This is a genomic window from Bradyrhizobium sp. Y36 (assembly GCF_002531575.1).
Classification (GTDB): Bacteria; Pseudomonadota; Alphaproteobacteria; order Rhizobiales; family Xanthobacteraceae; genus Bradyrhizobium.
The window spans coordinates 654,797-699,868 of sequence record NZ_NWTI01000001.1 but is presented as its reverse complement, the minus strand read 5'-3'; the positions used below and the strand labels follow the sequence as shown (position 1 = coordinate 699,868).

The following is a 45,072-nucleotide window of genomic DNA, read 5'->3' as shown; positions in this document are numbered from 1 at the left end:
ATTGATTGTCGACGGTGTCCAGGCTCTCGCTGGTCTCCGTCAAAAACTCCCGCAACAGATCATCCATGAAAACAGGCCTTCATACAGGAAGGGCGCGCACGAGGTGTGATGCGCCATTTCGGAATGGTGCCAGCTTCACCGCAAAGCGTTTAATATTGGTTGAGTATGTGCAAAAGAACGGAGCCAACAAAGAGATAAGGCGCTCCGGACAAGCCGAAGCGCCTCGTAAAGAATAGATTAAGACGCCGGGCGCGGCGCGCTGTTTACGAAGCGGTAACCGTGATGGCTTCGCCTTCCGGCGCAAGCTTCACGGTGAGCCCGCAGGCCTCTGCCAACAGCCGGGTATAATAAGGCTGGATCGCGTGCGCATCCGCGGCAGGCCCGCGCTCGCCGCTCAGCAGCTCGGAGATGTTCTGCGGCAGGCGCGCATTGTGTCCGGTCGCGGTGATGCGAAAGCTCATCGTCTCGCCCTCGCCGATCGGGTCGACCGTCAGCATACCGCCGCGCGGGATCGTGTGCTGGGACACGACCAGCATGTTGAGCAGCAGCTTGACGCGATTCTTCGGCAGCAGCAGCCGCGGCAGATTCCAGGTGATCGAGCACTTGCCGTCCTCGATGTGGCCCTTCGCCATGGTCTGGGCGTCACCGAGATCGATCTGCGCGCCCGAGGAGCCGGCCGCGCCGAAGGCGAGACGGCAGAACTGGAGCCGGGCGGAGGCGGTCTTGGCGCTCTTGCGAATCAGGTCGAGCGCGAACTCGCGGTCTTCCGGCTTGGGATCGTCGTCGAGCACTTCGAGCCCGTTGACGATGGCGCCGACAGGGCTGATGAGATCGTGGCAGACCCGCGAGCACAGCAGTGCCGCGAGTTCGAGCATATCGGGAGCAGTAGCGGTCGCGGGCGACGAGGCGTCAGACATATAAAGGGGTCCTGGAGGGTTCCTGGAATTGCACGGCGCCGGACGCCGCGAATCACGCATGCTTGACGGATGCCGTGGGTTCTAACATTCGCCAGCCCGCGGCAGCTAGCTTGCGATCATGGCGAGGTGGTCATAAGCCCAATTGAATCGTTCGGGCGCGAATCAGTCGAGAAGGACGAATTGCCGATGATTGAGGCATCCAGGTGAAGCGGATCATCGACGGGGCGGCGGCGGCCGGCCTGATGGAGCCCTTGACGGCGCTGGTGGTGAAGGCGGGCGAGGCGATCCTTGCCGTCAACCGCGCGGCGATGCGGGTCGACGGCAAGCAGGACGGCTCGCCGGTCACCGAGGCGGACCTTGCCGCCGACCGCATCATCGCCGAGGGCCTGGCACAGCTCGCGGGCGACATCCCGACGCTCTCGGAAGAACGGGCCCAGCTCGCCTCCCCGCCCTTCGAGGACAGCTTCTTCCTGATCGATCCGCTCGACGGCACCAAGGAGTTCGTCGCCGGCCGCGACGAATTCACGGTCAATCTCGCCCTCGTGACATCGGGCGTGCCGCTGCTCGGCATCGTCAGCGCGCCCGCGCTCGGCCTGCTCTGGCGCGGCATCGTCGGCCGCGGCGCCGAGCGCGTGAGGTTTGACGGCGCAACCATCGGCGCGGCCGAGCCGATCCGCACCCGCAAGCTGCCGGCGCGCGGCGCGCCCTGGATCGCGGCGGTGAGCCGCTCGCATGGCGATCCCCGGAGCGAGGCGTTCATCGACGACAGGCCCAATGCCGTCCGAAAGACCTGCGGCTCCGCGGTGAAATTCGGCCGGATCGCGGAAGGCAGCGCCGACATCTACCCCCGCTTCGGGCCCACCTGTGAATGGGATGTCGGGGCCGGCTCGGCGGTGGTGACGGCGGCCGGCGGCCGGGTCACCGACGGCAAGGGCGGCGAGCTCCGCTTCGGCGAGCGCCACGCGAGCGGCTTCATCATTCCGGAGTTCATCGCCTGGGGCGACCCGCAGGCGGCAAGCCTCTGAAAGCCGCTACTGACCGAGCTGCTCCAGAAGCGCCGGCCAGCGCTTGCCGACTTCATAAAGGAACCGGTCGGGATCGGCGGCGAAGGCATCGCGATTGGCTTCCCGGCTGAACAAGTAAAGCCGCTGGGCCACGATCGCGAAGAAACGGGGATTGCCGGCGACGGTCACGCCGCGGGCGATATCAGCGGGGTCGTAGCCGCCGAACTGCGGCCCATAGACCTCGGGATGCGCCAGGAAGGAGGCCCGGTTGCCCTCGTTGCGGAAGCGCCAGACCGCGCCCCAGAGGTTGGCCTCGAACTCCGCCGTGCCCTGCACCGCCCGGCCATCGACGAAATAGGCGACGGGATCGAAGCCCTCGATGGCGACGCCGGTGAAGCGGTTGACGACGACACGTTCGGTGGTGGCGGCCTGCGCCGGCATCCCCGCAGCAGCCAGCCATATGCCCGACAGCAGGCACAGGAGGAGGCCGATCAAGGCAATTCCGGGGCGCAAAGGGCTATCTTCCTGCCGTTGTGCCGTCATAGTTGCTGCGGATAACATCCGAGTCGAGGGGACATCCGGCGCAACCTAGGACCGTGCCTGTTGGCGTCAGGTTAAGGAAGCAACCGGATTCGGTACCAGGGGTTCTTTTATGACTTTCGCATCACGCCTTGCTGCGCTCGCGCTTGCCGCGATGGTCGGCTGGATCGTGCCGGCCTCGGCCCAGCAGGCGCCGCCGCCCAATCTGCCGCCGCCGCAGCGGACCCCGACGCCCAATACCTACGGGCCGGACGAGCTCGTCGGCGCCGGGCACCGCTTCTTCGGCAACGTCTCGCGCGGCCTCGCCTCCATCATCGAGAAGGCGATCAGCCAATGGGGCCTGCCCAACGGTTACATCCTGGGTGAGGAAGGTTCCGGCGCGTTCGTCGCCGGCCTGCGCTATGGCGAAGGCACGCTCTACACCAAGAACGCCGGCGACCTCAGGGTCTACTGGCAAGGCCCCTCGCTCGGCTTCGACTGGGGCGGCGACGGCGCGCGCACCATGACGCTGGTCTACAATCTGCCCGCCACCAACGCGATCTACCAGCGCTTCGCCGGTCTCGACGGCTCGGCCTACATCATCGGCGGCTTCGGCATGACGGCGCTCACCGCCAACAACATCGTGCTGGTGCCGATCCGCTCGGGCCTGGGCTTACGGCTGGGCGCCAATATCGGCTATCTCAAATACACGCCGCGTGCGACCTGGAACCCATTCTAGGCTCCGCCCTCCATCCAGCGACGGATCAAGGTTAACGATAGAGCGGGGCTGGCTTTTTGCCGGCCCGCCATGGCATGGTCGTTGGTGAATTTTTCCTTAAGCTTGGGAGTTCTGGCCCATGGTCGAACCGATCATGTACCTGGCGATCGGTTTCCTGCTTTCGATGCTGTGCGGGCTCGCCATCGTGCCGCTGGTGCATAACCGCGCCGTGCGCCTGACCACGCGCCGGCTCGAGGCCGCAACGCCGCTGTCGATGGCGGAGATCCAGGCCGACAAGGACCAGCTCCGCGCCGAATTCGCCATGTCGGCGCGGCGGCTCGAGATGAGCGTCGACCAGCTCAAGAACAAGACCACGAGCCAGCTCGCCGAACTCGGCAAGAAGAGCGACGCCATCAATCGCATGAAGATCGAGCTCGGCGAGAAGAACGCCACGATCTTCGCGCTGGAGGCGCGCGAGAAGGCGGTGAAGGAGCAGCTCCGCGCCACCGAAGAGGAATTCAACGCCAAGACGGAAGCCCTGCGCGCCGCCGAGAACGCGCTGAAGGACAAGCAGAACGAGCTTGGGAAGATCAACACCGAGCTGTCCGACCGCTCGCTGATGGCGGAGAGCCGCCAGGTCGAGCTGGTCGCGGTGCGCGCGCAGATCGAGGAATTGAAGAACCGCGTCGGCGATGCCGAGAAGGAATTTGCCGCGACGCAGGCGCGGCTTGCGCAGGAGCGCACCGAATCCGAGACCGCCTCGCGCGAGCTCGGCGATGCCCGCGGCCGGGTCGAGAATCTCAGCCAGCGCGTCACCGAGCTCGATCGCCAGCTGCTGCTGCAGGTCAAGGAAGCCGAGATGCTGTCCGGCCGCGTCGCCGACCTCGAGGGACGGCTCGCCACGCAGGGCAAGCTGCTGGCCGAGCGCGAGTACGAGAACAACCAGCTGCGCCAGGCCAATGAAGGCGCCGAGCGCACCGTCAAGGAGCTGCGCGTCGAGATCGCTGGCCTCAGCGGCGGCAAATCGTCGGCTGCGGTGGAGGGCTTGCGCGCGGAAAAGACCGCGCTGGAGGAGCAGCTCCGCGCCGCCCGCGACGAGCGCGCCAAACTGCAGCGCGACCTCAACGCGATCCAGCAGCAGGCCGAGAGCTCGTGGGCGACCGAGCGGATGGAGAACGCGCTGCTGCGCGAGCGCATCAACGACATCGCCGCCGAGGTGGCGAAGCTCGCCATGCAGCTCGAGGGCCCGAACTCGCCGATCGAAGCGCTGCTCGCGGCCGAGGCCGGCCAGCCGCCGAAGCCGGCGCCCCGCCCGGCCAACGGCGCCGCGACCAACGGCACGCCGAGCCTGCCCGAGGGTGGTGGAACGCTGGCCGAGCGGATCCGGGCGCTGCAGGCCCACGCCTCACGCGCCCGCCAGCAGGGCGCGTAAGCGCCCCGAAACCCGGCTTCCGCTGCGAATTCCGTGACTGAAGCGAGGTTTTCGCACCCTCCGGCGCCTGAAAACTTGACACCTCAAGCCCGCACTTCTAAATCGCGGGCTCCAATGCGTCGGCCGGCCAAACAGGTCCGGCCGTCTGCATGATGGTCCCGGGCGCATAGCTCAGCGGGAGAGCGTTCCCTTCACACGGGAGAGGTCCAAGGTTCGATCCCTTGTGCGCCCACCACGCTTCGCCAAACGGCTTCGCGTGGCGCAGCCGCATCCCATCATGGCGAAGGGTGTCCGGCGCTCGAAGAGCGTCAACGGACTGGGACGTCTTGCTCCCGCTCCGGTAAAATTGCGAAAACAACCCCATGCACAGTAGCCGACGACAGTCGGATCAAGGGGTTACGCGTTTCCGAATTCGCATGTTTGGGGCGACCTTGCCGCGGCGGGCACCGTAGAGTGCGCCCTGAGATATCCGAGGAGAACCGCATGGCGACCATCTTCATCACCGGCAGCACCGATGGACTCGGCCGGGCGGCGGCGCGATCGCTGCTCGATCAGGGACACCGCGTGGTGCTGCACGCGCGAGCGGCCGATCGTGCCGACGCGCTCGGCGAGCTGAGGTTGCATGCCCTGGGGGTCGTGGTCGGCGATCTCAGCAGCGCCGCCGAGACGAAGCATATCGCCGAACAGGTCAACGCCATCGGGCGCATGGACGCGGTCATCCACAATGCCGGCGTCTACACGCGTCCCGGCCGCGGCGCGACTCGGGAAGGCCATGCCGAGACCCTCGCCATCAACACGCTTGCACCCTACATGCTGACGGCGCTGATCGAGCGGCCCGATCGATTGGTGTATCTCAGCAGCGGATTGCACCGGGGCGGCGAAGGCTCGCTCGACGATCTCGACTGGATCAGGCGCCCCTGGGATTCGGGCAAGGCCTATGCCGAGAGCAAGCTGCAAATGGTCGCGCTGGCCTTCGCACTGGCGCGGCGCTGGCCCAAGGTCCTGAGCAACGCCGTCGATCCCGGCTGGGTGCGCACGAGGATGGGCGGCGCGGGCGCGCCGGTCGATATCGACACCGGACAACGCACGCAAACCTGGCTTGCGGCGAGCGCGGATCCCGCGGCCCTGGTCAGCGGGCGCTATTGGCATCATCTCGCGCAGCAGCAGCCGGCCAGCGAGGCGGCCGATCCGAAATTTCAGGACGCACTCATCGGCAAGTTGGGCGAGCTGACGGGCGTCGAGCTGCCGGAGGCGTAACGCGCAGTGCCGGAGCAGGCGTCATGCCGCCCGCTCTGACCGCCAGGCCGTGTAGAGACCGGCGAGGGTTCCGATTGCAACCAGCGCGGCGGCCAGCAGCACCTGCAATTGCCCATCGTCGGTGGGGCCGACGGACGACACCAGCCTGGTCACGATGACGAACAGAATGCCGACGGCGGCCGCGGCGCCGACGCAGAGATAAGCGAGCTCCCGCGTCAAATTGCGGCCGAGTAGTCCGAGCGCGGTGAAATACATCGCGCAGGCGTTGGGATGAACGAACAGGGCAATGCGCGCGTAGGCGCCGTAGGCGTCGAACAGCGACTCGCATCGGCGCAGGGCCGCCTTCGAGGCCACCCGCTGCAGGAACGGCCGGAAGAAACGGGCCTGTGCGTAGCTGAGAACGGCGCCCAGGATGATGGCGAGCCAGGCCGCGATGACGACGGAGCCATCCACGGACTTCGGGCTGAGCGCCACCGACATCAGGATGAGCGCGGTGCCGGGAAAATAGCCGAAATACGGGAAGACCGCCTCCAGCAGCACGCAGACGAACATGAAGGCCGGAAACCAGGCCGACCCGGTTGCGCCCTGGACGATCGCGTTGAGGTCGAACAGAGCCGTCCTGTACAGGACGAGGTACATGCACATGGCCAGCAGGGCCAGCGCGTAGAACGGCAACGCTCCCGACAAAAACCGTCTCATTCAACCATCGCGCTTCATTTGGCGGAGACGACGGCCTCGCGCTGTTTGCCGATCATGCATTAGGCGAACGGGATTGCCGCTGTCGAGAGCGCGCTTTGCCACGCGACCGGCGCATCGCCCCGCGCATCCTACCCGATCGAGAGGATCTCGACCTCCTGCGCACCGGAGCCCACGACGTCGCCGACGGCTTTCCCCATCAGCGACCGCGCGACCGGCGCGACGAACGAGATCGTCCCCGCCTTCGGGTCGGCTTCGTCCTCGCCGACGATGCGATAGGTCTGCACGCGGCCGTCAGCGCGGCTGAAGGTCACGGTGCTGCCGAAGGCGACGACGTCGCTGCCGACGGGATCGGGAACGACCTGGGCGGTGCGCAGGCGTTCCGTGAGATAGCGGGCGTCGCGCAGCGGCACGGCCGATTGCCGGCGCTTCTCGTTGACGTCCTCGATGGCTTGCGCGCCTTCATAGGCCTCGCGCGCCTGCTGAAGCTGCGTCTGCAAGGCCTGCAGGCCGGCCTCCGTCACGAGGTTGGGATGCGGCGAGATCGGGCGATCCGGCAACAGCGTCTCGGACGCGGTTTCGGCGCTTTCTTCCTTGGTAAAGGCGACGCTCAATTCGAAAATCCTGTCGAACTCTTCGGGGTGGCGACGCCAGGCGTCGCCGATTGACCCGGATTATATCTCAAGTTCGACGAAACGACGGAGCTTGAAGACGAGGTCCGGCATGGCCTGGCGGAACCGGGTGGCGTTCTGGAAGCTGGTCGAGAACGGCGCGAAGGTGAGCATGGCGTTCCAGTGCCGGTAGCCATAGACCGTCACCGAGACGCCGGTGGCCGGAAAATCCTCCAGCTTGCGCAGCTCGCCCAGCACGAGATCGGCGATCGCCTCGGCCGGCAGCAGCTGTTTGCCATCCCGTGTCGTGACGATTTTTGCAGGCTGCTCGACCGGCTCCGCGGCGACCGATGCCGCGGCAGGCGTCTCCTCCGGCTCGATCGATTTCGGCTCGGCAGCGGGCGCCGCATCCGCTTCCGCTCCGTTCGACGGCACGGTCGGCGGTCCTTCGGTGAGCGGCGGCGGTGCAACACTGTCTGCGCGCTTGTTGCCTCCAAGGATGCTGCTGATCATGGCCACGAGGCCAGCATCCTTCACGTCGTCGCTCATCATTCCCCCCGGGATTCGGCCTACTCTAGCATTGCGCTCGCAGACCGCCACCAGGGATGTGGAGCCGCCGGGCGGAGGCGGTTCGTCGCAGGCTGTTCGGCCTGCGTCATTCGTCGACGGGCGGTTGGTCGAAGGCACCAGCGGCGCGAAGCCGATCACTCCACGTCGCGATGCGGGTCCGCTACTGCTTCTCGAACGGAATATATTGCTGGTACTGCTTGGGCACCGAGCTGCGGTAGCGCGCCGGCACGGTGCCGGAGTCGACGGAATGATCGATCTCCTGCTGCCGCGTCATCTTTTTCTTCGCCGGCTTCTTCGACGCGCTCTTCTTGGAGTCCGCCGGCTGGCCGGACGTGTCGCTGGTCGCAGCCGGCGCCGTCGTTGCGGCCGGCGCGGCGGTTGTCGCCGCAGGCGCCGTGGTCGCACCGGCTGCCGGTGCGCTCTGCGCCGGCGCGAGCGATGTTTGGGCGAGAAGCGCCAGCGCTGCTGTCGCAGCCAGCAGATATGACCTATGCATCAGAACCTCCAAAAATGACCTGACCCGAATGAGGAAAGCGCGAGCCTTGCGGGGAGCCGCGCGGGCAAGTTCGATCACGATAGGCGAAAGGCCCGTCTCGAACTGTGGCCGAGATCACATTGCTCGCCGCGGCTTGGCGCATCATAGACGCATGTCGAACGCAATGCCCACTGCGGACACCAAGACAAGTACGACAAAGTGTCGGGCAAATCCCGGAACCTGCAGGTCGAGCTGTGTGTTCCCTCATTCACCTCGCTTCCCACTCTTCTCGAATGGAGACTGAAATGCGTCGCACCATCCTCACCCTCGCCTCGTTCGCGGCCCTGATGGGCGCGATGGCCCCGGCGGCCCAGGCCCACCCCGCCAACGACAGATATTGCCTGCAAGGCCGCATGTGGGGCTATCCCGGCAACTGCCAGTTCGCGAGCTATCAGCAGTGCCAGGCCACCGCCTCCGGCACGTCGGCCTATTGCGGCATCAACCCGCGCTACGCCTATTCGCAGCAGCGCTACTACTGACGACGTTGTGCGGCGTGCGCGCATCGCGCGCGCCGCCACGTTTTCACGTGCAGACGATCCGCCGCGCCGACGGCGCGGCGAACTCATGGGCGACGCTAGTCGCGCAGCGTGATCTCGAAATTGAACCGGACCTGCATCACCGGACCGATTTCGTCTCGAACCTCGATTGCCATGTGTCGCTTCGAAAGCGGATGAGAGCCGCGCACCGCGTCCCGGGCCATATCCGCCAACGACTTCGCGGCTTCCTCCTGGACGGCCGGAAGACTGGAAAACTCCAGACCCTCTTCGTCGGGAAACAGCTCGTCCTCGTCACGCAGATCGAAGTAATAGATCGGCATCGCAAGCGCTCACAGACCGTAGGCGGGAGCGCGCGTCTCTCTCGGCCACCGGATGCCTACAGCTGGGTGATGGCCGGTGATCGGAGGCAACCGGAACGACGTCGGAAGGTTGCTCACGAATTCGGGCATTCAGACGAACAAAAACGCCGCCCGCTTAAATGAAGCGCAGGCGGCGGTTGACCAGCCCCGGGAGGGAGATCGTAAAATCCCGATATAGATCTGTCTCCACGTGGAGAGCGAAGGTTCACCGCATCGGGCAAGAGCCACTCAGGAAGGCGCCTGAAGTCCCGGCGAAGTCAGCCACTTGTTGACTTCTCCGGCCACATCGATCTGCCGCGCCTTGCGCAGAAGCTCGTTGCGGCGGACGCCAAGAGGCATTCCCTTGGCCTGCGTGCGGAGATTGATGGCCTCTTGCGCGAGGCGAAATTCGAGAGTGGACGAGTGTCCTGACGTCTGTCGCGCCATGCTTGATGCTCCGCTGCGGGGTTGAGCGGGAGCGCGACTTGCGTCCACACCACCGATAGTTGCTAAGGGCCGCTCGGTGGTGACGCGACAGTGCGCCTTTGTCCGGCGGATGGCCAGCGCTTTGTTTCGGTTCCCGGCAGGAACCATTCTGAGATCATGGCCGAGCGTGAGCCGCTCGCCGAGTCTCGGTCATGCGGCGCGCTCTGCGAGCAAGCGTGGCTTGAGCGCATCTATTGGTGCGGCTGCTCCCTGAGCAAGAGATCGATCGCACGCCGAACAGCGGCAACGGCCTCCGCTCGATTGAAGGCGATTCCCGTTCTGGGAGAGCGGCCAAGTCGTTCAAACGACCATTTCCAGCCCACCGGATTGATGGTCTGGACCACCGAGTATTCAATCCCCTGATGTTCGTGCGCCATCGTCACCCCATGTCGAATCCATCCTGAGCAGCATCCGCTGGCGGAGCAGCCGACCTCTGGCTTCTTCCTTGGTCATCTTGTCGAGCTATGAAGCAGACGAAATTCAGCAACCGCGGCAGATATTCTTCAGCTTTGCGGCGGTGCGGGCTTCTTCCGCGAGGAAGGGGTCCTTGTATCCCGACGACGGACCGTGACCGCTCTCGGCAGGTTTCCCGGGTTTGGGTGGAAATGCGGCGTCGTAACAGGACAGCCGTGCACTCGTGCTCTCGATCGCCCGGCAGTTCGGTTCCGCGGCGGATGCGGCTGGCGCTAACGCACCCAGTGCCGATGCAAGCAAGAGCGCAAACGTCCATGCGGCGGGTCGCACTGTCTTCATGCCGAGTGTCCCATCGCTACCTGCCTTTGCTCGCCCAGGCCGGCTTCTCGCCGGTCCAGGCTGGAAGAGAATCCCATTCAGACCAGCGCATCCGGCGCTCCTCATCTCCGACTTTCACGAAGACAAAGGGTGCATCGTCGCGGCCTGTTTTGGAGCCGACGAAGATCGCCGGAACTCCATAAGCGTCCCTGATGATTGCGGTGTTTGCCATGTCGGGCTCCCGTTTGGCTTGAACTGGCCCGCCCCGGGTTGCAGTTCGCACGCTGAATGAACTTGCCCCTACAGGAGGGCCGCAACCGCGATCATGAGAACGATGAAGACCGGCACCAATATCGGCGGTACGAGCCATTCACGAATTTCGAATTTTGCGGGATCTGACATTTGACCGCCTTGGCTTGGGCTAAGGCGGGAGCGCGAAGCTCTCAGTCACCGATAACAGCCACGAAGCGCGCGGTGATGCTTGCTGTGTAACAGTGTTCTCGCCAATTGGCGAGATCAATCTCGAACCGGTCGGCGCTTAACCGCCGGGGCAAGCGCGCTACACGATTTCATCGGTCCACACCTTGAAGCTGATCAGCGTGTTGGGTCCGAACGTCTGGGTGATCGGAACATCCGCCGCGTCGCGGCCTTGCGCGATCAGGACGCGGCCAATTCGCGGCGTGTTGTTGCGCGCATCGAAGGTGTACCAGCGACCGTCAAGATAGACTTCGAACCAGCCTGCAAAGTCCCCGGGAGCGTGGGGCGGAGGGATGCCGATGTCGCCGAGATATCCCGTGCAATAGCGCGCCGGAATGTTCATGCAACGGCAGAATGCGATGGCAAGATGAGCATAGTCGCGGCAAACGCCTTTGCCCTCGTTGAATGCTTCCCACGCCGTCATGGTGGCTCGCGCGTGCTCGTAGCCGAACGCGATGTGATGGTGCACGAAATCGCAGATCGCCTGGACCCGCGGCCACCCCGGCGCCGCCTTCTCGAACAGCTTCCACGCGATGTCCGAAAGTCGATCGGTCTCGCAGTAGCGGCTGCCGAGCAGATAGACGATCGTATCGGGCGGAAGATCCTCCACCGCGTATTGCGAAGCTGAAGGGGCGATCACGTCAGGCAACCCGCCATCGCGCAGGATGCCGTTGGCGGAAAGGCGCATGCGGCCCGCGGGCGCAACCAACCGACTGCACCAGTTTCCGAAGCCGTCGCGGTAGGGCGAGATCGGCACGGAGGGCTCGGTCGTGAGGTGGTCCGGCACGACGATGTCGGATGCCCGGGTGAAATGCGTTCCGACCACCGCAATCAATGGCGTCGCTTGCGGGAAGTCGTAAATCATCTCGAAGCCGACACGTATCTTCATGCTTGGGCCCGACTCCAACTGCACCGGCGCGAACCGGCCGCGCGGACGACGCGGGCCGGCAACGGCCCCGGCGGCTCGCTACTTCGAGGTAGAGGCTTCCTTCAAAGCGGAGGCCTCCTTGGTGATGGCGGCGATCGAGCTGCCAGACTTGCGGACGACGCTGGCGAATTGCTTGTCCGACAGATTGAGCCGCTTGCGCAGGACCTTGACCAGCACTTTATCTCTCAAATCCAACGAATTGCGGAAAAAGGTCGGCTTGTGTCTGAGCATGTGGTCTTCTCGCGATGAAGGGATGAAGCAGATCGCGACCGGGCGGGCGTTACGCCGCTCCGGCCGCGATGGCGACTGTCCCGCTGCGAGCGAAGATTCGGTCTCCGTGAGGCCAACATTTCCCGAGCATCAACGTTCCGCCGCTTCCGGAATTAACCCGGCGTCGGCGCTGCAGGAGAGCCGGCCGCGCGTCCGCAAAGGCGTGATCGGCAGTCGGCGCCGGCGGGCCAGGCGAGCGACCGCGGCTTTGTCATCGAATCCGACGGCTGGAAGCAGACGCCCCTATGGCCCCGCCCTGAGCCCGATCTCCCCGAGCCGCGCCGCGAACCAGCTTGACAGCGGATCATCGACGGCGCCGCTGACATAGACCTCCGACATCGTCACCCGGTCCTTGTCCATCACCAGCAGCACGCCGATCCAATAGGGAAACCAGACGTTCACGTCGGTCAGCGCCCGCAGCTTGTGCTGATCGTGCTCCAGCGGCGTGTGATTGCTCGCCTTGCGGATCTCCACGGTGAGCAGATTGTTCGGGATCTCGCGCTGATGCACGACGACGTCGGGGTAGATCGACTTTCCCAGATGATCGTCGGTCGAGATGATGGTGCCGTGCGGCAGATGCAGCGTGCGTTCGCCGAGCCGGTCGTAATTGCAGTCGACCGACCAGCCGGAGAACTGCTTCTCCAGATGCACGGCGAAGCGGTGCGTGACCGTGCGCTCGCCGATGTCCTTCTCGAACAGAAAGCCTTCGTGGGCGTAGAAGTCCCGGACAGCCGCGATCACCTTGTTCAGCTCGGTCTGCATCGTGCCTCCGGGCTCATCACACGGACCTAGTTCGGTGTCGTCCCGGCGAAAGCCGGGACCCATAACCACAGGGGGTGGTTTTAGCGCGGGTTGGTAACTCCGAGTCTTCGCAAAACTATTGCTGCGGCGTATGGGTCCCGGCGTTCGCCGGGACGACGTGGGGAGAGATCCTACATCTGGACTTCGATCAGCCGCGGGCCGGGCTCGGCGACGGCCTCGGCCAGCGCCTTGTTGAACTCGTCGGCATTGGTGACCGCGCGGCCGGGCACGCCCATGCCCTTGGCCAGCGCCACGAAGTCGAGCGTCGGACGATCGAGCCGGAGCATGTCGTTGGCGCGCTGGCCGGGTTCGCCGGCGCCGACATTGTCGAACTCGCCGCGCAGGATCTGGTAGATGCGGTTGGCGAACACGATGGTGACGATGTCGAGATTCTCGCGCGCCTGGGTCCACAGCGACTGGATCGTGTACATCGCGCTGCCGTCGCCGACCATGGTGATGACCTTGCGGTCCGGGCAGGCGATCGCAGCACCAATCGACAGCGGCGTGGAGAAGCCGATCGAGCCGCCCATGTTCTGCAGCCAGTCATGGGGAGCCGCCGCCGCGGTCGGCGGGAAGAAGCCGCGACCGGTCGTCAGGGACTCATCGACCATGATCGCGTTCTCGGGGATCGCACATGCGATCGCCTGCGCGATCGAGGCGAAAGTCAGCGCGCCGGTCGGCTTGATCAGTTCCTGCACCGCCTGCGGCTTGACGTCCTTGGCGCTGGCCTTCACCGCGCCGGCAAGCGCTTCGAGCGCTGCGACCGAATTCTCGCCCCAGGAGGTCATGCGATGCACGTCGCAACCCTCCGGCTTGAGCATGCTCGGCTTGTTCGGATAGGCGAAGAACGCCACGGGATCGTCGGACTCGACCAGCACGATGTGGCGGAACTTGGCCAGCATCGGCAGCGCGTTCTCGATCACGTAATGGATGCGGTCGATCGAGTAGCGGCCGCGGCCGCGCGCCATCCTGGGGCGGAAGGTCGGGCCCATCACGGTGCAGCCGGTCTTGGCGGCGATGCGCTCGGCGAGCGCGAGACCCTGCTCGCTCAGGGCGCTGCCGGTCATCAGCAAGAGCGTGCCCTCGCCGTCGCCGTGCAGGATCTTTGCGGCCTGCTCGACCGCCTGCGGCGAGTAGCTCGCGCGCTGCTGCTCGGCCGGCACCTCGGCGATGCCGTCGGCCTCGTTCCAGGCGGTGTCGGCAGGCAGGATCAGGGTCGCGATCTGCCCCGGCGCGCTCCTGGCGGCGGCGATCGCCGCGGCGCCGTCGGCGGCAACCGACTTGGAATTCGGCGAGGTCCGGACCCAGGACGACATCGGCCGGGCCAGGCCCTCGATGTCGGAGGTGAGCGGCGCGTTGTAGTCGATGTGGTAGACGGCATGCTGGCCGACGATGTTGACGATGCCGGAATTGGCCTTCTTGGCGTTGTGCAGGTTGGCAAGGCCGTTGGCGAGACCCGGGCCGAGATGCAGCAGGGTCGAGGCCGGCGTGCCCTTCATGCGGTAATAGCCGTCGGCGGCGCCGGTCACCACGCCCTCGAACAGGCCGAGCACGCAGCGCATGCCCGGCACACGATCAAGGGCTGCGACAAAATGCATCTCGGAGGTGCCTGGGTTGGTGAAGCAGACATCCACCCCACCCTTGACCATCGTCCGTACCAGGCTTTCCGCACCGTTCATCCCAAGCTCCGCAGCATGTCCAGATATTCGCTCGGTCAATCATTGTTCGCGCGTTCCGTCAAAGCAAGAGCCGCCATCGCGGCCCTGCCCCGCGCCGCGGCGCGCCGGCTGGGGGCAGGCCGGCATGGTTGCCGATTTGATAACGCCGGTCCGGAACGAGGTCCTCACGGGGCCGTGGCTTGCGGAAAGCCTGCAAATATGGCCTGTGGCCTTTGTTGAATCGATTTTTTCTGGGGGAGACAATGATCCGGTTTTTTGCCGCGCCGATTGCCGCCATCGCACTGCTGTCGGCCACCGCAGGCGGCGCGCTCGCGGAGGAATTCGACTCGCGCGACATCATGGGCGGCGGCCCGAACTTCTTCCGTTCCGGCGCCAATCCGATCCCCCGCACCACCGTCATGTACAACGGCAACTACGCCCCCGGCACGATCGTGGTGAACACCAGCGAGCGGCGCCTGTATCTGGTGCTCCAGAATGGCCAGGCGCTGCGCTACGGCATCGGCGTCGGCCGCGACGGCTTCCGCTGGGGCGGGGTGCACAGGATCACCGCCAAGAAGGAATGGCCGGACTGGACGCCTCCGTCGCAGATGCTGGCGCGCCGGCCCGATCTGCCGCGGCACATGAAGGGCGGCATCGACAATCCGCTCGGCGCGCGCGCCATGTATCTGGGCTCGACGCTGTACCGCATCCATGGCTCCAACGAGCCGGAGACGATCGGCCAGGCGGTCTCCTCGGGCTGCTTCCGCATGACGAATGACGACGTCAGCGATCTCTATAGCCGCGTCGGGGTCGGCACCACGGTGGTGGTGCTGAACAACTGACCCTGGCAGGCTTCCGTAGGGTGGGCAAAGGCGCACTTGCGCCGTGCCCACCATGTCTGTCGACCGTAAAAGATACGTGGGCACGCTTCCGCCGTCGCTCTTCGAGCTATGGCGGACAAGTCGCTTTGCCCACCCTACGATACTACGGCCCTGTAGCGCTCTTGCGACAGACAACGCCGGGAACTCGCAGACCGCGTGAATCTGCGGTCTTGTGCGCGCGACGTGAATACGGCAGCGTCGTGCGACGATGAGCGCATTCGCCCCGCCCTCGCTTGCCTTCCGCTCCGCCCTGCTGACGTTCGCAGCGCTCGCCCTTGCGCCTGACGTCGCGGTCACGGCCGTCGCGGGCGAATTGCCCGCGATCTCCTCGCGCCAGCGGGCCGAGAAGAAGAGCTTCAGCGACGGCGAGATCGTCGACGGCTTCTTGAAGACGGCGTTCGGCGCCGAATATCATCTCGCCGGCCGCGTCGACCGCATCCGCAAGTTCGACGGACCGGTGCGCGTCTACGCCGAGAGCGACCGCGCCGATCGCAAGGCGCAGCTGGCCAAGGTCGTGGCCGACATCGGCAAGCGCGTGCAGCATCTCGACATCGCCATGATCGACACCAACGAAGCGGCGAATGTGCGCGTGAAGCTGGTGCGCGACCGCGATCTGTTCCGCACCATCTCGAGCTTCTACGGCGCGGAGAAGGCGCGCGAGATCCGCTCCTCGCTCGACCCGCAATGCCTGTCCGGCTTCCGCAAGAACGACAATTTCGAGATCGAGCATTCCGACGTCATCCTCACCGTCGACAACGGCGATTTCACATTTCTCGACTGCGCCTATGAGGAGCTGCTGCAATCGCTCGGGCCGATCAACGACACCGCGAGCGTGCCCTGGACCATGTTCAACGACAACGTCTCGATGGGCTATTTCGACGTCTACGATCAGTACATCCTCAATCTCTTGTACGATCCCCGCATCAAGGCGGGCATGACCGTGGCCGAGGTCAAGGCGGTGCTGCCCACCGTGCTCGCCGACGTGCGGACGTGGGTGAAGCAGGTGAATGATCTGAAGGAGTGAGGTGCTCTTACCCTCCCCTGGAGGGGGAGGGTCGGCTCGCATTTGAGCGCAGCGAAAATGTGAGACGGGGTGGGGTGATCTATCCTCACGTTGACTGCCCGAGTGGAGAGATCACCCCACCCCGATCGCGCTGCGCGCGATCGACCCTCCCCCTCCAGGGGAGGGTAAGCGCCACCTCCGCCTACTGCACCAGATCGGCCACCGTCGTCGCGGCTTTCAGGCCCGTGCCGGTCAGCACCGCCACCGTGGTCTCGTTCGCCTTGATCGATCCAGCCGCAGACAGCTTGTCCAGTGCCGCCGCCGCGCCGGCGCTGGTCGGCTCGGCGAACAGGCCCTGGCGCGCGAGGCGGCGCAAGGCGGCGACGATCTCGTCCTCGGCAAGCGCGATCGTGCCGCCGCCGCTCTCGCGCAAGGCGGCGATGATCTCGCGCAGGCGCAGCGGATGCTTGATGGCGGTGCCCTCCGCGATGGTCTTGCTCACCTCGCGCACCACGGGCGTATCGACGCCCGCCTGAAAGCTGGCATCGATCGGCGAGCAGTTGAGCGGCTGTGCCGCGAACAGCCGGGGCAGTTTTGCGATCTGGCCGGCTTTCAACAGCTCGCGGAAGCCGAAGGCGCAGCCGAGCAGGCTCGAGCCGGCGCCGACGGGAACGATGACGTTGTCGGGCGCGCGAAAGCCGAGATCCTCCCAGATCTCATAGGCCAGCGATTTGGTGCCTTCGAGGAAGAACGGCTGCCAATTATGGCTGGCATAGAACGTCTGGCTCGACTGGCGGATAGCCTCGGCCTCGGACTCCTCGCGCGGGCCTTCGACGAGTTGCACCGTCGCGCCATAGGCGCGCACCTGCGCGATCTTGGCCGGCGAGGTCGAGGCGGGCGCAAGAATCTTCACGCGCATGCCGCCGGCGGCGCCCAGCCCTGCCATCGACGAACCGCCATTGCCGGAGGAGTCTTCGAGAATGGCATCGACCCCGATCTGGCGCAGGAAGGACAGCATCACGGCCGAGCCGCGGTCCTTGAAGCTGCCGGTCGGGTTGAACCATTCCAGCTTGAAATGCGGGCGCAGATCGCCCCAGTTCTGCTGGACCAGCGGCGTGCAGCCCGTGCCAAGCGAAATCGGATCCTTGATCTCGACCGGCAGCGCCGCGCGGTAGCGCCACAGCGACCGCGTGCTGGTGTCGACATCGTCGCGCGAGATCCCCGCTCCCGGCGTCACCAGCAGCGGCGTGCGCTCGTCCGAGCACCAGCGCGGCTGGTCGAGCGGGTAGAGCTTTCCGTTGCGGGGATCGATGTAGCTGGCAGGCATGGGGGTCTCCGGGACAGGACCGATCCGGTCGATATGTCCGAATATGCAGGTTTTATCCAGTCACCTGTTTGGACCGCAGACGGGCCGCCGGCCCCTTCAAAAATCCAAATGATTACATAGATATACGGCCTGTTGTGGCGCCTTTCGCCGGACCAGGCGAGCGTGGGAGCGGGCCTTCGGGCCGACCCCACGATTAACTTGTCTGTCGTCGCCGGCGGCTACAATATGTTTGATTGAGCTTGCGTCGCCGACGTTCCGAGGGTGGTGCCGCAAGCGAGCCAGGCCCGTCCGAGCGGCGGGCCGTTGGCTTTTTGGGAGCCTGGACATGAGCCGCGCGAACCGTACCGACCACATCCGCCTCACCTCGCATCCGGAGCCGGGCCGCAAGTCCGCCTTCCCGATCCATTGGGGCGCGGCCGACGCACGCGCGCGCGGACCGATCATCGGCACGGTGTCACGCGCGGGCGATCGCAACGTGATCGGCAGCCATGGCGGCTCCTATGCGATGTACCGCGCGCTCGCGGTGTCCGCCGGCGCGCTCGATCCGATTCGCAGGCCCGATCTCACCAACACGTTTCCGGCGGCCACCATCGGCCCGTTCGAGCAATGGCGCGATCCCGCCAAGATCGTCGCGCTCGATCCCTGGGGGCATCTGGTCGCGGAGAATTTCGGCAAGGAGATCGCCGAAGGCTCCGACATCCGCCCGAGCATCGCGGTGACGCGCGCGCGGCTGGACCTGCCGGAGATCCGCGAGGCGCTCGCCGCAAAACGGCTGCGCGCCGACGGCGAGGTCGTGCATGCCAATGGCAGCGTCTCCGTGGTGAAGATCGCGATCGACCCGGTCTGGTACCTGCCCGGCCTCGCGGCGCGCTTCGGCACCGGCGAGACCGAGCTGCGGCGCACGCTGTTCGAGCAGACCGCCGGCATGTTCCCCGAGCTCGTGACCCGGCCGGACATGAAGGTGTTCCTGCCGCCGATCGGCGGCACCACGGTCTACATGTTCGGCGACGTGACCAAGCTGCCCGACCATCGCACCAGGATCACCTGCCGCGTGCATGACGAGTGCAACGGCTCCGACGTGTTCGGCTCCGACATCTGCACCTGCCGGCCCTATCTGATCCACGGCATCGAGGAATCCGCGCGCGGCGCGCAGGAGGGCGGGCTCGGGCTCGTGGTCTATAACCGCAAGGAAGGCCGCGCGCTCGGCGAAGTGACAAAGTTCCTGGTCTACAATGCGCGCAAGCGCCAGGAGGACGGCGATGCGGCCGCCGCCTATTTCGAGCGCACCGAATGCGTCGCCGGCGTGCAGGATGCCCGCTTCCAGCAGCTCATGCCGGATACGATCCACTGGCTGGGCCTGAAGCGCATCGACCGCTTCCTGTCGATGAGCGACATGAAATACGACGCGCTGACCTCGCAAGGCATCGACATCGTCGAGCGCGTGCCGATCCCGCTCGAGCTGATCCCGGCCGACGCCCATGTCGAGATCGCCGCCAAGAAGGCTGCCGGCTATTACTCGTCCGACATCGCACCGGAAAAGGACGTGAACGGCGTGGTCGGACGTTCGCTGGAAAAATACTGATCGCGCAATGGCGGATGCTTTGGAACAACAGGCCCGCTCCCTGCTCAGCGCAGGAGCGGTTCGCGCGCGCGCCGGCGAGATGCTTCGGATCGGCCTTGCCGGCGGGCTCAACCACTTCACGATCGATCTCGACCGCATGGATGGCGTGGCCGAGGCCGTGCTCGCGGTGACGCGAAAAGCCTATCCGGCGCTGGACGTGCCTTTCCACGCGCGGTGGCGGCATTTTGTCATTGGCGGCGTCGACCGCTGGGCAGGCCTTGCAAATGCGCTGCCGTGGCCGGAACGCGCCGCGCGGGCGCGCGCGGAGTTCGACCTTGCCATCGTCAGCGTGCTGCTCGATGCCGGCGCGGGCGCAGCCTGGCGATATCGCGACGCCGCGACGGGCGAGAGCATCGGCCGGTCCGAGGGGCTTGCCATCGCGAGCCTCGAGATGTTTGCGAGCGGTCTTTTCTCCGGCGATGCCAGCTCGCCATTCAGAGCCGATGCGACGGCGCTTGCAAACCTGCCGCTCGCCTCCCTCGCCTCGGCCTTCCAGGTGAGCGACGCCAATCCGCTGCTCGGGCTCGACGGGCGCACCGATCTGCTGCGATGTCTGGGCAAGCAGGTCTCGAAGCGCGCGGAGGTGTTCGGCCTGCGTGACACGCCGCGGCCGGGCGGGCTGTTCGATTACATTGCGGCGCAAGCGAATGGCGGCGCCATCGCCGCGCCCGCGATCCTGTCGGCCGTGCTGAACCAGCTCGGGCCGATCTGGCCGTCGCGGCTCGAACTCGCCGGCGTCCCGCTCGGCGATTGCTGGCGGCATCCGGCGATCACAGCAGACGACGCAACGGCGGGCCTCGTGCCGCTGCACAAGCTGTCGCAATGGCTGAGCTATTCGCTGATCGAGCCGCTGCAGCGCGCCGGCTTCGAAGTCACCGACATCGACGGGCTGACCGGGCTCGCCGAATACCGCAATGGCGGCCTGTTCGTCGATCACGAGGTGCTGCGCCTGCGCGATGCCGCGGATGCCGAACGCGCGCATGCCGTGGATTCGCTGCTCGTCGTGGAATGGCGCGCGCTGACGGTGGCGCTGCTGGATCGTCTGGCTGAACTGGTTCGCGCAAAACTCGGCCGCACGCCCGAGACATTGCCGCTCGCCAGCGTCCTGGAAGGCGGCAGCTGGGCCGCCGGCCGCGCCATTGCCTTTGCGCGCAGGCCCGATGGTTCGCCGCCGCTGAAAGTGATCAGCGACGGCACGGTGTTCTAAAACCTCTCCCCTTGTGGAAGAGGGTGGCTTCGCGACAGCGAAGCCGGGTGAGGGGTTCTCTCCGCGAGCCCGTCTCTCAATGGAGTTCGCGGAGACGACCCCTCATCCGGCGCCGTAGCCGAAGCTAAGCTTCGGCGTTCTTAAGAACGGCGGCCTGAGGCCGCCTATGCCACCTTCTCCCGCAAGTGGAGAAGAAAGAAAGGTTTCTCATCATGGAAGGCGTCACGATCGTCGATCATCCGCTGGTGCAGCACAAGCTGACGCTGGTGCGGGACAAGTCCATCTCGACAAAATCGTTCAGGGAGCTGATCAAGGAGATCGGCATGCTGCTCTGCTACGAGGTGACGCGCGATCTGCCGCTCGCGGACACCGTGATCGAGACGCCGCTGGCGACGATGCACTCGGCCAAGATCGCCGGCAAGAAGCTGGTGTTCGTGCCGATGCTGCGCGCCGGCACCACCTTCGTCGACGGCATGATGGATCTGGTGCCGACCGCGCGTGTCGCCCATATCGGGCTCTACCGCGAGCCGCACAGCTTTGCCGCCGTCGAATATTTCTTCAAATCGCCCTCCGACCTCAGCGAGCGCCTCGCGATCGTGGTGACGCCCGTGGTTGCGACCGCCAACACGGCGGTGGCCGCCATCGACCGGCTGAAGGAGCGTGGCGCAAAGGACATCCGCCTCGCCTGCCTGATCGCGGCTCCGGAAGGACTCGAACGTCTGCGCGGCCTGCATCCGGACGTGCCGATCTGGACCGCGGCCGTGGACGAAGGTCTCGACGAGACCGGCTTCATCGTGCCCGGCCTCGGCGATGCCGGCGACCGCGCCTACGGGACGCGGTAGAAGCTCGGCGGGGTCTGAGCGCGCGCCTCGTCCTTCGAGACGACCGCTCCGCGGTCTCCTCAGGATGAGGCTGAGTGACAGTCTTGCCTGTGAAGACTGATACCACGCACTCAATCCTCATCCTGAGGAGCCCGCAAAGCGGGCGTCTCGAAGGATGGCCGCGTGCGCACTACCCGCCACGCACGGCTTCAGATCTTCCCGCTGCCGCAGATCAGCTTCAGCGACTGCCACTCCTTGTCCGTCAGCAGCGGAGGGCCGCTCGCGGGGCGGTCTTCCCTGGTCATGCGGGCGAGACGGTCTTCGGTGAGCGGGTGGCTGGCGAGGATCGTCGTGAGCGTCGAGCCGCCTTCCTTGCCGGTGATGCGGTACATCAGCTCAAAAGCGGGCTTCGGCGAGCGGCCGAGCTTGTGCATGACCTCGATCGCGAAGGTGTCTGCGGCGGTCTCGGCCTCGCGCGAATACGACGCCTCGACCACGCTGCGCGAGGCGAAGATCACGGCGGATGAGCCGGTGACGTCGCCGAACAACAGGCCGATCAGGAACGAGGTGCCCCCGTTGTAGATCAGGCCGCGCATGTTGTCGTAATGCTTGAGATGGCCGAGCTCGTGGGCGAGGATGCCGGCGAGCTCGTCGGGGTTTTGCGCCTTGTCGAGCAGGCCCCTCAGCACATAGACCTTGCCGCCGGGCAGCGCGAACGCATTCGGCACCGCGGTCGGCAGCACGCCGGCCGTCATGGCATCGTCGTCGAGGCCGGCGGCATCGCGCAGGCGGTTGACGAGCTTGGTGAACGCAGCCTTGCCGGCAGGATCTTCGCACGCCTTGCCGCCGAAAATGGCCTTGACCTGGACTTCGGAGGCATCCCCGATACGCCGCTCGATCGGCTTCGGCACCAGCGGCGCGAGACGGTCGGCGGCGAGCGGCACGCCGAACAAGACAACGCAAACGATGGAAACGGTGGCAGCGACCGACCAGCCGACGATCTTGGCGACGCCGCGGCGCGAGGTCCGGTGCTCGTCGAGCCGCACGCAGCGGGCGGTCACGTCGGCCGCCAGCACCGCGTCGCGAATCTCGAGCCGCGCCAATGGCGGCGCGGTGGTGCAGGCCAGCCGCAAGAGCCCCGGCGGACTGTCGGCACGGCGGATGTCGGCATAGGCCCAGCGAACCGGCGCCCCGCCCTCCTCAGCGATCTCGAGCGCATCACCGAACGTCAGCGTCACCTGCCGCCGGCGGCTCGACGTCCCGTCGAAGAAGATGGTTGGCTTGGTGGATTGCGCCGGCGCCTCGGCAAATACATCACTCACAACTCAGAATCCCGCAACATCGAGCCCATCGGCAAAACCTTCGCCGAGTGCGCTGGCAAGCTCGCCGCTGCCGCGCACATCCGCCGCGGCGGCGATGTTTTGCACCTCGACGGTTTCCAGCACCTTGGCCCAGAGATCGCGCTGGAGATAGACGCGCATCACGATATTGACCGCAAGCGCCAGCGCGAAATAGCCGATCACCATCATCACCACCATCGGGATACTCTTGGCGGCATTGTCGGAGCCGAACATCTGATCGGCCGGAACGCCGCTCAGCTGGACGAGCAGCAAGGCGCCGCCACCCATATAGGCCGAGAAGGCCATCGTGAGCAGCATCCACCAGCCGATCACCTTCCAGTACAGGCCGTAGAAGGCGTCATGAGGCAGGTTGGAGGACAGGCTGACGCCGCCGATGCGGATGCCGTCGAGCCACCAGCGCCACTCGCGCGCCTTGAACTCGGCATAGAAGAACGGCGCCAGCGGGAAGATGAAGAGCGCGATCGGGCTGAGCAGCCACAGCCACCAGGCGCGCTTGAAGAAGGTCCAGCCGTCGCCTTCGAAATCGCCTGAGAGATCGCCGTAATGGCTGTGCTGCATCTTGTAGCGTTCGAGCGCGGCCTCGCGCCACGGCAGTGCCAGGCCGAGCGTCAGAAGCACGAGCAGGCCCCACGCCATAGCGCGGAACGAATAGGCCCAGCCGGAGCCGTCCATCCAGAACCGGACCCCGCGCCAGACCGTGCGCGTCAACCGGTAACGTCGCGCGCGAAAGATCGCGAACTGGCCGAAGGCATAGAAGCCGAGAAACAGCGGCGTCGAGGCAAAGCCCTGCCAGCGCTCGAACTCGATGCCAACAAGGAAGTAGGCGAGGTAGATCGGCACCAGGATCGCGAGCGCGAACAGGAAGCCGACCAGGAGCTCCTTGGCCCGGCCGGTATATTCGGCCGCATCGCCGTCGATCGCGGTGTTCGCCCACAGATGCCGGCGGATGTCGGTGACGAGCCAGAACCGGTAGAAGCCGAAGGTGACGAGCTCCAGCATGGCACCCTTGGTGACCATTTTCCGGAATTCGGAGCGGTTGCCGGAAAAATCGACCCGCGTGGGCGGCAGCGGCGGCGGAATCGGCTCGGAGCCGATCGGGGTCCATTGCATGTCGTTCACGGCGGCAACCTCGGGATGCGGTCTTGATCCGGTCAAACTATAGATCAGAGATTAGTCGGTCCCCAAGATGGCGGGGTTCGATTTACCTCGATTCCAGACGGTTTCTGGCACGATTTCACGACAAACGGTGTGCGGGGGATCACGCTGTGAGGTCGGTAGCCCGGATGGAGCCAACGGGTCGGCGCAAAGCGCCGCCCGATGACAGGCTCCGCGCAATCCGGGACAGTATCGATTGCGGCTCGACCCCCGGATTACGCTTGCGCTCCATCCGGGCTACGCATTCCCCTCTCGCAAGGGCCGGATGTGGCAAAACTCTCCCTTGCTCCGGCGCAGACAACCGGCTGTAATTGCAAATCAAATACCGCAGCGCAGAATTCAACGAGAACGCGCGGTTGATGCCAGGGAGAGCGGTCATGCATGGGACCATCGAGAACGCGGCCAAGCTCGACGCGTTGCGCGCACGCGCCAATTCACTGCCTCTGGAGCAATTCGATCCGGGCGACCCCGAGTTGTTCAGGACCGATACGTTCTGGCCGTATTTCGATCGGCTGCGCCGCGAAGATCCCGTGCACTATTGCAAGGACTCGATGTTCGGGCCGTACTGGTCGGTGACGCGCTACAACGACATCATGGAGATCGAGACCAACCACGCCGTGTTCTCCTCGGCCTCCTCGCTCGGCGGCATCACGATCCGCGACATCGATCCGGATCTGCGCCGCGAGAGCTTCATTTCGATGGACCCGCCGCGGCACGCCGCCCAGCGCAAGACCGTCGCACCGATGTTCACGCCGACGCATCTGGACAACCTCGCGCTCAACATCCGCAAGCGCTCGGCCGAGTGCCTGGACAATCTGCCGCGCGGCGAGGTGTTCGACTGGGTCGACCGCGTCTCGATCGAGCTGACCACGCAGATGCTGGCGGTGCTGTTCGACTTCCCCTGGGAAGACCGCCGCAAGCTGACGCGCTGGTCGGACATCGCCACCACGATTCCCGGGCCTGACGGCCTCGTCGCGACCGAGGACGAGCGCCAGGCCGAGCTTGCGGAATGCGCCGGCTATTTCGCGCGCCTCTGGAAGGAACGCATCGCGCAGCCGCCGAAGAGCGACCTGCTCTCGATGATGGCGCACGGCGCTGCCACGCGCGACATGGACGCGAAGAACTTCCTCGGCAATCTCGTGCTTTTGATCGTGGGCGGCAACGACACCACGCGCAACACCATGTCGGGCTCGCTCCACGCGCTGAGCCAGCATCCGGAGCAATATCGCAAGCTGCGCGAGAACCCGGCCCTGCTCGACAGCTTCGTGCCCGAGGTGATCCGCTGGCAGACGCCATTGGCGCATATGCGGCGCACCGCGCTCAGCGATTTCGAGTTCCGCGGCAAGCAGATCAAGAAGGGTGACAAGGTCGTGATGTGGTACGTCTCGGGCAACCGCGACGAGGAGGCGATCGAGAAGCCCTACGAATTCATCATTGACCGCGCCCGCCCGCGCACGCATCTGTCCTTCGGCTTCGGCATTCACCGCTGCGTCGGTCTGCGGCTTGCCGAACTCCAGCTCAAGATTATCTGGGAAGAGATCCTGAGGCGGTTCGACCATATCGAAGTCGTCGGCGAACCCAAGCGGGTCTATTCGAGCTTCGTGAAGGGTTTGGAAGAGCTGCCGGTGAAGATCGCGGCGTAGATCAACTGCCTCTCCCCGCCTGCGGGGAGAGGCAAAGAAGAGAACCAACTGGAGCCACCACGATGAACATTCAAGCGCCGGTGAAGGTGGACAAGGCCGAACGCATGCGCAGGGCCCGCGAGGAGGCCTATGCGACGCCGCTGTCGCAATTCCACCCCGGCGCGCCCCGGCTGTTCCAGGACGACACGCTGTGGCCCTGGTTCGAGCGGCTTCGCAACGAAGAGCCGGTGCACTATTGCACCAACGCGCCAATCGAGCCGTACTGGTCGGTGGTGAAGTACAACGACATCATGCATGTCGACACCAACCACGGCACCTTCTCCTCGGACTCCACGCTCGGCGGCATCTCGATCCGCGACGTGCCGGAAGGCTACGACTATCCGAGCTTCATCGCGATGGACCAGCCCAGGCATTCGTCGCAGCGCAAGACGGTGTCGCCGATGTTCACGCCGACCCATCTGGACGAGCTGGCAAAGCTGATCCGCCAGCGCTCGCAGACCGTGCTCGACAATCTGCCGCGCAACGAGACCTTCAATTTCGTCGAGCGCGTCTCGATCGAGCTGACGACGCAGATGCTGGCCACCCTGTTCGATTTCCCCTGGGAGGAGCGGCGCAAGCTGACGCGCTGGTCCGACGTTTCCACCGCGCTGCCCAAGAGCGGCATCGTCGCCTCCGCCGAAGAGCGCCGCCGCGAGATGGACGAGTGCTACGCCTATATGTCGAAGCTCTGGAACGAGCGCGTCAACTCCGCACCCCGCAACGACCTGTTGTCGCTGATGGCCCATAACGACGCCACGCGCCACATGGACCCCGACAATCTCATGGGCAACATCATCCTGCTCATCGTCGGCGGCAACGACACCACGCGCAACACCATGACCGGCTCGGTGCTGGCGCTGAACGAGAACCCCGAGCAATACGACAAGCTCCGCGCCAATCCGGAGCTGATCGATTCCATGGTGCCCGAGGTGATCCGCTGGCAGACGCCGCTCGCGCACATGCGGCGCACGGCGCTTGCCGACACCGAGATCGGCGGCAAGCAGATCAAGAAGGGCGATCGCGTCGTGATGTGGTACGTCTCCGGCAACCGCGACGACGAGATGTTCGACAAGCCCAACGAGTTCATCATCGACCGGCCGCGCCCGCGCACCCACCTCTCCTTCGGCTTCGGCATCCACCGCTGCGTCGGCATGCGCCTCGCCGAGCTGCAATTGCGGATCGTCTGGGAGGAGATGCTGAAGCGTTTCGACCGCATCGAGGTGGTCGGTGAGCCCAAGCGGATCTATTCCAGCTTCATCAAGGGCTACGAGACGCTGCCGGTGAGGATTCCGGGGTAGGCTGCGCTGCCGCCACTGTCTCGGGCAAACCACCAATCTCGCTGTCATGCCCCGCGAAGGCGGGGCATCCAGTACGCCGCGGCGGATGTGGTGTGAGCGAACTCTCCATCGCCGGCCTCTGGAATACTGGATCGCCCGCCTTCGCGGGCGATGACAGCGGAGTATGACGCGCACAGCTATAAAATTCGGGCATGACAGCTCGCGCCAGATGCGAAGGCACGGCGGCGGCCGGCTGTTCTACCACACGGCATCTAACTCAATTTGATGTCCCACACGCCGTCCCTGCGGCAGGCGGCGACCTCCTCGCGCAAAAGTGCCGTGACGGCCAGCGAGGCCGTCGAGACCGGGCGGTCGATCGGAGAAGCGAAAATGAGCTCGCGCGACATCGGCTTCGAGACGACGGCGGTCTCCAGCCGTCCGTCCGCGACCTCGCCGTGGACCGACGACGGCGGCAGCAATGCGAAGCCGAGGCCCTCCTCGACCAGGCTGGTCAGCACGCGGAACGAATCCGCTTCGAGCTGGACGTTGAGCTTGATCTTGCGCTGGGCGGCCGCATGCTCGATCAGCGCGCGGAGACCGTGCGAGTGAGAGGGCAGCACCAGCCGCTGCCGCAGCAGCCAGCCGATATCGACGCTCTTCCTGCGCGCAAGGCCGCAGCCGCGCGGACCGACCGCGACGATGTTGTCCCGCCCCAGGCTCTGCACGTTGAGATGCAGGTCGGCGGAGCGACCGTAGAGGATGGCGAGATCCATCTCGCCGCGATGCAGCCATTCGACCAGGTGGCCGCTGTAGCTCTCGACGATGCGCAGCGAGATGCCGGGAAATTTTTCGACGCAGCGCCGCGCAAAGCGCGCCGACAGCACGCAGCTCACGGTCGGAACCAGGCCGAGCACGACCTGCCCGGACGGCGGTCCCTGGGACGACTGGATGTCGTCGCGGATCTGGTCGATCTGCCGCACGATGCCGGAGGTGCGCGCGAGCAGGAGCCGCCCGGCCTCGGTCAGCACCATGCCGCGGCCGTTGCGGGTGAAGAGCTCGGCGCGCAGCTCGTGTTCCAGCAGCTTGATCTGCCTGGAGAGCGCCGGCTGCGCCACGCGCAGCGTGTCGGAGGCCTTGCTCAGACTGCCGAGCTCCGCCACGCAACTGAAGGTCCTGAGCTGCCGGAAATCCATGCTTGCCAATCCTGGAAGGCTACTCCATACGCTATAACAAATGAGCATAGGGGGCGGGCGTTGTTTTCACAACGCCTGAGGATCGGCCGGCGTTATCTTAACTGCCGCTGAGAACTGGAAACGCCATGAGTGAAGAACACCACATCGAAGATTATGCCGACATTCGCGACGCCGTCGCCAAGCTGTGCGCGCAGTTCCCCGGCGAATACTGGCGCAAGCTCGATCGCGAGATGGCCTACCCCAAGGCCTTCGTCGATGCGTTGACGCAGGCCGGCTATCTCTCGGTGCTGATCCCCGAGGAATATGGCGGCGCCGGGCTGAAACTGTCGGCCGCGGCTGCGATCCTGGAAGAGATCCAGCGCGCCGGCTGCAACGGCGGCGGCTGCCACGCCCAGATGTACACGATGGGCACGGTGCTGCGGCACGGCAATGCCGAGCAGAAGGCGAAATACCTGCCGAAGATCGCCAGCGGTGAATTGCGCCTGCAGGCGTTCGGCGTCACCGAGCCGACCAGCGGCACCGACACCTCTTCGCTGAAGACCTTCGCGCGCAAGGACGGCAACGACAGCTACATCGTAAACGGCCAGAAGATCTGGACCAGCCGCGCCGAGCATTCCGACCTGATGGTGCTGCTGGCGCGCACCACGCCGAAGGAGCAGGTCAAGAAGCGCACCGACGGCCTCTCCGTCTTCATCGTCGACATGCGCGAGGCCAAGAACAACGGCCTCGAGATCCGCCCGATCCGCACCATGATGAACCACGCCACCACCGAAGTGTTCTTTACCGACATGAAGGTGCCGGCGGAAAACCTGATCGGCGAGGAAGGCAAGGGTTTCCGCTACATCCTCTCCGGCATGAATGCCGAGCGCATCCTGATCGCCGCGGAATGCGTCGGCGACGCCAAATGGTTCATTGCGAAGGCGACGAACTACGCCAAGGAGCGCAGCGTGTTCGGCCGCCCGATCGGCCAGAACCAGGGCATTCAGTTTCCGATCGCGAAAGCCTACGCCTCGATGCGCGCGGCCGAGCTGATGGTGAAGGAAGCGACCCGCAAGTACGAGGCCGGGCTCGACTGCGGCGCCGAGGCCAACATGGCCAAGATGCTGGCGGCGGATGCATCCTGGGAGGCGGCCAACGCCTGCATCCAGACCCATGGCGGCTTCGGCTTTGCCGAGGAATACGACGTCGAGCGCAAGTTCCGCGAGACGCGGCTCTACCAGGTGGCGCCGATCTCGACCAACCTGGTGCTCTCCTTCGTCGCCGAGCATGTGCTCGGCATGCCGCGCTCGTACTGAGGCCGCCATCATGGGAGCACTTGACGGGATCAGGGTGATTGCGGTCGAGCAGGCGGTGGCGGCGCCGTTCTGTTCCTCGCGGCTGGCGGATGCCGGTGCCGAGGTGATCAAGATCGAGCGGCCCGAGGGCGATTTCGCCCGCGGCTATGACGCGGCGGCCAAGGGCCAGAGCAGCTATTTCGTCTGGCTCAACCGCGGCAAGCAATCCGCGGTGGTCGATCTCACGACCAAGGAAGGTCGCGCCGAGCTGGAGCAGCTGATCGCCAGCGCCGACGTGCTGATCCAGAACCTCAAGCCGGGCTCGATGGACAAGCTCGGCTTTTCGCGCGAGCGGCTGCTGAGGGACTATCCGAAGCTGATCTCCTGCACCATCACCGGCTACGGCGACGAGGGCCCCTACGCGCATCGCAAGGCCTATGACCTCTTGATCCAGGCCGAGAGCGGCCTTGCCTCGATCACCGGCAATCCCGACGGCGCCTCGCGTGTCGGCATGTCGATCGTGGACGTTGCGACCGGCGCCACCGCGCATGCGGCGATCCTGGAGGCGCTGATCGCGCGCGGACGCACCGGCAAGGGCGCCGACATCCGCATCTCCATGTTCGACGTGATGGCGGACTGGTGCACCGTGCCGCTGCTCAATTCGGAAGCCGGCAATCCGCCCAAGCGCATGGGCCTGCGCCATCCCTCGATCGCGCCCTATGGCGTCTTCACCTCGAAGGACGGCAAGGACATCCTGATCTCGATCCAGAGCGAGCGGGAGTGGAAGACGCTGTGCGCGAAGGTGCTGGATCAGCCCGACCTGCCCGCCGATCCCCGCGTCGCCAACATGGTCGAGCGCGTGCGCAACCGCGACTTCACCGACACGACGGTGGCGGACATCTTCGGCAGGATGACGCGCGACGAGCTGCTGAAGCGGCTGTCGGACGCCGACATCGCCTTTGCCGAGGTCAACACCATGGCCGACCTCACCAACCATCCGCATCTGCGCCGCATCGAGGTGGACACGCCGCAGGGACGTGTCAGCTATCCCGCGCCGGCGCCGATCATCGTCGGCGAGACCCGCACCTACGGCGCGGTGCCGGCGATCGGCGAAAAGCCAACGAAGAAGTAAAAGAGCGAGGCGTCATGACCGAGAAGCTCGACATCGATCATCTCAGGCAATGGATCGGCCGCAGCACCGAGGCCACCGACATCGTCACCGCGCAGCTCGTCATGGGCCTGCGCGCGACGCTGTTCCAGGAGGTCGGCGAGCCCAAAAAGGGCGACGCCGCGCCGTTCACGGTGCATTGGTGCCTGGCGCAGCCGGTGTTTCCGATGTCGATGCTCGGCCCCGACGGCCACCCCACCCGCGGCGGCTTCCTGCCGCCGGTGCCGCTGCCGCGCCGCATGTGGGCCGGCGGCGAGATCGAATTCCTGCAGCCGCTGCAGGTTGGCGATGAATCGACGCGGACCTCGCGCATCGCCGACGTGCAGGTGAAGACGGGCTCGACCGGCACGCTGTGCTTCGTCTCGGTCGAGCACAGCATCTCCTCGCCGCGCGGCACCGCCATCCGCGAGCGCCAGGACATCGTCTATCGCGAGATGACGAGCAGCGCGCCCGCCAGCGCCAAGGCCCCGCCTCCGCCGCCGACTGCGCAGCACCGCGAGACGCACGTGTCCGATCCCGTGCTGCTGTTCCGCTATTCCGCGCTGACCTTCAACGGCCACCGCATCCATTACGACCGCGACTACGTCACCAAGGTCGAGGGCTATCCCGGCCTGATCTTCCACGGCCCGCTGCAGGCCGCGCTGATCATCGAGATGGCAGCCAAGCTGCGCGGCGGCAGGGCGCCGAAGAAGTTCACCTATCGCGGCCTGCAACCGCTGTTCGAGGGCACGGAGTTCTCGATCAACGCCAACGAGACCGAGGCGGGCATGGAGCTGTGGACCGCGAATGCGGAGGGACAGCCGACGATGAAGGGGACGGCGGTGTGGTGAGCAACCGCGCTCTCCCCGTCATTGCGAGCGTAGCGGCGATGTAAGAACGTAGACCCTCACCCTGAGGAGCCGCGCAGCGGCGTCTCGAAGGTCGAGGCCACCAGCCGGGCCTTCATCCTTCGAGACGCGCGAAGACGCGCTCCTCAGGATGAGGAATTTGAAGGGGACGGAAACCATGGCCAAGAACGGCAAGAGCGGCAGCAAGTCCGTCACCGTCAAGCAGGCGACGCTCGACCTCTTGCGCTCCTTCGGCATCGACAGGGTCTTTGGCAATCCCGGCTCGACCGAGCTGCCGTTTCTCTCTGACTGGCCCGACGATATCGACTATGTGCTGGCGCTGCAGGAGGCCAGTGCGGTCGGCATGGCCGACGGCTATGCGCAGGCAACGCGCAACGCCGGCTTCGTCAATCTGCATTCGGCGGCCGGCGTCGGCAATGCGCTCGGCAACATCTACACCGCGCATCGCAACCAGACGCCGCTCGTCATCACTGCGGGCCAGCAGGCCCGCTCGATCCTGCCGCTACAGGCGTTCCTCTATGCCGAGCGCGCCTCGGAATTCCCGCGGCCTTACGTCAAATACAGCGTCGAGCCGGCACGCCCCGAGGACGTGCCGGCCGCCATCGCGCGCGCCTACTACACCGCGATGCAGCCGCCGTGCGGGCCGACCTTCGTCTCGATCCCGATCGACGACTGGGCGCATGCCTGTGCACCGGTGGAGGCGCGCAAGGTCAGCCGCGAGATCGGACCTGAGCTTGAGCCGATGAAGGCCCTGGTTGCCGCGCTCGCGAGCGCAAAACACCCTGCCCTCGTGGTCGGCCCCGGCGTCGACCGCGCCGGCGCGGTCGACCTGATGGTGCGCGTGGCGGAGAAGGCCAGGGCCAGCGTCTGGGTCAGCCCGTTCTCGGCGCGCTGCTCGTTCCCCGAGCGCCATCCGCAGTTCGCGGGCTTCCTGCACGCTTCGCCGGCCCAGCTCTCCGATGCGCTGCGCGAGCACGATCTCGTCGTCGTCATCGGCGCGCCGGTGTTCACCTTCCACGTCGAAGGCCATGCCGCGATCTTCGACGGCGGCGCGACGATCTTCCAGATCACAGAAGATGCGGATGCCGCTGCAGTGACGCCATCAGGCACCAGCATCATCGCCACCATGAAGCCGGCCCTGAGCCTGCTGCTCGAGCTGCTGCCGGAGAGCAAGCGCGCCGCACCGAAGGGCCGCACGCTGCCGCCGGCGCCGCAGACCGCCGATCCGCTGCCGGTCGAATTCCTGCTGCATTCGCTGTCGCAGGCGATGCCGGAGGGCGCCTCGCTGGTCGAGGAAGTGCCGTCGCACCGCCCGGCGATGCAGAAATTCATGCCGATGCGCGGCCAGGATTCATTCTACACCATGGCGAGCGGCGGCCTCGGCTACTCCTTGCCGGCCGCCGTCGGCATGGCGCTCGGCAAGCCGAACAGCCGCACCGTGTGCCTGATCGGCGACGGCTCTGCGATGTATTCGATCCAGGCGCTGTGGACCGCAGCCCAACGCAAGCTGCCGCTGACCATCGTCGTTATCAACAATTCCGGCTACGGCGCGATGCGCTCGTTCAGCCAGGTGATGCAGGTGCGGAACGTGCCGGGGCTCGAATTGCCGGGCATCGATTTCGTCCGGCTGGCCGAAGGCATGGGCTGCCACGCGGTGCGGGTGAGCAAGGCGGCGGAGCTGGGCGAGGCCCTGAAGCGCGGCATGGCGCATGCAGGCACCAGCCTCGTCGAGGTCGTCGTGGATTCGGCGGTGCCGGTGCTGTACGGGCAGAAGCATTGAACGGCCGTAGTCCGGATGGAGCGGAGCGTAATCCGGGGCCCGCTCGCTTGAGGCACGATTCCCGGATTGCGCTCCGCTCCATCCGGGCTACGACACTGGCAGTCTTCGCCAAATCTCGCCGTGTGGCTATGGGTCCCCGCCTTCGCGGGGACGACACTGAGTTTGTTGCACCACCGCGCAACTACGACGCCAAAAATCCCCCGTCGGCCGCGAGCACGTGTCCGACCACATACGATGACGCGTCCGACGACAGCCACACCACAGCCTCCGCCACCTCCTCCGGGCTGCCCATCCGCCGCAGCGGCAGGCCGGCGCTGACCGTTGCGACGTCGCCGACGCCGGCACGCAGCATCATGTCGGTGACGACGCGGCCGGGCGCGACGGCATTGATGCGGATACCGCGCGGGGCGTTCTCCATCGCCGCCGAGCGGGTCAGCGAAATCGCGGCGGCCTTGGACGCGGAATAGAGCGAGAAGCCGGGATTGGGATTGCGCATGCCGCTGACCGAGGCATTGACGACGATGCTGCCGCGCCCCTGCGCGAGCATGACGGGCAATTGGTGACGCAGGCACAGGAACAGCGCGCGGACATTGGTGTCGAACACGCTGTCGTAGACCTCAAGGCCCTGCTCTTCCAGCGGCGCGCGGCGCTCCTGGAAGCCGGCATTGTTGAAGGCAACATCGAGCCGGCCGCAACGTTCGACGGCGGTGCCGACGAGGCGTGCGACCTCGTCCTCGCGCGTGATGTCAGTCCGAAGCGCGATCGCCTCCGTGCCGAGCGCGCGGCACGAGGCGACAGTCGCCTCGATCTCGGCCTCGCGCCGGCCCGCAACCAGGATTGTCCCGGCGCCCTCGGACGCCATCCGCAGCGCGGTGGCGCGGCCGATGCCGCTGCCGCCGCCGGTGACCAGGCAGACCTTGCCCCTCATCCGCATCCCCGTCGGCAAAGCTTCGCTCATCGTCCACTCCAAAACGCTTGCGCGCGCCGCTCTGCGCATATAGTTGTATGATACAACTATATGCCGGGAGTCAAGATGGCCGAGCTTGCATTGATCGACGACATCCGCGCTGCCTCGCGCCTGATGGTGCGCGAGCTCGGCTTCATGGATGCGACGGTCGCAGCCTCGGATTATCCGCCCTCGGCCGTGCACACCATTCTGGAGATCGGCATCCGCGGTCCGATGACCTCGGGCGAGCTCGGCGACTTCCTGCGGCTGGAAAAATCCAGCGTCAGCCGCCTGGTGCGCAAGCTGATCGACTGTGGCGAGCTCAGGGAGACGCCCGATGAGGCGGATGCACGCAGCAAGAAACTGTCGTTGACGGCAAAGGGCCGGCGCACACTGGAGGCGCTGCACGCGTTCGGCCGCCAGCAGGTGCGCGGCGCGCTGGCGGCGTTGACGGACGCCGAGCAGCGCAAGGTACGCGAGGGGATGATGCTCTATGCAAGGGCGCTGCGGGCGAGCCGGATGGAGGAAGACGTGGAGTTGGTGGTGTGACCTCACCCTGGGTGTCATCGCCCGCGAAGGCGCGATCCAGTACTCCGAGGCGGTTGTGATTGAATCGAGAGGCCGCAGCGTACTGGATGCCCCGCCTTCGCGGGGCATGACAGCGTCAATCGGAGCGACGATCTCCCCCTCACTTCCCGAAATCCTCCCGCATCTTGGCCTGGATCTTGGCCATGCCGCCGATCCAGCGGTCGTAGTTCTCGGTCTTCTTGCGCATGTAGCCGAGCACCTGGGGGTGCGGCAGGATCAGGAACGTCTCCTGCTCGAGGCCGGCGAGCACGTCTTTCGCCACCTGCTCCGGCGTGAGATCGCCATCGCCGGATTGCGGGCCCTTGGGGATCGAGCGCAGCATGTTGGTGTCGACGCCCTGCGGGCAGAGGATCGAGACCCTGATGTTGTGCGCCTTGTGCGAGATCGCGAGATTCTCGGCAAAGCCGACCGCGGCGTGCTTGGTGGTGGAATAAGCGGGGCTGCCGACCTGCGACAACAGGCCCGCGGCCGAAATCGTGTTGAGGAAATAGCCGCCGCCACGCGCCTTCATGCGGGGCACGAGATGCCGCGCCGCATAGACATGCGCCATGACGTGGATCGCCCAGCTGCGCTGCCACGGCTCGTCGGAGGCGCCGCCGGCGTTTTCCGACATCGGATCGAAGCCGCCGCCGATGCCGGCGTTTGAGCAAAAGAGATCAATGGGTCCGAACTGGCGCTCGGTCTCCTCGATCACATGCGAAATGTCCTTTTCCTGCGCGACGTCGCATTTGAACGCCGCCCCGTCCACCATGGCGGCGACCGCCCTGGCATTGCCGGCGTCCATGTCCGCGACGACGACCTTGGCCGCGCCCGCCGCGTGAAAGGCCTCGCACAGCGCCTTGCCGATGCCGTTAGCGCCGCCCGTGACGACCACGACCTTGCCGGTCACCTGCATGCGACGTCTCCTCTTGTCTTATACCGCTTGTCGGCCGCTTCGCCCGTCCGGGCGTCGCGGGTCCTGCTCAGCTCAACACGAGGTCGAGCACCGCGGTATAATGGCACGCCGCGCCGGCCAAGACAAAGCCGTGCCAGATCGCATTCTGGAAGCGCAGCCGCCGCCATGCGTGAAAAATCACGCCAAAACTGTAGAGCAGGCCGCCGGCGAGGATGAGGCCCAGCACCAGTGCCGGCAATGCCTTGACCACGGCGTCGTAGAGCATCACGCCGCTCCAGCCCATCGCGAGATAAATACCGACCGAGACGCGGTCGAAGCGGCCGGGGCAGAACAGCTTCAGCACGATGCCGAGCACGGCGACGCACCAGACGCCGGCGAGCAGCACCAGCGCGAACACGCTGTCCTTCACCTCGAGGATGAACGGCGTGTAGGTCGCGGCGATCAACAGATAGATCGCCGAATGGTCGAACCGCCGCAGCAGCCATTTGGCCGGAGACACCGGCCAGAGGTTATAGGTCGCCGACAGCACCAGCATCGAGAGCAGCCCGGCGACGTAGATCGAGACGCCGACGATGTCGGTCGCATCGGCATAGATCGCCGTCAGCACCACCAGGACGGTCGCGGCGACGATGCCGGACAGCACGCCGATCGCGTGGATGATGCCGTCGGCGATGAGCTCGGCACGGTCATAATCCCAGCCGATCGCGTCGGCGGCGGCATGCACGGAATTCGATGCAAACTGTTTCAGTTGGAAGACGGTCATGGCAATCCGCAAGTTGTGGTAATGCCCTCTTCTATGGGTAGCTCAAGATCGGCGCGTCGTTCAAACGGGGGATTTCCCTGCAAAGGCGGTGGAAGTATGGAGCTTGATTTTCCCCACGCAATTGCCACTTTTGTGAACGGACACACATCCCGCCCGCCCCGGATCCACTAACGTTCATATGGCATTCAGTTTCCAGGACATGGTCGAAGAAGCGCGGCTGTCCGCGCAGGCGCTGATCGACTATGGCGAGCACTTCTTCAACCCGACGGTACGGCTCGGGGTCACGGGCCTGTCGCGGGCCGGCAAGACCGTGTTCATCACCGCGCTGATCCACGGCCTCACGCGCGGCGGCCGGTTTCCGGTATTCGACGCCTATGCCGCGGGGCGGATCGCGCGGGCGCATCTGGCGCCGCAGCCCGACGATGCCGTGCCGCGGTTCGCCTATGAGAGCCATTTGCGCGCGCTGGTCGAGGAGCGGCATTGGCCGAGCTCGACCGTCGACATCAGCGAGCTCAGGCTCGTCATCGACTATCAGCGCCCGAACGGCGCCGACCGCACGCTGACGCTCGACATCGTCGACTATCCCGGCGAGTGGCTGCTCGACCTGCCGCTGCTGCAGAAGAGTTTTGAGCAATGGTCGGCGGAAAGCCTTGCGCTGTCGCGCGAGGTCCCGCGCGCGCATCTTGCGAGCGAATGGCACGCGCATCTTGCGACGCTCAAGCCCGAAGCGCGCGAGGACGAGCAGGCGACGCTGACCGCGGCAAAGCTCTTCACCGATTATCTGCGCGCCTGCCGTGACGAACGTTTCGCGATGAGCCTGCTGCCGCCCGGCCGTTTCCTGATGCCCGGCAATCTCGCGGGCTCGCCGGCGCTGACCTTCGCGCCGCTCGACGTGCCCGCTGGCAGGCAGGCGCCGGATGGATCGCTGTGGGCGATGATGGTGCGCCGCTTCGAGGCCTACAAGGACGTCGTGGTGCGGCCGTTCTTCCGCGATCATTTTGCCCGGCTCGATCGCCAGATCGTGCTGGCCGACGCGCTCGCCGCGTTCAACTCCGGCCCCGAGGCGCTGCACGATCTCGAAGCCGCGCTGGCCGGCATCCTCGATTGCTTCAACATCGGCCGCAGCACAATCCTCTCCAGCCTGTTCCGGCCGCGCATCGACCGCATCCTGTTCGCAGCGACCAAGGCGGACCATCTGCACCATTCCAGCCACGACCGGCTCGAGGCCGTGCTGCGCCGCGCCGTCTCCGGCGCAGTCGCGCGCGCGGAAAATACCGGCGCCGCCATCGACGTGGTGGCGCTCGCCGCGGTGCGCGCCACACGGGAAGCGCAGGTCGCGCACGGCCGCGACAAACTGCCGTCGATCCTGGGAACACCCGCCGCGGGCGAAAGCGCCGGCGGCGAGTTCTTCGACGGCAACACGGAAGTGGCGACGTTTCCCGGCGATCTTCCGCTCGATCCCGAGCCGCTGTTCAACGGCACGGGCGCGTTCGAGGGGCTCTCGACCCAGGCTGCCGAGAAGAGCGACTTCCGCTTCCTGCGCTTCCGTCCGCCCAAACTCGAGCGCGAGGGAACGAATGAGCCGACGTTGCCTCACATCCGCCTCGACCGTGCCTTGCAGTTCCTGATCGGAGACAAGCTCGCATGAACGACCGATCGAAGCCACGGCGGCCGGCGACGTTCCGGCTCGACGATCCCGGCGTCGTCGTCACCGAAGCCGACGAAACCAGCCGGCTCGGCCGCGCCACCATCCAAATCACGCCGGAGCATGACCCGCAGGCGCTGCCGGTGCCGATCGCAGCCGCGCTGCCCGCGCGCCGCGGCTTTCCCTGGGGCACGCTGTTCTGGTCGGGGCTTGCCGGGCTGACGCTGCTCGGCACCGGGCTCGGCGTGGTCCGCCTGATCGAGGATCTGTTCGCGCGCAGCGAAACCCTCGGCTTCGTCGGTGTCGCCTTCGCTGCCGTCACCGCGCTGGCGCTCGCGGTCGTGATCGGCCGCGAGGCGTTCGGGCTCGCGCGCCTCGCGACCATCGAGAAACTGCATGCGCGCGCGGCGGCCGTGCTTGCCAGCGACGACCGCAAGGAGAGCCGCGCCATCGTGCAGGATCTGCTTGAGATCGCGCACCAGAACCCGCAGCTCGCGCGCGCCCGCGCCGCGCTGGAGAGCCACACCGGCGAGATCATCGACGGCGCCGACATGATCCGGCTCGCCGAGCGCGAACTGATGTCGCCGCTGGATGCCGAAGCGCGGCGTCTGGTGTCCTCCGCCGCGCAAAAGGTTTCGATCGTGACCGCGGTGAGCCCGCGCGCGGCGATCGACGTGTTGTTCGTGTTCGTCGCCGCCCTGCGCCTGATCCGCCAGCTCGCCTATCTCTATGGCGGCCGCCCCGGCGCGCTCGGCATGATCCGCCTGCTCCGCCACGTCATCGCCCATCTCGCCATCACCGGCGGCATGGCCGCGAGCGACAGCCTGGTGCAGCAGATGCTCGGCCACGGCATCGCGGCGAAGCTGTCGCAACGGCTGGGTGAAGGCGTGCTGAACGGGCTGCTGACGGCCCGGCTGGGCCTCGCCGCGATCGACGTCACGAGGCCGCTGCCGTTCGCCGCGTTGCCGCCGCCGAAATTGTCGGACCTGGCGACGGATCTGCTGCGGAAGAAGGACGAGGAGGAGTAGCGGTTCTTCCTTACCCTCCCCTGGAGGCGGAGGGTCGGCTCGCAGCGCGCCAGCGATGCGAGACGGGGTGGGGTGTCTCTCCTCCTTGAACGCTGCCCGAGCGGAGAGATCACCCCACCCCGCTCGCGCTGCGCGCGATCGACCCTCCCCCTCCAGGGGGGTGAAGGGACGCCGTGCTAGCCGAAGAAGCGCTTTTCAAATTCGCCCGCCAGCACCTTCCACCAAAACAGCGGCGAGTCCTTCGGCGGCGACAGCTCGGGGGTCCAGCCGGTGAGCTTCTCGATCGCATAGGTATCCGAGCGAACGCCGCGCCAGCTTCGTTCGACTTCGCCGAGCGGCTCGCGCTTGGCAGGAATGGTCTCCCACAGCGACGAACGATCGTCCGGCTCGCGCCCGACATAGATGCCGGCATGGCCCCTGATCTTGTCCATGCCGGGATCGCGGAAATCCTGGAAGCGGCCGCGCTCGTTGATCTCGATGACGGGCACGCGGCCGCGGAACAGCCAGCGCATCATCGCGTAGGTGCGGTAGTCCGTGGTGGCGATCCAGGTCGCGCCGGTCTCATCGAGCGCCGCCTGCGCGCGCGCGGCGACCTCCTCATAGCCGGCCTCGGCGCCGATCGGATCGATCTTGCCAAGCAGATTGAAGGGCGCAGCGACATAATAGAGGAACACGATGACGACGAAGGCGAGGCCCGAACCGACGGCGGTCTTGGCCCAGAACACCGACGATCTCAGCATGCGCGCCGACCAATCCTCCTTCATCATGGCCGCGAGGTTGACGGCGGCTGCAGCAAAGCCGACCGGCCACATGAACATCGGCCAGGTGTCGCCGACCCGGAGCGTGGTCGATTTCACCAGGAAATACAGGAACGGCAGCAGCACCGCGGTCGACAACAGGATCGCGACGGGCTCGCGCGTGCGGTAGCCCCGCCAGGCCGTCAGCACGAGGCCTGTCAGCACCACCGGCAGCATGACGAAGCCGACCAGGCCGAACTGCAGGCCGATGAAGTCGCCGAGGGTGCGGAACGAGATGCCGTAATTGGCGGTGGCGCGCACGCCCTGGAAGCGGAACGAGGCCCAGTCGTGCTGCGCATTCCAGATCAGCACCGGCGAGAACACGGCGATTGCGACCAGCACCGCGAGATAAGGATACGAGCTGCGCAGCCAGCGCCAGCGCCAATCCGGCACCAGCAGAAAGGCCGCAACCGCCGGCGCGAACATCACCGCGGTGAATTTCGACAGCATCGAGAGGCCGGCGAACAGCCCGGCCGCCAGCCACCAGCGTCCGTCGCCGCTTTGCGCCAGCCGCACCAGCGACCACATCATCGCCACCGCAAACGGGATCATGGCGACATCGGGCGCGACCTTGGCCATCAGCAGGCCGTAATAGAGCGCGGCCTCCGGCATCAGCACCGCGAGCACCACCGCGCGCACATCATGGGTAAGACGGCGGACGATGTCGGCCAGCAGCAGCTGCGTCACCAGCATCGCGACGATGCCGCCGAGGCGCACCCCGAGCGGGGTGTCGCCGAGGATCGCGGTTCCCAGGCGGATCAACCAGGCGATAGCAGGGGGGTGATCGAGGAAGCTGAGCGCGCCCTCCTTCGACCAGGTCCAATAATAGGCCTCGTCGGTGCGCAACTCGATCGCGGAAGCATAGACGATGCGCAACAGCGTCATCGCGGCGATGATCGCCACGGCAACAAGGATGAGACGGCGTTCGGTGCCGTCCGGCTTCGCAGAACTATCGGGAGCGATCGTCACGGCCGCGCTTTTCGCCAACCTGGAAGGGGGAGTCAATGCGGTGCGCCAACACCAGTGTCGTCCCGGGCAAGCGAAGCGCGACCCGGGACCCAGGCACAGGGAGGGGTTTGGGGCGACCTGGTCACTCCAAGTCTTCGCCAAATGTCTTCCTGTGGTGATAGGTCCCGGATCGGCGCGCGCCTGAGGGCGCGCTTGTCCGGGACGACGGCAGAGGTTGACCGTGACATCGTGGGCACTGCGCACCGGCGCGCGCCTTTGCCGACCCTACGGTTTGGTAACCTTGCCGCGCATGTGATCCCGCCGGCTGTCCACATCGGGAATTAACCGCTACGCTGGCTGTTCTTCTTCGTGAACTGATACAATCGAATCATGGCCTCCGCTCCTGCACACATGTCCGAACTCGTCCGCGCGACCAGCGTGCGGCAGGTGCGGCTGGTCTGCGGCCTGATCCTGTTCTCCTACGTGATCAGCCATTTCCTCAACCATGCGCTCGGCAATATCTCGGTCGAGGCCATGGAGGCCGGGGTCTACTATCACACCGCGTTCTGGCAGTTCCTGCCGGTCGCGATCGTGTTCTACAGCGCCGCGCTCACCCATATGGGGCTCGGCATCTACGCGCTGTATCAGCGCCGCCAGTTCCGCTGGCGGACGATCGAGCCGCTGCAGCTCGTGCTGGGCCTCAGCATCCCCGCACTGGTCATGGCGCACGTGGTCGGGGTGCGGCTCGGCTATACCCTCTACGGTCATCAGAAGCTCTATCCGCAGGAGCTGTATCTGTTCTTCGTCGCCGCGCCCGGACGGCTGTGGCAGATGACGATCCTGCTGCTGGTCGCCTGGGTGCATGGCTGCATCGGCATCTTCTTCTGGCTGCGCCTCAAGCCGTTCTTCGTGCGCGCCGCGCCCTATCTGCTCGCTGCCGCCGTGCTGGTCCCGACGCTGTCGCTGCTCGGCATCTACCAGGGCGGTCGGAACGTCGCATTCGAAGCCGATGACGGCGAATGGCGCACGCACAATCTCACCCGTCGTCAGGTCGGCACCACGGCCGAGGCCGCGACGCTCGATCGCATCACCGGCGCGTTCACCGTCACCTATTTCGGGCTGCTGGGTCTGGCGCTGGCAGCGCGCGGCATGCGGGCCTGGCGCGAACGGCGCGGCGGCATGATCGCGCTGTCCTACGGCAACGGCAAGACGGTGCGGGTCCCCAAGGGCCTCTCCGTGCTGGAAGCGAGCCTGCGGCACAATCTGCCCCATGCTAGCGTCTGCGGCGGCCGCGCCCGCTGCTCGACCTGCCGCATCCGCGTCATCGGCGATCATGCCGTCCTGCCCGAGCCGTCGCAGCGCGAGGCCTTCGTGCTGACCCGCGTCGGCACCAACGATCCCTCGATCAGGCTGGCCTGCCAGCTGCGGCCGACCTCCGACCTCTCCTTCTTCCAGCTCTTCACGCCGCAGGCATCGTCGGCGAGCGCACACGCCTCGGCGCCGGCCAGCATCGGCCAGGAGCGCTATCTCGTCAGCCTGTTCGTGGACATGCGCGGCTCGACGCAGCTCGCCGAGAAGCGGCTGCCGTTCGACACCGTCTTCATCGTCAACCGCTTCCTCGGCGCGGTGTCGCAGGCCGTGATCGAGAATGGCGGCCAGCCGAACCAGTTCGTCGGCGACGGCATGCTGGCGCTGTTCGGGCTCACCGCCGATCCGCAAATCGCCTGTCGGCAGGCGCTGAAGGCGGCGAGCGGCATCGCCACCCATATCGACGAGCTGAACCAGCTCCTGAGCCACGATCTTCGCCAGCCGATCCGCTTCGGCATCGGCATTCACGGCGGCGAGGTCATCATCGGCGACATCGGCTATCGCGATCACATCGTCTTCACGGCGCTGGGCGATGCCGTCAACGTCGCCGCCCGCCTGCAGGACATGACCAAGACGCTGACCTGCGAGGCGATCGTCTCGGACGAGATCCGCAGCACGGCGGGCCTTGCCGACGATGCGCTGCCGCAACAGGAAGTCCCGATCCGCGGCCGCGACGAGCCGATGGCCGTGCGCGTGGTGGCAGACGCGCGGGAGCTGGCGGCGCTGGTGGATCGCAGGGAGCGCGTCGCGGCCTGATGTTCGCCTCTCCCCGCAAGCGGGGCGAGGGAGGACACCGCCGCCGCAGAGAGAACCTGGCCGCATGCATGCTCATGTAACACCGGCCTGCTGCAACGCAGCGGCATGGGCCTGCTGCGAAAGCACGAATTGACTTCGTCGAGATCGTTGCGACAGATGAGCGCGGGTCGGCGGTGATGACCGCAGGTCCGACGAAAAGCTCCCGGGAGGGGACCAGATGTTCGATCGACGCGACCTGCTCAAAGGAGCGGGCTTCGCCGCACTTGCGGCCACGCTGAATTCCACCAGGGCCTTGGCACTCGACACCGTCACGCTCCCGTTCGCCAATGGCGAACGGCCGCTGGTGAAATATCCGCAGAAGCGGCCGATGATCGGCCTCACCAGCCGGCCGCCGCAGCTCGAGACGCCGTTTGCGATCTTCAACGACGGCCCGATCACGCCAAACAACGCGTTCTTCGTGCGCTATCACCTCTCCGACCTGCCCTACAATCTCGACCCCGACAAGTTCACGCTCGAGGTCAAGGGCAAGGTCGACAAGCCGCTGAAGCTGTCGTTGAAGGACATCAGAAAGATGAAGGCGACGGAGATCGTCGCCGTCGCACAGTGCTCCGGCAACAGCCGCGGCTTCTTCGAGCCGCGCGTCGCCGGCGGCCAGCTCGCCAACGGCGCCATGGGCTGCGCGCGCTGGCGCGGCGTGCCGCTGAAGGCGGTGCTGGAGATGGCCGGCGTGCAGAGCGGCGCCAAGCAGGTCACGTTCAACGGCATGGACGGCCCTGTCAGCGACAAGACGCCTGACTTCGTCAAGGCGCTCGACATCGCGCACGCCAGCGACGGCGAGGTGATGCTGGCCTATGGCATGAACGGCGAGGATTTGCCGTTCCTCAACGGCTTTCCGCTGCGCCTGATCGTGCCCGGCTATTACGGCACCTACTGGGTCAAGCACCTCAACGAGATCACCGTCATCGACAATGTCTATGACGGCTTCTGGATGAAGTCGGCCTACCGCATCCCCGATACGCCCGACAATTCGATCGAGCCCGGCACCACGCCGAAGGCGACCATCCCGATCAACCGCTTGACCATCCGTTCCTTCATCACCAGCGTCCCTGACGGCGCCAAGCTCAAGGCCGGCCGCACGACGCTGCGCGGCATCGCCTTCGACGGCGGCAAGGGCATTCGGGAGGTCCAGGTCTCCACCGACGGCGGCAAGACCTGGGTCAGCGCCAAGCTCGGCAAGGATCTCGGCAAATACGCCTTCCGCGAATGGAAGCTGCCGGTGAAGCTCGCGGCGGGCAATGTCGAGCTCAAGGTGCGCGCCACCGGCAATGGCGGTGAGACGCAGCCGGACACGCCGCGCTGGAACCCGGCGGGTTATTTGCGCAACGTCGTCGAAACCGTTCGCGTCAGCGTGGCCTGAGGGAGAATGATCGTGCAGCGCACCGTTCTCCTCGCCATCACGCTTGCCCTCGCCACCGGCCTTGCGACCGTGACCGCGGCGCCCGTCAACTACCAGCTTCCGGACGAGGTCGCTGCGTTCAAGCCGGGCCCCGATCTCGAGGTCGTCAAGGGCAATTGCAGCGCCTGCCACTCGGCCGACTACATCAAGACGCAGCCGCCGATGAAGGACAAGAAAGGCTTCTGGCAGGCCGAGGTGACCAAGATGATCAAGGTCTATGGCGCGCCGATCAACGATGCCGATGTCGGCAAGATCGTCGATTATCTGGCCGCGACCTATTGACGGACGGGCATCGCGCTCGCTTACCCTCCCCTGGAGGGGGAGGGTCGCTACGCATGAAGCGCAGCGCAATGCGTAGCGGGGTGGGGTGACAGTCTCTCCGCCTCGAACGCTGCCCGTGTTGAGAGATCACCCCACCCCGCTCGCGCTGCGCGCGATCGACCACGGGCGAGCTACGCTCGTCCCGGACCCCTCCAGCGGAGGGTAAGGAAGAACGACGAGTCGATCTTTTCTCCGCAGTAGATCCGACGCGCTCCGGCCATTTGACCGCGAAACGGGCAAAACCGGCAAAAGCGCCGCGAAGTTGAGCGGAATTCGGCGAAATGCCGATGTGGTTTGAGCTACCAAGCCCGCCACATTCCGCGTATCCTGTTAGGACCGAACCGGCCGGTTGGCGGGGACTGGCGGTTCGAGATCTCGGAGGAAGACCCGCGGAGAAGTCGTGATGGCTAAAGGTACGGTCAAGTGGTTCAACCCGACGAAGGGTTATGGATTTATCCAGCCTGCGTCGGGGGGCAAGGATGTGTTCGTGCATATCTCGGCAGTGCAGAAGGCCGGT

General features: G+C 65.9%; 44 protein-coding genes and 1 tRNA gene (1 of these 45 running past the window's edge). 24 read left to right on the top strand and 21 right to left on the bottom strand.

The window, feature by feature from the left end; all coding sequences use genetic code 11:
• Nucleotides 1–263: 263 nt before the first annotated feature.
• Nucleotides 264–917, bottom strand: coding sequence for a histidine phosphotransferase ChpT (gene chpT, locus CO669_RS03380; RefSeq protein ID WP_198963796.1), 654 nt, complete (start codon nucleotides 915–917; stop codon nucleotides 264–266).
• A gap of 203 nt (nucleotides 918–1,120) precedes the next feature.
• Here chpT and CO669_RS03375 point away from each other — a divergent pair, with 203 nt between their 5' ends.
• Entirely contained in the window at nucleotides 1,121–1,942 is an 822-nt protein-coding gene (locus CO669_RS03375) for a 3'(2'),5'-bisphosphate nucleotidase CysQ family protein (RefSeq protein WP_245444151.1), read from the top strand.
• A 6-nt stretch (nucleotides 1,943–1,948) separates the two neighbouring features.
• Here CO669_RS03375 and CO669_RS03370 read toward each other — a convergent pair whose 3' ends face one another.
• Nucleotides 1,949–2,434, bottom strand: coding sequence for a YHS domain-containing (seleno)protein (locus CO669_RS03370; protein WP_097657749.1), 486 nt, complete (start codon nucleotides 2,432–2,434; stop codon nucleotides 1,949–1,951).
• A gap of 139 nt (nucleotides 2,435–2,573) precedes the next feature.
• Here CO669_RS03370 and CO669_RS03365 point away from each other — a divergent pair, with 139 nt between their 5' ends.
• The 4 genes from CO669_RS03365 to CO669_RS03350 all read left to right on the top strand — a co-directional run bounded on the left by CO669_RS03365 (nucleotide 2,574) and on the right by CO669_RS03350 (nucleotide 5,847).
• Nucleotides 2,574–3,179 (top strand): DUF1134 domain-containing protein, encoded by a 606-nt coding sequence (locus tag CO669_RS03365; protein ID WP_097657748.1) that lies wholly within the window; start codon nucleotides 2,574–2,576, stop codon nucleotides 3,177–3,179.
• Nucleotides 3,180–3,297: 118 nt separating this feature from the next.
• Complete coding sequence (locus tag CO669_RS03360) at nucleotides 3,298–4,590, top strand: coiled-coil domain-containing protein (RefSeq protein WP_097657747.1); 1,293 nt, start codon at nucleotides 3,298–3,300, stop codon at nucleotides 4,588–4,590.
• Between the two features lie 160 nt (nucleotides 4,591–4,750).
• Nucleotides 4,751–4,825, top strand: a tRNA-Val gene (locus CO669_RS03355).
• A gap of 248 nt (nucleotides 4,826–5,073) precedes the next feature.
• Nucleotides 5,074–5,847 carry an SDR family NAD(P)-dependent oxidoreductase gene (locus CO669_RS03350; protein WP_097657746.1) on the top strand — a complete coding sequence of 258 codons (774 nt, stop codon included), beginning with the start codon at nucleotides 5,074–5,076 and terminating at the stop codon, nucleotides 5,845–5,847.
• Between the two features lie 21 nt (nucleotides 5,848–5,868).
• Here CO669_RS03350 and CO669_RS03345 read toward each other — a convergent pair whose 3' ends face one another.
• The 4 genes from CO669_RS03345 to CO669_RS03330 all read right to left on the bottom strand — a co-directional run bounded on the left by CO669_RS03345 (nucleotide 5,869) and on the right by CO669_RS03330 (nucleotide 8,220).
• The gene (locus tag CO669_RS03345; protein WP_097657745.1) at nucleotides 5,869–6,546 is read right to left on the bottom strand and encodes an SNARE-associated domain-containing protein; all 678 of its coding nucleotides are present in this window, start codon (nucleotides 6,544–6,546) and stop codon (nucleotides 5,869–5,871) included.
• A 128-nt stretch (nucleotides 6,547–6,674) separates the two neighbouring features.
• Nucleotides 6,675–7,157 (bottom strand): transcription elongation factor GreA, encoded by a 483-nt coding sequence (greA, locus tag CO669_RS03340; protein ID WP_097657744.1) that lies wholly within the window; start codon nucleotides 7,155–7,157, stop codon nucleotides 6,675–6,677.
• A gap of 60 nt (nucleotides 7,158–7,217) precedes the next feature.
• The gene (locus CO669_RS03335; protein WP_097657981.1) at nucleotides 7,218–7,703 is read right to left on the bottom strand and encodes a hypothetical protein; all 486 of its coding nucleotides are present in this window, start codon (nucleotides 7,701–7,703) and stop codon (nucleotides 7,218–7,220) included.
• A 181-nt stretch (nucleotides 7,704–7,884) separates the two neighbouring features.
• The gene (locus tag CO669_RS03330) at nucleotides 7,885–8,220 is read right to left on the bottom strand and encodes a hypothetical protein (protein WP_097657743.1); all 336 of its coding nucleotides are present in this window, start codon (nucleotides 8,218–8,220) and stop codon (nucleotides 7,885–7,887) included.
• Nucleotides 8,221–8,504: 284 nt separating this feature from the next.
• Here CO669_RS03330 and CO669_RS03325 point away from each other — a divergent pair, with 284 nt between their 5' ends.
• Nucleotides 8,505–8,738, top strand: coding sequence for a DUF3551 domain-containing protein (locus CO669_RS03325; protein WP_097657742.1), 234 nt, complete (start codon nucleotides 8,505–8,507; stop codon nucleotides 8,736–8,738).
• Between the two features lie 95 nt (nucleotides 8,739–8,833).
• Here the strand turns inward: CO669_RS03325 and CO669_RS03320 are convergent, their stop codons facing one another.
• From CO669_RS03320 to CO669_RS03285, 7 genes are all read right to left on the bottom strand, one after another.
• Nucleotides 8,834–9,076: a DUF6894 family protein gene (locus CO669_RS03320; protein WP_097657741.1), complete on the bottom strand. Its 243-nt coding sequence runs from the start codon at nucleotides 9,074–9,076 to the stop codon at nucleotides 8,834–8,836.
• Nucleotides 9,077–9,343: 267 nt separating this feature from the next.
• Nucleotides 9,344–9,541, bottom strand: coding sequence for a hypothetical protein (locus CO669_RS03315; protein ID WP_097657740.1), 198 nt, complete (start codon nucleotides 9,539–9,541; stop codon nucleotides 9,344–9,346).
• Nucleotides 9,542–10,349: 808 nt separating this feature from the next.
• Nucleotides 10,350–10,544, bottom strand: a complete 195-nt coding sequence (locus CO669_RS03305) for a hypothetical protein (protein WP_097657738.1) — start codon at nucleotides 10,542–10,544, stop codon at nucleotides 10,350–10,352.
• Nucleotides 10,545–10,871: 327 nt separating this feature from the next.
• The gene (locus CO669_RS03300; RefSeq protein WP_097657737.1) at nucleotides 10,872–11,678 is read right to left on the bottom strand and encodes a transglutaminase-like domain-containing protein; all 807 of its coding nucleotides are present in this window, start codon (nucleotides 11,676–11,678) and stop codon (nucleotides 10,872–10,874) included.
• A gap of 78 nt (nucleotides 11,679–11,756) precedes the next feature.
• Nucleotides 11,757–11,894 (bottom strand): hypothetical protein, encoded by a 138-nt coding sequence (locus CO669_RS03295; protein ID WP_245444149.1) that lies wholly within the window; start codon nucleotides 11,892–11,894, stop codon nucleotides 11,757–11,759.
• Between the two features lie 336 nt (nucleotides 11,895–12,230).
• On the bottom strand, nucleotides 12,231–12,749 hold the full coding sequence (locus CO669_RS03290; protein ID WP_097657735.1) for a hypothetical protein: 519 nt from the start codon (nucleotides 12,747–12,749) through the stop codon (nucleotides 12,231–12,233).
• A gap of 170 nt (nucleotides 12,750–12,919) precedes the next feature.
• Complete coding sequence (locus CO669_RS03285; protein WP_097657734.1) at nucleotides 12,920–14,467, bottom strand: acetolactate synthase large subunit; 1,548 nt, start codon at nucleotides 14,465–14,467, stop codon at nucleotides 12,920–12,922.
• Nucleotides 14,468–14,709: 242 nt separating this feature from the next.
• Between CO669_RS03285 and CO669_RS03280 the strand changes: the two genes are divergently transcribed.
• Entirely contained in the window at nucleotides 14,710–15,288 is a 579-nt protein-coding gene (locus CO669_RS03280) for a L,D-transpeptidase (RefSeq protein ID WP_097657733.1), read from the top strand.
• A gap of 247 nt (nucleotides 15,289–15,535) precedes the next feature.
• Nucleotides 15,536–16,351: a DUF2927 domain-containing protein gene (locus CO669_RS03275; RefSeq protein WP_097657732.1), complete on the top strand. Its 816-nt coding sequence runs from the start codon at nucleotides 15,536–15,538 to the stop codon at nucleotides 16,349–16,351.
• 181 nt (nucleotides 16,352–16,532) lie between these two features.
• Here the strand turns inward: CO669_RS03275 and CO669_RS03270 are convergent, their stop codons facing one another.
• The gene (locus CO669_RS03270; RefSeq protein WP_097657731.1) at nucleotides 16,533–17,657 is read right to left on the bottom strand and encodes a threonine synthase; all 1,125 of its coding nucleotides are present in this window, start codon (nucleotides 17,655–17,657) and stop codon (nucleotides 16,533–16,535) included.
• Between the two features lie 325 nt (nucleotides 17,658–17,982).
• On the opposite strand from CO669_RS03270, the gene CO669_RS03265 reads away from it, so the two are divergent.
• The 3 genes from CO669_RS03265 (at nucleotide 17,983) to upp (ending at nucleotide 21,327) form a co-directional block, all read left to right on the top strand.
• Complete coding sequence (locus tag CO669_RS03265; protein WP_097657730.1) at nucleotides 17,983–19,239, top strand: GTP cyclohydrolase II; 1,257 nt, start codon at nucleotides 17,983–17,985, stop codon at nucleotides 19,237–19,239.
• A 7-nt stretch (nucleotides 19,240–19,246) separates the two neighbouring features.
• A complete protein-coding gene (locus CO669_RS03260; protein WP_097657729.1) occupies nucleotides 19,247–20,485 on the top strand; it encodes a URC4/urg3 family protein in 1,239 nt (412 codons plus the stop codon).
• A 212-nt stretch (nucleotides 20,486–20,697) separates the two neighbouring features.
• Entirely contained in the window at nucleotides 20,698–21,327 is a 630-nt protein-coding gene (gene upp / locus CO669_RS03255; RefSeq protein ID WP_063196952.1) for a uracil phosphoribosyltransferase, read from the top strand.
• Between the two features lie 188 nt (nucleotides 21,328–21,515).
• On the opposite strand, the gene CO669_RS03250 is transcribed toward upp, so the two are convergent.
• On the bottom strand, nucleotides 21,516–22,628 hold the full coding sequence (locus CO669_RS03250) for a M48 family metallopeptidase (protein ID WP_097657725.1): 1,113 nt from the start codon (nucleotides 22,626–22,628) through the stop codon (nucleotides 21,516–21,518).
• Between the two features lie 3 nt (nucleotides 22,629–22,631).
• The gene (locus CO669_RS03245) at nucleotides 22,632–23,777 is read right to left on the bottom strand and encodes a DUF898 family protein (RefSeq protein WP_198963805.1); all 1,146 of its coding nucleotides are present in this window, start codon (nucleotides 23,775–23,777) and stop codon (nucleotides 22,632–22,634) included.
• Between the two features lie 422 nt (nucleotides 23,778–24,199).
• On the opposite strand from CO669_RS03245, the gene CO669_RS03240 reads away from it, so the two are divergent.
• The gene (locus tag CO669_RS03240; RefSeq protein ID WP_097657722.1) at nucleotides 24,200–25,465 is read left to right on the top strand and encodes a cytochrome P450; all 1,266 of its coding nucleotides are present in this window, start codon (nucleotides 24,200–24,202) and stop codon (nucleotides 25,463–25,465) included.
• Nucleotides 25,466–25,527: 62 nt separating this feature from the next.
• On the top strand, nucleotides 25,528–26,802 hold the full coding sequence (locus tag CO669_RS03235) for a cytochrome P450 (RefSeq protein ID WP_198963795.1): 1,275 nt from the start codon (nucleotides 25,528–25,530) through the stop codon (nucleotides 26,800–26,802).
• A gap of 251 nt (nucleotides 26,803–27,053) precedes the next feature.
• Here CO669_RS03235 and CO669_RS03230 read toward each other — a convergent pair whose 3' ends face one another.
• The gene (locus CO669_RS03230) at nucleotides 27,054–27,974 is read right to left on the bottom strand and encodes a LysR substrate-binding domain-containing protein (RefSeq protein WP_097657720.1); all 921 of its coding nucleotides are present in this window, start codon (nucleotides 27,972–27,974) and stop codon (nucleotides 27,054–27,056) included.
• 125 nt (nucleotides 27,975–28,099) lie between these two features.
• Here CO669_RS03230 and CO669_RS03225 point away from each other — a divergent pair, with 125 nt between their 5' ends.
• The 4 genes from CO669_RS03225 to mdlC all read left to right on the top strand — a co-directional run bounded on the left by CO669_RS03225 (nucleotide 28,100) and on the right by mdlC (nucleotide 33,044).
• The gene (locus CO669_RS03225; RefSeq protein WP_097657719.1) at nucleotides 28,100–29,269 is read left to right on the top strand and encodes an acyl-CoA dehydrogenase family protein; all 1,170 of its coding nucleotides are present in this window, start codon (nucleotides 28,100–28,102) and stop codon (nucleotides 29,267–29,269) included.
• 10 nt (nucleotides 29,270–29,279) lie between these two features.
• Complete coding sequence (locus CO669_RS03220) at nucleotides 29,280–30,380, top strand: CaiB/BaiF CoA transferase family protein (RefSeq protein ID WP_198963794.1); 1,101 nt, start codon at nucleotides 29,280–29,282, stop codon at nucleotides 30,378–30,380.
• A 14-nt stretch (nucleotides 30,381–30,394) separates the two neighbouring features.
• Nucleotides 30,395–31,246 (top strand): HTD2 family dehydratase, encoded by an 852-nt coding sequence (locus CO669_RS03215; RefSeq protein WP_097657717.1) that lies wholly within the window; start codon nucleotides 30,395–30,397, stop codon nucleotides 31,244–31,246.
• Nucleotides 31,247–31,421: 175 nt separating this feature from the next.
• Complete coding sequence (gene mdlC, locus CO669_RS03210; RefSeq protein ID WP_097657716.1) at nucleotides 31,422–33,044, top strand: benzoylformate decarboxylase; 1,623 nt, start codon at nucleotides 31,422–31,424, stop codon at nucleotides 33,042–33,044.
• A gap of 181 nt (nucleotides 33,045–33,225) precedes the next feature.
• On the opposite strand, the gene CO669_RS03205 is transcribed toward mdlC, so the two are convergent.
• Nucleotides 33,226–34,002, bottom strand: a complete 777-nt coding sequence (locus CO669_RS03205; protein ID WP_097657715.1) for an SDR family NAD(P)-dependent oxidoreductase — start codon at nucleotides 34,000–34,002, stop codon at nucleotides 33,226–33,228.
• A 75-nt stretch (nucleotides 34,003–34,077) separates the two neighbouring features.
• Between CO669_RS03205 and CO669_RS03200 the strand changes: the two genes are divergently transcribed.
• Nucleotides 34,078–34,539: a MarR family winged helix-turn-helix transcriptional regulator gene (locus CO669_RS03200; protein ID WP_198963793.1), complete on the top strand. Its 462-nt coding sequence runs from the start codon at nucleotides 34,078–34,080 to the stop codon at nucleotides 34,537–34,539.
• Between the two features lie 139 nt (nucleotides 34,540–34,678).
• Here CO669_RS03200 and CO669_RS03195 read toward each other — a convergent pair whose 3' ends face one another.
• Complete coding sequence (locus CO669_RS03195) at nucleotides 34,679–35,473, bottom strand: SDR family oxidoreductase (RefSeq protein WP_097657713.1); 795 nt, start codon at nucleotides 35,471–35,473, stop codon at nucleotides 34,679–34,681.
• A gap of 67 nt (nucleotides 35,474–35,540) precedes the next feature.
• Nucleotides 35,541–36,236 (bottom strand): PAQR family membrane homeostasis protein TrhA, encoded by a 696-nt coding sequence (gene trhA / locus CO669_RS03190; RefSeq protein ID WP_097657712.1) that lies wholly within the window; start codon nucleotides 36,234–36,236, stop codon nucleotides 35,541–35,543.
• Nucleotides 36,237–36,414: 178 nt separating this feature from the next.
• Between trhA and CO669_RS03185 the strand changes: the two genes are divergently transcribed.
• Complete coding sequence (locus CO669_RS03185) at nucleotides 36,415–37,884, top strand: YcjX family GTP-binding protein (protein ID WP_097657711.1); 1,470 nt, start codon at nucleotides 36,415–36,417, stop codon at nucleotides 37,882–37,884.
• A complete protein-coding gene (locus tag CO669_RS03180; protein WP_097657710.1) occupies nucleotides 37,881–38,909 on the top strand; it encodes a YcjF family protein in 1,029 nt (342 codons plus the stop codon). Before CO669_RS03185 ends, CO669_RS03180 begins: the two co-directional genes overlap by 4 nt.
• 176 nt (nucleotides 38,910–39,085) lie before the next feature.
• On the opposite strand, the gene CO669_RS03175 is transcribed toward CO669_RS03180, so the two are convergent.
• Nucleotides 39,086–40,591, bottom strand: coding sequence for a glycosyltransferase family 39 protein (locus CO669_RS03175; protein WP_097657978.1), 1,506 nt, complete (start codon nucleotides 40,589–40,591; stop codon nucleotides 39,086–39,088).
• Between the two features lie 453 nt (nucleotides 40,592–41,044).
• On the opposite strand from CO669_RS03175, the gene CO669_RS03170 reads away from it, so the two are divergent.
• The 4 genes from CO669_RS03170 to CO669_RS03155 all read left to right on the top strand — a co-directional run.
• Complete coding sequence (locus CO669_RS03170; RefSeq protein ID WP_097657709.1) at nucleotides 41,045–42,778, top strand: adenylate/guanylate cyclase domain-containing protein; 1,734 nt, start codon at nucleotides 41,045–41,047, stop codon at nucleotides 42,776–42,778.
• Between the two features lie 217 nt (nucleotides 42,779–42,995).
• Nucleotides 42,996–44,195 carry a SorA family sulfite dehydrogenase catalytic subunit gene (gene sorA / locus CO669_RS03165; RefSeq protein ID WP_097657708.1) on the top strand — a complete coding sequence of 400 codons (1,200 nt, stop codon included), beginning with the start codon at nucleotides 42,996–42,998 and terminating at the stop codon, nucleotides 44,193–44,195.
• A gap of 6 nt (nucleotides 44,196–44,201) precedes the next feature.
• The gene (gene sorB, locus CO669_RS03160) at nucleotides 44,202–44,516 is read left to right on the top strand and encodes a SorB family sulfite dehydrogenase c-type cytochrome subunit (protein WP_097657707.1); all 315 of its coding nucleotides are present in this window, start codon (nucleotides 44,202–44,204) and stop codon (nucleotides 44,514–44,516) included.
• Nucleotides 44,517–44,958: 442 nt separating this feature from the next.
• A protein-coding gene (locus tag CO669_RS03155; RefSeq protein ID WP_008563500.1) for a cold-shock protein crosses the window boundary here: on the top strand, nucleotides 44,959–45,072 show its 5' portion. Its footprint extends 87 nt past the window's final position; only the first 114 of its 201 coding nucleotides appear in the window; the start codon lies at nucleotides 44,959–44,961; the stop codon falls past the right edge of the window.

Excerpts from the sequence above, each read along its gene's own strand:
- CO669_RS03285 (WP_097657734.1), bottom strand. The coding sequence starts at position 14,467 with ATGAACGGTGCGGAAAGCCTGGTACGGACGATGGTCAAGGGTGGGGTG.
- CO669_RS03350 (WP_097657746.1), top strand. The coding sequence starts at position 5,074 with ATGGCGACCATCTTCATCACCGGCAGCACCGATGGACTCGGCCGGGCG.
- CO669_RS03215 (WP_097657717.1), top strand. The coding sequence starts at position 30,395 with ATGACCGAGAAGCTCGACATCGATCATCTCAGGCAATGGATCGGCCGC.
- chpT (WP_198963796.1), bottom strand. The coding sequence starts at position 917 with ATGTCTGACGCCTCGTCGCCCGCGACCGCTACTGCTCCCGATATGCTC.
- sorB (WP_097657707.1), top strand. The coding sequence starts at position 44,202 with ATGATCGTGCAGCGCACCGTTCTCCTCGCCATCACGCTTGCCCTCGCC.
- CO669_RS03365 (WP_097657748.1), top strand. The coding sequence starts at position 2,574 with ATGACTTTCGCATCACGCCTTGCTGCGCTCGCGCTTGCCGCGATGGTC.
- CO669_RS03195 (WP_097657713.1), bottom strand. The coding sequence starts at position 35,473 with ATGCAGGTGACCGGCAAGGTCGTGGTCGTCACGGGCGGCGCTAACGGC.
- mdlC (WP_097657716.1), top strand. The coding sequence starts at position 31,422 with ATGGCCAAGAACGGCAAGAGCGGCAGCAAGTCCGTCACCGTCAAGCAG.
- CO669_RS03270 (WP_097657731.1), bottom strand. The coding sequence starts at position 17,657 with ATGCCTGCCAGCTACATCGATCCCCGCAACGGAAAGCTCTACCCGCTC.
- CO669_RS03315 (WP_097657740.1), bottom strand. The coding sequence starts at position 9,541 with ATGGCGCGACAGACGTCAGGACACTCGTCCACTCTCGAATTTCGCCTC.
- CO669_RS03175 (WP_097657978.1), bottom strand. The coding sequence starts at position 40,591 with ATGACGCTGTTGCGCATCGTCTATGCTTCCGCGATCGAGTTGCGCACC.
- CO669_RS03360 (WP_097657747.1), top strand. The coding sequence starts at position 3,298 with ATGGTCGAACCGATCATGTACCTGGCGATCGGTTTCCTGCTTTCGATG.
- CO669_RS03180 (WP_097657710.1), top strand. The coding sequence starts at position 37,881 with ATGAACGACCGATCGAAGCCACGGCGGCCGGCGACGTTCCGGCTCGAC.
- CO669_RS03275 (WP_097657732.1), top strand. The coding sequence starts at position 15,536 with ATGAGCGCATTCGCCCCGCCCTCGCTTGCCTTCCGCTCCGCCCTGCTG.
- CO669_RS03240 (WP_097657722.1), top strand. The coding sequence starts at position 24,200 with ATGCATGGGACCATCGAGAACGCGGCCAAGCTCGACGCGTTGCGCGCA.
- CO669_RS03225 (WP_097657719.1), top strand. The coding sequence starts at position 28,100 with ATGAGTGAAGAACACCACATCGAAGATTATGCCGACATTCGCGACGCC.
- sorA (WP_097657708.1), top strand. The coding sequence starts at position 42,996 with ATGTTCGATCGACGCGACCTGCTCAAAGGAGCGGGCTTCGCCGCACTT.
- CO669_RS03345 (WP_097657745.1), bottom strand. The coding sequence starts at position 6,546 with ATGAGACGGTTTTTGTCGGGAGCGTTGCCGTTCTACGCGCTGGCCCTG.
- CO669_RS03170 (WP_097657709.1), top strand. The coding sequence starts at position 41,045 with ATGGCCTCCGCTCCTGCACACATGTCCGAACTCGTCCGCGCGACCAGC.
- CO669_RS03325 (WP_097657742.1), top strand. The coding sequence starts at position 8,505 with ATGCGTCGCACCATCCTCACCCTCGCCTCGTTCGCGGCCCTGATGGGC.
- CO669_RS03290 (WP_097657735.1), bottom strand. The coding sequence starts at position 12,749 with ATGCAGACCGAGCTGAACAAGGTGATCGCGGCTGTCCGGGACTTCTAC.
- trhA (WP_097657712.1), bottom strand. The coding sequence starts at position 36,236 with ATGACCGTCTTCCAACTGAAACAGTTTGCATCGAATTCCGTGCATGCC.
- CO669_RS03320 (WP_097657741.1), bottom strand. The coding sequence starts at position 9,076 with ATGCCGATCTATTACTTCGATCTGCGTGACGAGGACGAGCTGTTTCCC.
- CO669_RS03200 (WP_198963793.1), top strand. The coding sequence starts at position 34,078 with ATGGCCGAGCTTGCATTGATCGACGACATCCGCGCTGCCTCGCGCCTG.
- CO669_RS03335 (WP_097657981.1), bottom strand. The coding sequence starts at position 7,703 with ATGAGCGACGACGTGAAGGATGCTGGCCTCGTGGCCATGATCAGCAGC.
- CO669_RS03230 (WP_097657720.1), bottom strand. The coding sequence starts at position 27,974 with ATGGATTTCCGGCAGCTCAGGACCTTCAGTTGCGTGGCGGAGCTCGGC.
- CO669_RS03245 (WP_198963805.1), bottom strand. The coding sequence starts at position 23,777 with ATGCAATGGACCCCGATCGGCTCCGAGCCGATTCCGCCGCCGCTGCCG.
- CO669_RS03265 (WP_097657730.1), top strand. The coding sequence starts at position 17,983 with ATGAGCCGCGCGAACCGTACCGACCACATCCGCCTCACCTCGCATCCG.
- CO669_RS03235 (WP_198963795.1), top strand. The coding sequence starts at position 25,528 with ATGAACATTCAAGCGCCGGTGAAGGTGGACAAGGCCGAACGCATGCGC.
- CO669_RS03205 (WP_097657715.1), bottom strand. The coding sequence starts at position 34,002 with ATGAGCGAAGCTTTGCCGACGGGGATGCGGATGAGGGGCAAGGTCTGC.
- CO669_RS03220 (WP_198963794.1), top strand. The coding sequence starts at position 29,280 with ATGGGAGCACTTGACGGGATCAGGGTGATTGCGGTCGAGCAGGCGGTG.
- CO669_RS03330 (WP_097657743.1), bottom strand. The coding sequence starts at position 8,220 with ATGCATAGGTCATATCTGCTGGCTGCGACAGCAGCGCTGGCGCTTCTC.
- CO669_RS03280 (WP_097657733.1), top strand. The coding sequence starts at position 14,710 with ATGATCCGGTTTTTTGCCGCGCCGATTGCCGCCATCGCACTGCTGTCG.
- CO669_RS03185 (WP_097657711.1), top strand. The coding sequence starts at position 36,415 with ATGGCATTCAGTTTCCAGGACATGGTCGAAGAAGCGCGGCTGTCCGCG.
- CO669_RS03260 (WP_097657729.1), top strand. The coding sequence starts at position 19,247 with ATGGCGGATGCTTTGGAACAACAGGCCCGCTCCCTGCTCAGCGCAGGA.
- CO669_RS03305 (WP_097657738.1), bottom strand. The coding sequence starts at position 10,544 with ATGGCAAACACCGCAATCATCAGGGACGCTTATGGAGTTCCGGCGATC.
- CO669_RS03300 (WP_097657737.1), bottom strand. The coding sequence starts at position 11,678 with ATGAAGATACGTGTCGGCTTCGAGATGATTTACGACTTCCCGCAAGCG.
- upp (WP_063196952.1), top strand. The coding sequence starts at position 20,698 with ATGGAAGGCGTCACGATCGTCGATCATCCGCTGGTGCAGCACAAGCTG.